This is a genomic window from Nonomuraea sp. NPDC005650, from assembly GCF_040605375.1.
In the GTDB taxonomy this organism is placed as follows: Bacteria; Actinomycetota; Actinomycetes; order Streptosporangiales; family Streptosporangiaceae; genus Nonomuraea.
Window position 1 is genome coordinate 56,965 of sequence record NZ_JBEXCR010000023.1, and the last position, 56,025, is coordinate 112,989.

Genomic DNA, 56,025 nt, shown 5'->3' on the forward strand with positions numbered 1-56,025 from the left:
AGGCTCGGCAGGCAGGCCGACGTCGCCGGCGAACTCGGCGGCTCGGTTGTCGGCGGCCTCCAGCTCGCTCTGCCGCTGGAGCGCCACCTCTGTCGCGGCGGTGTGCTGGGCGTCGAGTTCGCGCCGGCGTTCGTGCTCGGCGGCGAGCTTGACGTGGGCCTCGCGCAGCGGAGCGTCCGGAGGCAGCGCCCGATGCTCGGCCGCGAGCCTCTCGCGCCGGGCGGCGAGCGCGTCAAGGTCGGTCCCGAGGCGATGGATCCGCTGGGCGACATGGTCCAGCTCCGCTCGGAGAGTCGCCAGCCGGGCACGCCGCGCCGCTTCTCGCGCGCCCTCGCCGATGTAGTGGGCGTCGTTCTTGCGCCATGAGCCTGCCAGCACGCCGTTGGCCCACCGTCCGTCCACGGCCACCCACGTCCCACCGCCCTGGCCGAGCGCGATGCTCTTGAGCACGGTCTCGACGGCGGCGTCGGACAGGGCCGCGGCCTGCGGGTCGGCGCGGTCGAGGGCAGGACGCAGGACGGCGGAGCACGACGGCCCGGCCGGCGGCTCGCCGGTCATGATGAAGGTGTCGTCCTCGGCAAGCAGCCGCCCGTCGGGCGTGACCCACGCGTCCAGGATGCCCGCGGCCTCCAGAGCGGCCTCCAGCCCGGCTCTATGCGCGGCCGGCACTGCCTCAGCGAAGTCCACCACCTTCCACAGCGGGCCGCCAGGACGGCCGAGCCGGGCGTCTGAGGCGCGCATGTGCGGGGTGGGCGGAGCGTCGTGACCGCCCGCCTCCAGCCGAGCCGTCTCCTCCGTCAGGGATGCGGCGGCCCGCCTCGCTTCGCGCAGCTCCGCCTCCAGTTCGGCGCCCAAGCGGCCGAGGGCGTCGGTGGCGTTCCTGGACGCGTCGTCGACCGCCGTCGCGGCTGGGTTGGGACCATCGACCGAGACGGCCCAGCCCTCCAGCGTCGTGAGCACCTCGTCAGGGTCGTCCAGCCGCAGCTCGGTCAGGCCGGCCAGGTACAGGGCATACCCGTGGAGCAGCCCGGCCGTGGCCGCACCGGTGGCCTGCTCGGCGGCTTCGATGCGCTCGGCGGCGGACTGCAGCTCGCCGGTCAGCCGGTCCACTTCCATACGGGCCGCGGCGAGCCGGGACCGAGCTTGCCGAACGGTGTCGATGAGCCGCTCCAGCTCGTTGATCGCCTGCTCCTGGCGGTCCGCCAGCGTCTCGGCCTCCCGCCGGGCCCTGGCCTGCTCCAACGGCTCGCCGAGTGCGTGCCAGTCGATGATGGCGAGGTGCCCGACCTCGAACTCCGCCGCGCGGGCGGCCGCGAGCGCGGACTCCCTGGCCTGGTCCAGCTCCCGGTCCGCTTCCTCGGCCTTGCCGAGAGCGGTGCTCGCCCGCTGCTCTCGGCGCTGGGTCTCGCCGGTGAGGCGGTCGCGCTCCTGCTCGCACCGGCGCGCGTGGGAGTCCAGCCGGCCGGCTTCCTCTCCCATGTGTTTGAGCCGCTCGGCGTCACGCATCTCGGGGCTCTGCCGCAGCGCCTCCTTGCGGGCCTCCAGGAGGTTCCGCTGGGCTGCCAGCTCCTCCAGCACCTGCTGGGCCGCGGCCAACTCCGCCTCCGCGGCCGCGTGACGGGCCTCGGCTTCGCCGAGGTCGCGGCCCAGGTGCTCGTACCGGCTCTGCGCCAGGCGGGGGACGGCAGCCTTGCGCTTGGCCGCGATCGCGGCGTACCGGCGGTAGTGGACGAGGAAATCGGCCGCCGCCCTACGCGCCTCCTCCAGCCCGCGCAGCGCGTCTCGCTCCTCGTCAAGGCCGCGGAACGCCTCGGCGACCGTGGCGATCAGAGTGGGGCTGAGCGGCGGCAGCGCTTCGGTGAGGGCCCGCGACAGGAGCTTCTCGTCGGGCTTCTTGGACAACTGGGGCTGCCGCAGCTGAATGAGGAGGTTCACCAGCGCCTCGTAGCGGTGCTCGCCGAGCCCGAACAGCGCTTCGTCCACCGCCCTGCGGTAATCGGCAGCCCGGTCGTAGACCATGCCGTGGCCCTCGATCGCCTCACGCAGCTTCTCCCTGGTGAGCACCACTCCAGTGGAGGTGAGCAGATGGAGATCGCGGCCGATGCGCTGGGGAGTGACGAAGAACCAGTGCCGAACGATGCCGCGGTCCTTAACCGCCTTCAGTCCGCAGCCGATCGTACGGAACTCCTCGCTCCCGTCGGCGGCGCGGCGGCCGAACTCCATCCACGCGTACCCCAGCCGCTCGGGGTGCGGGTGCTTGCCGCCCAGCAGCAAATTCCACTCCATGCGCTTCTGCCGGTCGCCATCGGGTTCGACCCGGTGCGGGGCGAGCTCGCCGTCGAGCAGGAACGGCAGCGTCAGGGCCAGCACCTTGGACTTGCCCGTGCCGTTGTTGCCGCGCAGCAGCAGGCGGCCGTCGTGGAAATGGAACTCCTCCACATCGTAGTAGAACATGTCGACAAGTCCGGCACGCAGCGGCTTCCAGCGCTCGGAGGTCGGAGAAGGCGGCATCACTGTCCTTTGACGACGGGTTCGTCCAGCGCGTAACGGGCAATGGCGGGCAGCCCCACGGCCGCGTCCGCCGTGACGTGGACCAGCCGCAGCGCCGTGAGCTTGCCCAGGGCCGTGGCCAGCAGCCCGTCCTCGGCACCCGGCTCGGTCACGCCCTTGCGCCAGAACGACGCATGGTCACGGGCGGCCTGCCGGACGAATGCCCTCAGATCATCCAAACTTGATGCCCCGCGGGTGGCGAGGTGCTCGGCCACCAGCAGCGTCACGTGGCCGTCAGTGCGCTGTTCGGGCATGCGCACGTCGGTCAGTTCGTCGTCGGGATCCACCATCGCGATGCCCTCCGCGCGTACTTCTGCCACCAACCCGGTGGCTTCCACGATCCGGCGGGTGATCGCGTGCCGTTGGGAGGTCAGGTAGGCACGCTCTGCCTCATCCAAGTCGGCGAAGTAGATCACCGGGTCCTCCAGCAGCCTGCGGGTCAGCTTGCGGCGAAGTGCCTGGTTGCGCAGGTCGTCGGTGTCGGGGACAGGCTCGGTGGTGAGCTCGGCCAGCCGTTCCTCGAACGACTCCACGATGATCGTCGATGGGCCTCGCGTGCCGGTGAGCAACGCGGCCAGTACCGGCCTGCGCACGTCGTACAGCACGTCACCGGTCGAGGCCAGATATGCCTCCTCATCACCCACGACTCGGCGCAGCACGCCCCAGCCGAGCAGCGTGCGCACCACGGTCACCAGATCGGCCCGCTCGGCACGGCTGTCGAGGGTGAAGAGGAAGTCCAGTTCGGGCTCCGCCGCCGCCGACAGCACCTCCTCGGCCAGGCGGCCGAGCGTGGTCTGCGTGTCGGCCCGCTCCAACACGGCCAGCGCCAGGCACAACAGGACGTAGCGGCGCCTGCCGTACGGTTCCCCCGCTTTGCCTCTGGCGGGGTGGGTGGCGTCGGACGTGTCCGCGACGCCCTTGAACAGCCGCGCGGTGCCCGAATCCACCGTCAGCCGCCAGCCGGTCTCCCGGGTGAGCCACTCGCGCAGCTCGGTCAGATGGCGGCGGACCAGCCCCAGCGCCTCCGCGTCGTCCTCGGCCGTCAGCAGTGGTCTGGCCAACAGCGCGCGCAGCGCGGCGCGCCGCTGCGCCAGTTCCTCCTCGGGCGTCATCGGACCACCGTAAGATCGGAGATCTCCACCACGTGCTCAGGTCCAGTGAAAACGCCGTCCTCGGTGTGGATCTCGACCTCGCCGCCATCGGGGACAAGGGTGAGCCGCACCTCCATCGAGCCGTCGCCCGTCACCGTCTTCACTTCCCTCTCCCCGGGCCGCCGGGCCGCCAGCGCGTCACCCAGCAGCCCCAGGAACAGCCGGAACGCCCGCAGGTCCAGCACGTTCAGCTCCGAAAGCAGCACCGGCCCGTTCGTGCGGAGCCGGGCCCGGGCCGCAGCGGTCTCGGCCGCCTCCCGCTCGGCCTGCTCCATCAGCAGCCTGCGCGCCTGGCTGCGGTCGGCCACTTTGTTGGGCTTGCCGCGCCGCTCGTAGGAGCCGGTACGCCGGAGCTGGGGAGAGATCCTGATCGGGGGTGTGTCCTGCCAGGAAGTCCCGGCTCCGACCTCCCGCCACTCGTCCAGGGTGGCGGCGGTGACCGTCAGGTGGCGGGCCGGGGTCAAGCCGAAGGCCGCCCGCCACAAGCGGTGCATCGCCGCTTCGTCGGGCGCCTCGGCGAACCAGCGAGCCAGAGCACGGAAGTCCGCGGATCGGTCGGAGCGCCCGGACCTCCGCTCGTTGAGCAGCCCGACCGCGTCGATGAGCTGCTTGATCGCCGTGATCGCCGCCTGGCGCAGCAACCGCGCCTGTGACGGTCGGCCCACATCCGTGGAGACGAACCAGTCCCGAAGTCCTCGCCAGCGGTTCAGCCACGAGGAGTACGCCGCCTCCTCGGCCCTCCCGTACGCGTCCGCGGCTTCCTGCCAGCCGGGCACCGCGTCGGCGGCCTCCCGGCGCGCGGCCAGTCTCAGCAGCTCCTCATGTCGGCACGTCTCCAGCCGGGCCAGCAGGGTCGTTATCCGCGCGCCGGAGTTGGCCAGGTCGGAGATGAACCGGTTGATGTACTCGATCAGCCGCTCCTTGTAGGCGACGAACCCCGCCACGTCGCCGTCGGAGAAATCGATCGCCCGGCGCAGCGAGGCCATGAACGCCTGGGCGTTGTCCGCCAGCGACGAGAACCGCTCGGCGAGGGAAAGCAGGAGCAGATGAACCCTGGCCGGGTCCGGATCCTGCTCCTGAGCCAGAAGGGCCAGCGCCTGCAGTTGTTCGGCGATGTCGCCCAGAGCCACCGACTGCAGCACCCCACGCCGCCCGATCGCCTCCTCGTAGAAGTCGATCGCCTGCTCGGCCGCCTGCCCCGCAGGGGTGAGCTGGAACAGGAACCGCTTGCGGTGGAAATCCTCCACAGAGGTGACTCTGCCGGTGTCCGCGTCGGCCCGCAGGTTGCCCCACTCCCGCAGCTTCTCCAGGGCTTGCGCGAGCGCATCGTCGTTGTCCCGCCGCAACTCCGCCGCCACGTCCTCCGGCCGCAGGTGCACGATGAAACGTTCCTTCGCCCGGGCGAAGACGCGCAGGATCTCCCGATAGAGGGCAGCGTTGGGAGCGCTTAGGTGAGCGAAAGGCTGATGCTCTTGGGACGGGAAGACCATGGTGCCAGTTTTCCTGACTGGAGAGAGTACCGTGGCCGCATTGGTGCCAGATGTTCACAGATAGTTGGAGAACCTCGCCGCACTGTTCGGCGATTCGGTGCATCAGGGTGTGCGCTGCGCGCCGGCGGCGGGTTTGTCAGCGGCTGGCGGATCCGTCGATCTGCTCGCGGAGGATGTCGGGCGGTAGTCGGCGAGCACGCCGTCGATGGTGTCTTCCACGGACGGTCGCATGGTGGCTCGCCAGTCGCCGATGTCCTCGCCGAGGAAGTAGAACCGTTCGACGAACGCCAGATGCTTGAGCAGCCCGAGAAGGTTGGCACCCGAGGATACTCCGTCCGTTCGGACCTGCGGTTCTGGTACCCCGCGCGGTCAGGTCGACGCCTGCTGGCCGGGCGAGATGAAGATCGACCTGAAGGTGCATCTAACCTGACTGGTGGGGACGCGGTCTGATCGGCCGGCAACAGGGGGCCGATCGACCGGGCCGCATCATGTGCGCCACCAGCCCCGGCGGCAGGCTCCGCCGGCCGACAACGAAGATCACCGAGACCAGGCCGAACAGCACCGCCGAGGAGATCGCGTACTGCACGGAGTCGTGAGCGCCGAGCACGCCGTGGTACACGCCCATCACCACGCTGCTGAACACCACCTGGAGCCAGGTCGGTACGCCGGCCCGGCGCAGTGCTCCAGTAGGAACCCGCGCACCACGTCACGCCCAAGATGTGCACGTGTCGAGTGCGAACCACCATCACGAACAACACGTAGAGGCGCTTCAGGAAGATCGTGTCAACGTTGAAGAGTGCGCCACGAGGCGGGCTGCCGGTGGGCGGTTCGGGCGGACGGAGGAGGTGGCCGACCTGGCTATGGCGGTGCTGCGCTACGGCTACCTCACCAACCGGGGTGCTCAGCCTGGACGGCGGCGCCTACCCGCGTTGAGCCGCCGGCTCAACGGAGAGGTAGCGCCCATGTGGCAGATGAGGGGCGTTCCCCGTTCGTCGCGGCAGAGGGCCATCCGAGGCTCCGCCAGGACGATCACATGATCGCCGGCGGTCACGGTACCGAGGTAGTCAGGGATGCCGGCCTCCCTGAGGATGGCAATCGATCGGGTGTGTACGGCGATGGCGTCTGCGAAGTGTCCAGCCCGCTGGTAGGTCAACCCCAGGTGTACGAGCATCGCTCCATAGGTCAGGCGGTTGCCCGACCCGTCGACGCGGGCGAGGGCGAGCAGATGGTCGGCGATGGCCTCCTCGTGGCGACCCGCGATCCTGTAGGCGACTCCGATGTGATCGAGCAACGCCACCTCGTGGCTGGTGCCTTCAGCCCGTTGGAAGGTGGTTCGGGACCTGTGCAGGAAACTGATGGCGTCGTCCGGGCGTCCCATGTAGAACTGCGCCCAGCGCTGATCTGGCAGATCCGCACTGCGCCGGATCCGCCCGCGGTCAGGGGCCCGTATGCACGGGTCACCTCGGCCGTCCGGCCGGTGAAGGGAGGCCAGGTCGGTGGGCAGTTCCGCGGGCCGGGCGCGACGGGCACGCCCTCCGGCTCCTCCATCGGGTGGCCCTTGTGATCGATGACGGCGGTGAGACTGCCTTCCGTGTCGGCGAGCCGTCTTCCTCCGCAGCGGATGCTCGCTGGTAAGCAGGAGGAGCTCGGCGAGCGCCTCGTGATGTCGGCCTAGCCGGACGTCGATCGCGATGCGCTCCTCGAGGGTGCTCAGCCACCCTTCCTCCAGCGCCTGTCAAAACAGGTCACTCGCCTGGGCGGGATCGCTCGCGTGCGCGCGGGCCACCAGCTCGCGAAAGCGCGACAGGTCTACCCGTGCAGGGGGAGGGACAGCCGGTCTCGGCGGCGAGATAGGCAGCTCGGTCTCCGGCTGCCGGGCAAGCAACCGCCGCAGCCTGGACACGTACCCCTGAATGGCGTTGCGCGCCGAGATCGGCGGCTCCTGCTCCCAGACTGCCCTCATCAGCCGATCGAGCGGAACCGTCTGGCCTAGGTTCAGCCGCAACATCGCCAGCACTGAGCGCTGCTGCGGAGTAGTGGGGCCGAGGAAGTCGTCACCCACCCAGAACCCGACGGGCCTCAGCAGGCGGAACTCCATGCCATTCGGCTGGTGCACCTCCGAGGATCGGTCCACCTCGTCGGTGCCGGCCGGGCGCACCATCTCCCTCCCCTCTCGTAGGCATGCAGGTCTTTCAGCGCCGTTTCAACGCGATTTCAGCGTCGTCGTCCATCGTTGGGTTCGGGCCGCAAATCTGTGGGACCCCACTGGGAAGGACCGATGGGCAGCAACCTGAACAGCTCCGTCGTCAGCGCGACGCTCACACCTGGATACGGGAAGGGGAGCCTGTCCATCACACCCTCGATCAGCACGTACTGCGAGGAGAGGGGGCCGTCCGTACCAGGATGCGCATCGCGAGGACAGGTCCGGCACCCGCTTACATCGTTCGCTTCCCTTAGCGTGGACGAAGACGGAAGGCTGAGCGTCTCCCGCATCTAAGCACTGAGCCGCAACCTGCCCTCATCACTAGGCGGCCCTGTGGCCTCCGCTCGTCATGAGAGGTCCATGACGGCACGTCATAGCTAACCCCGAGCAAGCCCAACCCGCCGGCCAGGGTCACCTTGGACGCGTCCCGGAATATTCCTCGGACTGACCGCCCAGGTCATACAGGATCGACGGGCTCACATTAACCGTGTCACCACCCACAAAGGAGCTATAGGTACCTATGCGACACAAACTGCTCCAGAGATTTGCCTGTTTCGCCACCGCGCTGGCGCTCAGCGGCGGCCTTGTGGCGGCCACGTCGGCTCCGGCCTTTGCCGCCGGATGTTCCGGTACCCACCTGGACAACTGGTCCATTAGGGGTGGATATATCGCTGTCTACTACAACTCCTCCACCGGAAGGAACTGCGCGATGACCTTCACCAACAGCCCTGGCAAAGTGCAGTACATGATGGTCTCCATCTCCACCTCCGGTGCCTCCGACAGGGACGCCGGCAACTTCACGACCTACGCCGGGCCGGTAAGCGTATACGCCAAGGGCAAGTGCATCAGTCTCCAGGGCCAGGTCGGCAGCAACAATCCCACCGAGGGCATCACCGACGTCTACTGCGGCTGACCGTACGAAGAATGGCGAGGCGTGACAGACGAGTCGGCATTTTCTGAGGATGAACTGGACCAACTGCTGCAGGCGCCGAGACAGGTGGCGTGGGCAGCGATGCAGGCCGAAGGCGATGGCGTCGTCGGGATGGCCAAAGAGGTCTACGCGAAGCGACACCTCGATGAGTCGCGCGTCGGTCTCAACGGTTGGCGAGGTCGACTGCGGAGGGAAGCCGGCATCCTGCCTGCCCTTCAGGGAAGGCCATGGACACGCCTACTTTACCGTTCCTGTGATTTGCTACCACCAACACTTCTGCGCCGTCTTGCAGGCGGACGATCCTGTGCGGAAGAGGGGTGCTGTGCGACGGGATCGCGGACACGCCGACACGGTGCCTGTGCCGAGAGTTCCCCGCATTGAGCATGGCGTGCTCAAATGAGGCTGACTCGGCCCGGCATGCCGCCTCTAGCTGTATTGATCAATCCTGTCGACCAGCCTGATGTCGCCGTCCAGGCTATTGAGCGCGTCGCCTCGCAGGCCGCATGCCAAGCGAATGGTGGGTGACCGGCCGATCGCACCGGTCGTCACGCTTTGATCACGGCGCTGGCCGCAGTGGCAGCGTCGCCGGGGTGAGACGCGGCATCCCCGCCATCATCGCCATTCCGCACGCAACAAGATCTTGGCGGGGATGCCCGTACTGCCTCAAAAGTCATCGCAGGCGGTGCCAGGCCGCTCGCCGAAGCCGAACTTGGGCCGATCGCGCCTGCGCTGGCACGGTCGTTGCCGTCCAAACTGCGTGCTCACCAGTTGGTCACGCCGGCACCCTCCTGGTGTGGCACCGCCGCCTGGTCCGACGCCGAGTTGGGGCGTCCGATCCGCATCCGTAGCCTTTCGTGGGGATCTGGCCGCTGAGTCTCACCCCGAAAACGTGGACACCAGCGGTCATGCAAGCGAGCAGCATTTGTCGGGCTGCTGCTCGTATTCGATCGGGCTGAGGTGGTGGAGGGCGGACAGCGCTGCCATGCCGGCATCGCCGCTTCGGCGGAGGCGTAAATCCGTGGTGTGGGCGGCGCGTGCCGTACTACAGTCGGACACGCCTTCACCTCGCGGCTGCTGAACCACGAGGACCACGGCGGCGGCTCCGGTCCGTCGCCTTCTTCGGCGCGCTTTCGACCGCACCCGCTCTTGCATCGCTTTTCAGCAGCCCGAAGGACTTCACCATCATGCGTACCCGTCAGGACCGCCGTCTCGTGCGCCGCGACGAGCAGTGGCTCACCCTCCCGAACCCTTGGGACGTCCCCGTCGACATCTGCGCCGACGAACGTGTGCCGCTCGAACCGGCCGCCGTCGACGAAGTGATGTCCGTCCTGGAGACCGCCGACACCCTCGCCCTCCTCGCCGAGGCCGTACCCGGCCACGACGGCCCGCCGCCCCGCCTGGTCCGCCTCGTCCTCACCCCCGACTTCCACAAAGGCGCGGGCATCCCGATCGGCACGGTCATCGAGACCGAGGGCGCGCTGCTCCCGCAGGCGGTCGGCAACGACGTCAACTGCGGCATGCGGCTGGAGGTCACCTCACTCACCGTGGAGCAGGTACGGCCGCGCCTGGACGCCCTGGAACGGCGGCTGCGGCACTTGTTCTTCGAGGGCGGCCGCCGCATCGCCCTCACCCCCGCCCAGCGGGAGGCACTCCTGCGCGACGGGCTCCCGGGGCTCTTGCTCACCGGCGACGCCCCCTGGCAGGGCCACCAGCCGACCGACGCCGAGGACTGCCTGGACCACATGCACGCTCCGGTGCACCCGACCGGCACCGCCGAGGCGTTCGCCGACTGGATCACCAGCGCGGGCGGCGCCCAGACCGCCAGCCATGACAGCCTCATCGGCAGCATCGGCGGCGGCAACCACTTCGCCGAACTGCAGTACGTGGCACGGATCCACGATCCCGCCGCCGCGTACGCGTGGGGCCTGACAGCGGGCGCGGTCGTCCTGATGGTGCACAGCGGTTCACTGGCGCTGGGACACCAGGCCAACGCCACAGCGCTGGACCGGCTGCGCCAGACCTGGCCGCCGGGGTTGTCGCGGCCCCGCAACCAGATCCTGCCGTTCCTGCTGGACGAGCGCACGGCCGCCGCCCGGCGCCGCTACCTGGACGCGTTCGGCAACGCGGCCAACTTCGCCTCAGGCAATCGGTTCTTCCTCGCCCTCACCATGCGGGCCGGGCTCGCCGCCGAATGCGGCCAGATGACGGCGCGGCTGGTCTACGACGCGCCGCACAACCTGTTCTGGCAGGAGGAGGACCGCGTCATCCACCGCAAAGGCGCGACGCCGGCGGGTGGTCACGAGCAGATGGCCGGTGGCCCGTACGCGATGTGGGGCGAGCCCGTGATCGTGCCCGGGTCCATGGGAGCGTCCAGCTACCTGCTGCGGGGCCACGGCAACGCCCGCACGCTGGCCAGCGCCTGCCACGGCGCCGGACGGCGCGTCCCGCGCGGCGCCACCGCACGGGCCGGCGACCGGGAACTCGACGAGTTCCTACGGGAGTTCCGCGTGGTCACGCCGCTGGACCACCGCGATCCGACCGTGGCGCGCCGCGCGGACGTGATGGCGGCCTGGCGGCGCGATCTCAAGCAGGAAGCTCCATGGGCGTACAAGGACATCGGACCCGTGGTGTCGAGCCTGCACGCGGGAGGTGTGGCGGACCCGGTGGCCGAGCTGCGCCCGCTCCTCACGGTCAAGGGCTGACCGCCTTCCCCGTCGCACGGTATCGGCGGCCTGTGGGGCGCGAATGTTCGGCGACTGCGTCCGATCTGTGGGTTCGCGGAACCTACTGGATCTTCAGCTCCGTGGTTCAAGCTACTTTGAGCAATTGCTCAGATGACAACGCTCAAGATCTGCAGGCATGTCGAGACGCTGTAGGCCGGCGCATGAATCGAATATCCGAGCCCCGCACCATGCGAAGCCCTCGCAGGGCTATGACATGGACGGATGCAATTGTCGGCAGACGCAGAGTTCGTCATCGGCAGACTGCCGCGCGACCTCCTGGCGGTGTTGGAGGTGACGCCGGCGAACAACGACTTCCAGGTCAGGGGCGAGCTCAGCTGGGGGCTTACGGAGGACGAGCTGGGGCACGCGAACCGCATTCTCCAGGGTGTCACTGACGAGTTTTGTGGCCGCCTGACCTCCCTGAGATGAGCGCGCGACTATTCGATGCTCTCCTTGACCTCCACCTCGTGGTCGGCCTTCGCAGGTGTGTAGCCGGCGTTTCCCGCCCACTTGACGGTGTGTAGGTGTAGTGCCCTGTCTCGGCCGGTCTGTCGGAGAAGTTGTACGTCCCGTTCTTACGGGCGGGCACCACCGGCAGTGTGGTCGTGACGGTGCCGTTGGCGTTGGTGACGGTGCGCTTCACCGTGAGCGGGTAACCCCATCCCGAGGGCGGGGGCGTGGGCAGCAACACGCCGCTGAGCGTCAGCATGACGCCGACGGGCCACTCCGAGGGACCCGTCACCGTGAGCGACGAGGTGTTCTTGACCGTCACTTTCGCCGAAGCCGTGCTCCAGCGAACGTCGGCGTCACCGATGGTTCACCACCCCGCCGGACGGGGGCGTCAGCGTCAGCGCGGAGGCCGGGAAGGTGATGTCCTCCACCCGCCACAAGTGGAGCCGTCTGGAGGAGGTGGTCTTCACGGCGAAGACGTCCGTGCCCGAGAATGCGAGGCGGTCTGTGCCTCCGGCCAGCGCCAGGTTGTCGAGCGCGTGGATCGTCGGCCCCGTCACAGCGTCGTACATCACGAGGTCCGCGCCGTCAGCCTCCCAGGCCACCACGTACGCCCCGTCCGGGCTGATCGCGACGGACGTGGGGGAGCCTTCGGCGGCCGACTCCCCTGCATAGGAGCGGATTCTCTCCAGGCTGTTGGCGTCCCACAGTTCGGTCCCGCGTTCGGCAGAGGCCGCCGAGAAGAATTTGGACCCGTCCGGGGTGACGGCGAGACCGCCCAGCCTGTCGAGGTCGTATGCGAATCCGTCGATCTTGCCGCGCAAGGTGGGAGTGCCGCTCACGTCATAGACGAACAGGTGGCTGGTATTCCCCACTTGACCCACGACCAGCGAGCAGCCGAGCACCGGAAATCTCTGATGTGACCACGATCGGCTGTGGTGCCGCCGCCGTCAGATCAAGCTCGACCACGCCGCCGTCCCAGTTGCTGTCACAGCCGTGGCCCACCCACAGCCATTCGCCGGACCGCGCCAGGCGCGTCGGGCACGGGTACGACGGGAGGTCGATGCGCCGGGTGATCTCCAGGGTGGCGGTATCGATCTCGACGATCTGCCGCGGACCGACCAGCGCCGCGTGCCGTCCTGCGACATCGCCAGTCCAGAGGCCTCTGTCAGCCCGCCGACCTCGCCCAGGAGATCACCGTCGGTATCGGCAATGACGCGTTGGTCCCCGCTCGAGACGAAGACCTTTCCGTTGCCGAGGGCCAGATCACCCGGTCTGTAGAAGCTGTAGTCCACGCCGAGGTCCGTCGTGGTGTCGGCGGCAGACGCGGCCGGGCTCAGCGCGACGAGGAGCCCGGCCACGCGGGAGGTGGGGCTGTCCTGCTTGCTGCCGGCGGGCCGTCCGCCCCGGCGGTCCAGATCACGAGATGACGTAGCCGGAGGTGAGGCAGTTCGGCACCACATGCGCCACGACATAGCAGATGACGTGAACCCGCAGGCCCACCTTCAGTTGACGCTCGATCTCATCTCGACCCGTTCCTCGACGGCCTACCTGCACGACGGCGCCACGCTAGCTCGACACACTTGACGATGAGGGAACCGTTCGTGGATCCGGCCGTGCAGAGATCGTCAAGTCTCCGACCCTACGCTGACCGGCGATCAACCTCTGCTGAAAGGTTCCGCATCCATGACGACCACCCGCCGTACCCTGCTTGCCGGATCGGCCGCGGTCACCGCCGGTTCCCTGCTCGGCGCGCCCGCGGCGCGGGCGCACGCCCGGCCGGAGGGCAGGTCCAAGCCGACCGTCGTGCTGGTGCACGGCGCGTTCGCCGACGCCTCCGGCTGGAACGGTGTCGCCGGCCGGCTCCTCCGCGACGGCTATCCGGTCCTGGCTCCGGCGAATCCGCTGCGTGGCGTGGCCGCCGACTCCGCCTACCTGGCCGGCATTCTCGCCACGCTCAGCGGCCCGTTGGTGCTTGTCGCGCACTCGTACGGCGGGATGGTCATCACGAACGCCGCGACCGGCAACGCCAACGTGAAGGCGCTGGTCTACGTCGCCGCTTTTGCCCCCGGCGAGGGGGATACGTTGCTGGGCCTGCAGACGAAGTACCCCGGGAGCAAGCTGGGGGAGACGGCGCTGGACTTCCGTCCCTACGGTGAGGGCCTCGTCGACGGGTACGTCAAGCACGCGGTCTTCCGCGAGGTGTTCGCCGGCGACCTGCCCAGAGCGACCACCGAGCTGATGTGGGCCGGTCAGCGGCCGAGCGACGTGCGCGCGCTGCAGGAGCCGTCCGGCGCTCCGGCGTGGAAGGAGATCCCGTCCTGGTATCTGGTGGCCCGGGACGACAAGGTGCTTCCGGCCGCGGCGCAGCGGTTCATGGCGCAGCGGGCCGGCGCACGTACCGCCGAGGTCAACGCCTCGCACGTCGCGATGATCTCAAAGCCTGCCGTGACGGCCGACCTCATCAAACGCGCCGCGCGTTGACCACGCTTCTTCCACCGATTCCCCACGAGGACGGAACCTTGCATCAGCGTGCCTACGAAGGCCAGTGCGCCGCCGAAGAGAACCGGCACACCTCCGTGAAGTCGCCCAGCCGCAATCCGAAACTGACGCTGTTCGCGCTGGCACTGGGCACCTTCGCGATCGGCACCGGCGAGTTCGGCAGCAACGGCATCATCCAGCTCTTCGCGTCCGATCTGAACGTGTCGATCCCGGTCGCGACTCACGCGATCACCGCCTACGCCATGGGGGTGGTGATCGGCTCGCCGGCGATCACCCTGCTCGCCGCCCGGGTCAACCGGCGCACGCTGCTGCTTGGCATGATCGTCCTGTTCCTGATCGGCAACGGGCTGTCCGCGCTGGCGCCGAACATCGCGCTGCTCGTCGTCTTCCGGTTCGTCGCCGGTAGCGTGCAGGGCGCGTTCTTCGGCGCCGGAGCCGTCGTCGCGGCGTACGTGTACGGCCCAGGCAAGGGCGGCAAGGCATTCGCCACCGTCATGGGAGGACTCACCATCGCCACCGTCGTCGGGTCGCCGCTCGGCACCTTCATCGGTCAGAACGCCGGCTGGCGCACCATGTACTGGGTCGTGGTCGCCATCGGCCTGCTCGCCGGCACCGCCCTGGTGATCTGGCTGCCCCGTACCCATGACCTGCACGGCGGCTCCATCACCAGCGAACTGCAGGCCGTACGCCGGCTCAACGTCTGGCTGATGGTCACCGTCGCGGCACTCGGCATCTCCAGCATCTTCGCCGTCTACACCTTCATCGGCCCGTTCATCACCGACGCGGCGCTGCAGGACGCCTCGCTCATCCCGATCGCGCTCGCTGTCTTCGGCCTCGGCATGGCGGCCGGCAACCACCTCGGCGGACGCATCGCCGACCGGTACGCCAACCGCGGCCTGACCTGGGGCTACAGCGCGGTCCTGGCACTGCTGGCGCTGATCGGCGTGGCCGGCGGCAACCTGGCGATCCTGCTGCCCTGCCTGTTCGGCGTCGGCGCGACCATGATGTTCGCGATCCCCACCATCCAGGTCCGGCTGACCGGCTTCGCGCCGGACGCCCCCACCCTGATGGGCGCGCTCAACCTGGCCGCGCTCAACCTGGCCAACTCGCTGGGCGCGATCGGCGGCGCCATCACCCTCAACGCCGGCTGGGGGACCTTGTCCACCGTCTGGGCCGGGTTCACCCTCACCAGCGCCGGCCTGCTCCTGTACATCGTGACCGTCGCCCGGGTGAAGCCCGTTCCCCCTTCCCCGCTGAGCAACTCGGCCGGAGCGGAACTCCAGCCGGAGATGCGTTCCGACCCCGTGTGACGGCCCGGCGGGTCTGGCCGCAGCCGTGTACGGGGGCGTCCGAGGGTCTCGTCACCGTGTTGCCGGACCGCGACGGGTTCGGCGGCCAGGTTGCCAAGAGCGCCCGGATCGAGAACTACCTGGGCTTCCTGAACGGGGTCAGCGGCGGGCACCTGACCCGGCTGGCGATGGTCCAGGCGCTCAAGTTCGGTGTACGGATCCACTCGCCCTGTGCGGCGGCGGGCCTCGATCTTTCCGACGATCGACGGCCGACCGTCCTGCTGGAGAATGGCTCACACATCAAGTGCCGCGCGGTGATCGCCGCTACCGGTGCCTCGACATCCCGCAATGAGTGACATTCGAGAAGTCGGACTGCATCCGGTACGCGGCGACCGAGGTGGACGTCCAAGGGTACGAGGATCAGCCTGTGACGGCCGTAGGGGGCGCCAACTCGGCTGGGCAGGCAGCCCTCTCCCTCGCCGCTCACGGCGCGGCGGTGGATCTGATCGTCCGCGGTGCTGATCTCGGAGCCCGGATGTTGTCCTACCTGACCGACCGGATCCGCACGCATGCCCGGATCAGGCTCCACACCGGCAACATGGTTCGCGAACTGCCGGGCGATGGCACTCTCGCGTCGATCGTCGTCGAACGGCCGGATGGACGACAAGACCGGCTGGCTTGCCGCGCACTGTTCTGTTCCATCGGCGCCGACCCGGCGTCGAGCTGGTTGGCCGGCGTGGGCAAGGACGACGACGGCTTCGTCCTCACGGACAGTCGGCTGCCCACCAGATCGTCCAGTACGCCCCTGCCTTTCGAGACGAGCGCGCCCCGAGTCTTCGCGGTCGGCGACCTCCGCTCAGGCTCGACAAAACGAGTGGCCAGCGCTGTCGGCGATGGCGCGGGTGCGGTCTCACCCGTCCACGCGGCGCTCGCGAGCGATTGATGCCTCTATCGGCGCCACCGTGGACCTGGCCTCTGTCGATGTTCGAAGAGCCGACTCGGGTTGCTGAACGGCGGTCGGCACGGCTGATCTGACGGAGCGTTCGAGTGTTGGAGCATGTGTCGAGCACAGCGACCGTCATCTGTACGTGGGTGCCGGTATGTTCTGGGTACAGGAACCATCGTGCGGCGCCACCTGCGGTGATCAGACTGGGGTGTACGCGGTGCTCGGTGTGTGCTCGCGCGCCCCATCACACGCCATCAGGACCCGGCACCGCCTGACACACAAACGCGCTGAGGGCTTCTAATTCGACGGCCGCGACCTGGTCGCGGCGGCCGACGCCGACTTCGGGCCGGCCCGGCTGCGCACCGCGGCGTTCGTCCGGGTCCTGGTGCACACCGGGGTCCGTATCGAGGAGGCGGTCGCGGCCGAGCTTGGCGCGCTCGGATATGCGCGCGGGGTGCGGACGTTGCGGATCGTCGGTAAGGGTGACAAGCCGAATATCAGGCGTCTGCCGGTGGAGACCGGGTATGTGCTGGACCGGTACCTGGAGGACCGGGCGCGCCGCGCCGGCGTCGAGGTTTCGACCTGCCGGGGCGGATCTTCGTGACGGACACGGGCGGCCGCTTCTACCGGTCGTCTGCGTCGAAGCTGGTCGAGCGGATCGGCCGCCAGGCCGGGATCGAGGCGAAGGTGACCCCGCATGCGCTGCGGCATACGTGGGCGTCGATCGCGAAGGACCTGGGCGCGTCTCCGAACGACATCAAGGAGGCCATCGGCCACGAGGACCTGAACACGACGATGCTGTACCTGCACACGGCGAACCAACTGGAAAGAGATCCTTCCCAGTTGGTGGCAGCGGCACTGGCATGGTGGCCTGCTCCAGCACGTCGGTGGCCAGGTCGCGCGGGTCCCGCTGCTCGATCAGCATCGATTCGCCTCCAGGCGACCCTCGCCCTGGCCAGCGTCGTCGGCCTAGATTTGCACGTATGGATGAGGACGAATATGTCAGTATCGGGAGCGCCGATTATCTTTCCCGGTTACTTCGGGAATACGGCCTGACCAGGCGCCAGGTGGATCACCTCGTGATCCGTAACCCACTCTATTCCATCCATCATTCGGTGCTTCGTTCGCAAGGCGAGTTCGGCTGTGCGGGCGATGCTGAAGCGCTGCGATTCTGCCGCGAGATCGCCGAGTACATGGTGCAAGAGTTCGGCATCAGGAGGCGCGAGGCCGTGGGACGCGTCAACGAGGCCTGGGCGAACCCGGAACACCGTAACTGGATCGTCGGCGACGATATCGCCTACCACGAGACGGCAGGCTATTGGGCCAAGAACATCTACTACGGGCCGGACTGGCGCTGGCAGACGCCCAAAGGCCAGCAGCCGACTCCGGTGCCCTTCAATGAAGATCCGTGATCGGCTGTTGCCGATTGTTCGCCGCACGAAGCTGTACCGCTCGAATATTGAGTCCCGGGGCCTGAGCTGCGGATGCTCCTATTGATGCAGGGCAACGCCAAGACGCTGGAAGGCGCGCCCAGCACTCGGACCGTGATGCGCAGTTCCGATACCTGAATAAGCAGTCCGCGAATATCGCGATGCCGGCCAGCCGGTGATCAGCGTGGACACCAAGAAGGAAGGAACTGATCGGGCCATTCAAGCACGCCGGGCGGCAATGGCGGCCGGCTGGCGAGCCGGTGCTGGCCAATGTCTACGACTTCGCCGAGTCGGCCGCGGGCAAGGCGATCCCGTACGGGATCTACGACCTTGCGGCCAACACCGGCTGGGCACCGACCATGACACCGCCGCGTTCGCGGTTTCCTCCATCCGCCGCTGGTGGCACGCCCAAGGCAGCGCCACCTACCCGCACGCCACCCGGCTGCTGATCACGCAGATGTCGGCGGCGCCAACGGCTGTCGCACTCGGGCCTGCAGAGCGAGTTGGCCCGGCATCGGCCAGGCCGTCATCAGCCGGAAGAAGGCGGCTCGATGAGCAGAGGCCTGTTCCGATGATGATCGCCGCGAAAGCGCCTGTTGTAGTCCGCTGCCAGCCTGTCCTGGACGTAGGCGTGCCGGAACTGGTAAACGGAGCCGACCTGTCGGATGCCCGCCTGATCGTATCGGCCGGCGGACGATCGTCAAGGCTGAAGAGCGTCCCGTGGTCTGCCACGGCTCAAGCCGCGGGGCACTTGACGGAGCGTTCGGATGTTGGAGCACGTGCCGAGCACGGGGACCGTCGTCCATACGCAGTCCCGGCGTCGCTCTGCGGTACTGAATCCATTGTGTGGCGCCACCCGCAATGACTACATCAGGGTGTTCGCCATGCTCGGTGCGTGCTCGTACGCCCGTCACGTGTCGTCAGGGCCCGGCACTGCCTGACGGATGCGTTCTGGAATTGTCGCCTAGCGCTTGCGTACTCCCAATGTGCTCGCGTGCACCAACCCCGCACACACCATGATCCATTCACCGCCTCCGACTGCTGCGGGAGGAGCGGCGGCCCCGCCTCGCCGGGCAAGGCGACGAGTGCGCGGCCGGATGCTCAATCCGACTGTCGGCTTCTGCTCAGAGTGAGCCACGGGACGAGATCTCGCCCGGGGCGCCTCATCGCGGGGGAGCAGCTGATGGCAGGATCACACGCGTTCCGAAGTGTGGTGATCACAGCCGGCCCTACGCCGATGCGAGGTCTGGCCGGACGTCGGGCAGGTGGGCGACCGCCCCCGACGACTGCGGACCATCCGCATGGTGTCGGGTGAGTCACGCACCCTTCACTTATGCTGATCTCAGCTTCCGAGCGCCAGGTGGGGCCATGCCGCGTGATCTGCCCGAGTTCGAAATCGAAGCCGTAGTGGTCTGGCGCGGCCGTCAGGGGGACCGGCTCCACACGCTCGTGGTGGTCGACGACGGGTTACGTCCCACGGCCGGCGACACCCTCGCCGCTCTGCTCAACCAGGCCGCCGCACAACCCGGCCCCGCCACCGACACCTGGATCGCGGTCCGCGCGCCGGTGTTGCCCGGCGAGGACGCCTCCTACGGTCTGCACCGCTTCCCGCAGGGCGACGGTCTGCCGGACGATGAGCTCGTGCCGGCCGCGCTCGGCTTCCTCGACGCCATGGAACCCACCCGCCAGGTGGAGGTGTCAGGACCGTTCAAAGGCAGGAAAGGCCGTCCCGCCTACCTTCTGCGCGCCGAGATCGACGCCAGGACCTGGCAGTTCGTGCTGGTCACGCGGGCCGGGCCGCCGCGTGGCCGGCGGCTGCGGGTGCTGTGCCGGCGGCTCGCCGATGCGGCTGTGGCCGCGCACGAGCCGGCCCTGCTCATCGACACCTGGATCGTCGACGAACGGCTGGAGCTCTTCCCCTACCACCGGCCACCCGGAACCACGGACCGGGCGCTGGCCCTGGACGCGGTCAAGGCCCTGACGGCGAGATTACGCATCAGCGGCCCGTACCGGCTGGCCGGGATGGGCTTCCGGGCGCACCTGATCACCGGCCAGTTCGCCCGGGCGACCCACCAGGTCTGCTACCTCGAACCGGACACCGGCGACACCCCGCCCCTCACCGAGTCCGCCGCCCGCCCGCTGTTCCTCAGGGTCCTCGGCGAGGTGCCGGTCACCCAGCCGGAGTGGCCGGCCGCGCGGATCTGGGCCGTGTATCCGCACACCGGCGACGTCTGGACCACGCTCGCCGTCCCGCCCGTCTCCCGCCATCGCCGTAGGAACGCCGAGGCCGTGCTCTTCCTGTACGGCACCTCGATCCTGCGTTCGCCCACCGTCGAATGGCCCGCCTGGGCGCAGGCCGGTCAGCTGCGTAAGTTCGCCCGCAAGCACGGCCTGCGCGTTCTGCAGGTCCAGCCGAAGGACGGCCTGCCGCGCAGCCTGATCATGACCCAACAGGACGACGTCGGCGAGGTCGGCGACGCCGCCGCCGAGGCCGACCTCTATCTGCGCGAGACGATCTCGTTCATCGAGGAGGAACGGCTGCTGCCGGCCTTCCGCTCCTACGTCTACCACCGCTACCTCGTGCCGCCGTCCACCTCCGAGGAGGTGAGCGCGTCGATCGCCGTCGGACTGCGCCTGGCGGACCGCCTGCTGGACGAGGACCGCTTCGACCACGCCGAATGGGCAGCCGCCTGGGTCGCCACCCTCGCCGAGCAGGCCGGCAGGCACGACGAGGCCCGGGTGGCCCGCAGGATCGCGGCCATCTCCTGCGAGTACCTGGGCTGGGTCGACGAGGCGGTCACGCACGTCACCGCCGCGCTCGGCAACCCGGCGGGGTTCGCGGACCCTCTGGTCGAAGACCTCCTCAACATGAGCGCGGGCATCTCCCTCACGATCGCCTTCTCCGACCACGAGCCCGAGCGCCGCTACCTGTCGCCCCTGGACGAGGAGTCGCGCACGCTGCTGGAGCGGGCCGCAGCCCACCTGGAGCGCGCCCGCGAGGGGTACGCGGCCCACCTGGAGCGGGCCGGCGAGGGGCACGTGGCCGGTCAGGGCGCCGAGGCCGAGCGGTCCCTGCGCACGATCGAGCTCTACCGCTGGCGGGTCATCGACCTGCTCGGCGACCACGCGGCCGCCGCCCAGCACCTCTTCGAACTGGCCAAGGCCCCGGATCTGGCCCACGACGAAGCCCTCGCGCACACCGCGGGCTGGTTCATGCTGGCGGCCCTGCGCAAGCGCGCCTACACCGAGCCCATCGCGCTGCGCCGCTTCGCCGAGGAGATGGAGCAGCACACGGCCCGGACCCAGGCGTACGGCCTGATCAGCGCCAGCAAGGAGACGCCCGTCTACGTGATGGGCGGTGACCTGGCTCTGGACGTAGGGGAGCCCCAGGTCGCCTATGCGCTGTTCCAGGCGGCCAGGCAGGGCCAGCGGGCCGGGTACGTCAACCAGATCAGGCCGCCGCGCCCCAGGGAGACGCACGGCGGGTGGATGGCCATCGACGTGATCGGCCGGCTGGCGCGCATCGCCACCCGGCATCCCGAAGTGGTGCAGGCGCGGCCGCTGGAGGTGCTGCTGGAGATCGAGAACGCCAAGAGCCGCTGGTTCCGCCGCGACCTCGTGCTCGGCCTGCCGAACCGCCTTCCCGCCGCCCGTGCGGACGCCGGCGAACCGGCCGCCGAGCTGCCCTGGGAGGCGCTCGCCGACCCCCGCGTGGACCTCGCGGAACGCGCCTGGCAAGGAGAGCAGGACGAGCCGCCGGCCATCGTTGACGAGGAGGCCGTCCGCGCCCTGTGGCGGCGGCTGCCGGAGCGTACGGCGCTGATGTCGTTCTACAGCGGCGCGCACGAGACCTTCCTCGCCGTCCTGCGCGACCCCGACGGGCCGCCCGCGATGCTGCGCCTTCCGCTGCCGGCCGGCCGGCTGGAGCGGGTCGTCACCCGCATGCAGGCCTACTTCTCCGCCGCGGGGCTCTTCGGGGCGGTCGATCCGCGCGATCCGGGCCGCCATCACGCTCGTTTCCTGAGCGGCCTGGACGAGGTCGGCGAGGCGCTGGCGGCCGCCCTGCCGTACCTGGAGGACCGCGAACTGGTGGTGGCCCTGCCGCACCAGCAGTGGCACAACCTGCCGGTGCACGCTCTCCTGCTGCCCCGCCTGTGGCGGCGCGGCCACCGGCCGGGCTGGACGTACGCGCCCAGCCTCGGCATGCTCGACTTCCTCATGTCCAGGTCCGCCGCCCGGGAGGACCCGCGGTTCGTCCGGGCCGGGGTGACCACGGCGCCGCGGCCGGGCGACGACCTCGAGGCCATGGGCAGCGCGCACCACGCGCTCGTACGGGTGCTGACCGGCTCGTTTTCGAGCATCCGTGAGACGTTCGGCGAGCGGGCCACGGTCGAGGCGTTCCAGCAGACGACCCGGTCGGTGGTGCTGCACCACCTGCTCGCCCACGGGGCCTTCCATGACACGGCGGACGTGATGCGTTCGGGCTTCGCGCTCAGCCCCGCGCCAGGCGGGCCGGACGGCGCGCTGCTGTCCGGCCGTGACCTCATGCGGCACGGCACCCGGGCCGCCCACGTCACCCTGCAGGCGTGCTCGCTGGGCCGCGGCGTGAGCGCGGCCAGCGACGAGATGTGGGGTCCGACCAGGGCTTTTCTCGCCGCGGGCGCCGACACGGTGGCGGCGCCGCTGTGGGACGTGGACCTGGCCTCCTCCACCCGCGTCCTGGAGGAGTTCTACCGGCTCTGGCTGCGGGACGGCGTCCCGAAGTGGCGGGCACTGGCCGACGCGCAGCACGCGATGTACGACGATCCGGACCGTCCCGAGTGGCGGCATCTCTACCATTGGTCTGCCTTCAAACTGATCGGTTGCTGAGGAGCGCCCATGCCCCCCATCGAGGACCTGCGTGAAGACGAAGCGGTACGCGTGCTGCAGCACCTCATGACGGCCTTCGACCAGGACGAGGAGCCGGCCACCACCCAGCAGGAGATCGAGGCCAAGACGGAGCAGGACCGCGTCTTCGTGCGCGAGCTGGCCGACGCCCTCGACGTACGGATCACCGTCGGCGCGCCCGCTCCCTCGGCGCGGGAACTGCTGGCCGAGCTGGCCGCCCTGCCCGACGTCGCGCCCGAGGTCGAATCCGCCGTCGACCGGGTGCGTCAGCGCAGCACGCTGCCCATCGGCCCGGACACGATCGCCGCGGTGATCGCGGTCGGCGCCGCAGTGGCGATCATGCGTCCCCGGATCGAGCTGCGCAGGAAGCGCAAGGACGACGAGCTAAGGTTCGTCGCCGACGTCAGAGGCGTGCCGAACGTCGGCCGGATCGTCCAGATGCTGATCGACCTGCTGAGCAAGTAGGAAGTCCATCAGCCGCTGCCGGTCACGCAGCATCCTCTCCAACTGCTCGCCGTGCTGCCGCGGCCGTTCGGCCGCCAGCTGCCGCTGGATGTCCAGAGCCGCCTCGATGTCGGCCTGGGCGGCCGCCGCGTCGCCCAGGTACGCGCCCACCACTGCCTTGTTGAACAGGGTCGCCGCGATCAGCGGGCGCTGTGCCCGTGCCTGCGCCGGCGCCAGCTCGCCCGCGGCCGTGACGGCGCGCCGGGCCAGCTCGGCGGCCTGGACGAGGCGGTCGTTCTCGCGCAGGGTGGCGGAGAGGTTGTTGAGGACGAGCAGGAGCTTGGGCAGGAAGGCGGCCGGATCCTCGTCCGCCTGCCTGCGCCGGATCTCCAGCGCCTGGTACAACCCGGTCAGCGCCTCCTCGCGGCGTCCCAGCCGCGACAGCGCGTACGCCTCGTTGGCCAGGGCGCCGGCGAGGTCGGCGTCGTGCTCGCGCGGGTGGGCGCCCGAAAGCTCGCGCAGGATCGCCACCGCCTCCGAGACCGACGCCAGCGCCTCCTCCTCGCGCCCGCTCCGGCCCAGGGTCGTGCTGAGGTTGCTGAGCGAGGCGGCGTAGGCGGCGCGATGGCCCGGGGAGGTCCCGGCCAGCGCCCGGTTCAGCTCGACCTCCTCGACGATGGCGGCGTGCGCCTCCTCCAGCCGGCCCAGGCCCATGAGGCAGTTGTAGAGGCTGTTGAGCGCGAGCGCGAGACTTTCACGCGCGCCCGGGATCGACCGGTACAGCCGCACCGCGTCGCGCAGGGCGTCCGCGGCCTCGTCGTCGTGGCCGAGCTCGGACAGCCGCTTCCCCTGCAGCCACCGCAGGTCGGCGGCGGACGTCTGCGCCGCCTCGTCCGCGCTGGTCAGGCCGGAGGTCACCGGCAGCAGGATCGCCAGGGCCGACTCGTCGAGCGCGGCCGGGCCGGGAAGCAGCTCCTCCAGCGTGGCACCCGCGCGCAGCGGCTCGTCCAGGGCGAGCGCCAGCGCCGCGTCGAGCGTGCCGGTGACGCCGGTGCCGAGCGCCGCCGTCAGCGCGTTCTGCAGCCCGGCCAGGTCGTGGCCCAGCACCGCGGCCAGCGCGCGGACGCCCTCGGGGCGGTCCGCGGCGCTCCTGGCCAGGGCGACCATGGCGCGCCAGGCTCGCCGGTCCGACAGCTTGTTCAGCAGGCGGGCGGCCAGCTCGGGCCGTCGCGTGAGCTGGCCGGCGGCCAGGCCGAGCATGAGGTCCTCCGGCCAGGCCGGTCGGCGGGTCGTGGGCACCGCCTCGGGCGGGTAGGCCGTCCGCAGCCAGCGCACCAGCTCGCGCCGCTCGTCCCCGTCGGCGTAGGCGAGCTCGGGCACGCGCAGCAGCAGCTCGCCCAGTTCGAGGTCGCCGTCGCCGAACACCGACCCGTCCAGCGCGGCGGCCACGGTCAGTACGTCGCGCAGCAGGTCGAGGCCGGGCGCCAGGCCCAGGTCGGCGGCCACCGCCAGCCACCGTTCCTCCTCCAGTCGCAGCAGCCCGTCGACGTCGAGGGTCACGTCGCGGCCGTCGGCGAGGAGCGTGGCCAGGGCGGCGGCCTGCACGTCCAGCGGGGTCGCGGCTCCGAGCGGCCCCCCAGACGATGGCGGCCGCTCTGACGGCGGCGGCGCGAGGCCCAGCTTGGCGGCGAAGGCGGCGCAGACCGCGGGGAAGTCCAGCTCCACGGACGGCAGGGTGAGGCTTTCCGCCTGTCCGACCAGCGCGAACGCCTCCTGTTCAGGAGAGGTGGGGACCTCTTCCACCCACGTCGCCCACATCATGGGGAACGACCTGGCCAGCAGCAGCACCCGCGTACCCGGCCTGCCGATCGCGCCGGCCAGCAGGCCGGCCAGGGCACTGACCTCGTGGGCGTCGGCGTCCTCCACGATCACCAGCGCCGGCCCCTCCGGCTCCGGCGGCCGCCCGCCCGGCCGCGCCCAGACGGACGGCGCTCCAGCGGCGGGAGGGCCGAGCGCGGACAGCCGCGCGGCCAGCTCGACCGCCAGCCGCGTCTTGCCGGTCCCGGCCGGGCCGGAGACCAGGCGCACCGAGGTGGGGCCGGGCGCGGTCGCCCAGGTCACCAGGTCATCGAGGACGTCCGTGCCGCCCGCGTAGGGGGCCGCGCGGAGCTCGGGAACGAGCAGGGTCAGTGGTGCGAGCGCCATGGGTGCCCTCCGCCGGGCCGGGTGCCGATTCGAGCATGCCAGCCCGCGTCCCGCCGGTCCACGTACCTCGATCCGCTAGATGCCGCGGGTCTGGGCCGTGCAGCCCGGGTCGGAGGAGGCTCCCGTGTCGAACAGGGCGCCGAACTTCACGAACACCTGGTGCGCCTTCGGCCTGGTCACCGAGATGTTCCGCGAGCCCGTACGGCCGCCCTGGTACCTGACGGCCTTGAACACGACGTCCGGCCTGGCGTCCTGCGTGAAGTAGAAGCGGACGGTGTTCCTGCCGCCGACGTCGCCGGAGATCCGCCAGGACACCTGGTTGAACACGTGCTGTGTCCCGGTCGTCAGGTAGCGGACGCGGATCTCGATGCCGAAGCCGCCGTCCGCGCAGCGTGCGGTGAGGTAGCTGTCGGCGGATGCCATGGCGGGCGCGGCCGTGATCGACGCGGTGATCGAGGTGGCCAGGCCCATGGCGGCGACGACGGCCACGTTGCGCAGGATCTTCATGGTGTCCCTCCCGTAGGTCCTGGTCACCATTCATAGGAGGCGGCGGTATGCCGCAGGTATGTCGGACTCGCGTGCCATGCTGTGCCGGTGATGGTCGACTTCGATGCCGAGCTGTGGATCTGGGATGCCCGGCGGGATGAGAGCTGGACCTTCGTCAGCCTGCCTGTCGAGGAGTCCGAGGAGATTCAGGACCTGACCGGCGGGCCGCGGCGGGGGTTCGGTTCGCTGCGGGTGCGGGTCACGATCGGCGGGAGCAGCTGGAAGACCTCCATCTTTCCGGACAAGGGGCGCGGTTGCTACGCGCTGCCGATCAAGCGGGCCGTGCGCGAGGCCGAAGGGCTCGGCGCGGGGGACGTGGCGAGCGTGACCGTCGAGCTCCTCGACGTCTGATCACCCCGCCACGCCCGCCGGTCAGCTCGCGGAGGGGTTGCGGTGGGTGGAGAGGAAGTCCCACAGGAGCCGGGAGGCGTCGGGGCCGGACGGGTCGCCGAACAGGCCGGAGCCCTTGGGCCACTGGTGGCCCAGGCCGTCCACGAGATACTTCTCGATCATGGTGGCGCCGGTGCCGCGGTCGGTGTAGACGGTGCGGGTGTAGGGGTGGTCGCCGGGGTTCTCGACGCGTTCGGTCAGGTCGGGCACGTCGTCCACGTCGCCGTCGTCCAGCCCGTCGATGGCCAGGTCGTCGATCTGGGCCCAGTGGGTGACCAGGCGGTCGGCGGCCAGCGGCGGGACGACGGTGTCGGCGGTGCCCTGGAAGACCAGGGCGGGCACTGGCCGGGCGCGGGGGCCCATGGCGGCGTACGCCTTGGTGGCGGTCTCCTCGGGGCTGATCGTGTCCGGGTCGTCGGCCAGGGCGGGGTCGCAGGCGTACTCGCAGCCGGCGCCGATGCCGACCGCGGCGTACAGGTCGGGGTAGGTGACCGCCATGATCGTGGCCATGGCCGCGCCGGACGACGCGCCCGCCACGTACACGCGCTGCGGGTCGACCGCGAACTGCGCGCGCACCTGGCGCGTGATGCCGGCGATCAGCGACGGTTCGCCCGCGTCGCGGGATCGGTGCTCGGGCAGCTCCCAGTTCCAGCAGTTCATCAGGTCGGACAGGATCGACTGCGTGGGGTAGACGACGATGAAGCCGCGCTCCTCGGCCAGCTCCGACAGGTGGGTCGTCGCCTCCATCGAGTTCAGCTCGTAGCCGCTCATGAGGCAGCCGTGCAGGGCCACCAGCATCGGCATCGGCGTGCCCGGCCGGTAGGAGGAGGGGAGATGGACCTTGTAGGTGCGTAACCCCGCGGCGTTGGCGTAGACGCCGTAGTGGGCCGTTCCGGTGCCGGCCGCCGCGGGGGAGGCGGTGACCAGCACCAGGGCGAGAGAGGCGATCAGCGACATCATCTTCATGACGGGTCTCCTAGCAGGGCCTCGGTCGTGCCCGGAGGGTGATGGGTGACGGTGCCGTCGAGGTGGGACAGCTCCACCGGGACGGGGGAGTCGACCGCGACCCGGCCGTCGGCGACCTCCACCGAGATCAGACCGTACGGCGAGGGCACGGCGCCGCGCGCCCAGGCCAGCCCGCCCAGCCGGGGGGCCACCCGCACCCGGGCGTAGCCCGGCTCCGCGGGGGAGATGCCGAGCGTGTGGACGACCAGGTCGCGGGTGGGCGTGGCGGACCAGCCGTGGCAGTACGACCCGCCCTCCCAGCACTCGCGGAACGCGCTCGGCGCGCCGTCGAGCAGCGCGGACCAGTCGCGGCACAGGCCGGCGATCTCGTCGGCGGCGCCGAGCAGGGCGAGCGCGTCGTGGACCACGTAGCGGAAGAACGGCTGGGCGCCGACGACGAGCCGGTGCACGTCCCAGTCGGGTTCGTCGCGGGCGGACACCGAGCCGCCCGCCGTGGGGCCCTTGGCGTCGCCGCCGTGGTCGGCCAGCGGGCTGCGGGTGAACATGGCCTTGCGGTCCAGCAGCAACGCGCGGGCGCGGGCGTACCGGTGCTCCGGCACCAGGCCGGCGCAGACGGCCGCCGCGGTGGTGTGCTCGCTCACCGCCGGCCGCACCTCGCCGTCCACCAGATGATCCCGGTACGCGCCGCGCGCCTCGTCCCAGAACGCCTCGAACGCCTCCCGTACGCTCGCGACCAGCTCGCGCGCCCACCGAGCCCGCCCGTGGTCGCCCAGCCATTCGGCGATGTCGGCGAAGTCGGACAGCCCGCGCGCCCACAGCGCGTTCAGCGCCGCGCTGGTGCCCCGCACCTGCACCGGCGACCAGTCGATGAGCACCCAGCCGGTCACGTCGTGCACCAGCCCGTCGCCGCCGCGGAACGGCAGGAACCACCGCAGCACGCCCTCCGCGACCGGCATCAGCCCGGCCACGAGCTCCCGGTCGCCGGTGTAGCGGTACAGGTTGTGCACCGAGCGGATCCAGTGCAGCGCCCAGTCGGGGATCGCCGGGACGAACGGCGCGGCGAAGTCGCCCGCCGCAACCATGGGCAGCATCCCGTCGGGCCGCGGCTGGGCCGCCAGCCGGGGATGCCACCGGGCCAGGCTCCAGTCCGGGTTGGCGACCAGGTCGACCGACTGGTGCACCACGGAGTCGCCGGTCCAGGCCCGCTGCTCCCGGGTGGGGCAGTCGAGGTACGCGTCGTGCGCGGTCAGGTCCACCGTGCGCAATCCCACGCGGTGGATCTCCTCCAGCTCGGGGTCGGAGCAGGCGAAGTACGGCCCGGCGGGCCGGGGTCGCAGTCGTTCGGCGAGCTCCACCCGGGACAGCCGGACCCTGCCCCGGCCGCGCAGCGACAGCACCGCGAACCGGCCGCCCGCCGGGTCGGCGAGCTCGAACACGTCGTCGCGGCCCCGGGTGGTGTAGCGGAAGACGTTCGCGCTGTCGAAGGCCGCGGCGGTGACCACCTCGAGGAGCGCCCCGTCGACCACCACGCCGGGACCGGCCTCCACGGTGAGCCGGAGGTGGCCGCTGACGATCCGGCCGAAGTCGGCGACCACGAGCCGGGCCGCGCCGTCCAGGTCCAGGTCTCCGTGGATCCGGGTGGCAGGACCGGCCGCGGCGAGGTCGGCCACGAGGCCGGCCGGGTGGTCGGCGGGCGCGCCCTCGGGACGCTCACACGGGATCGGGGCGACCGTGATCGTCTCGGCCGCGCGGACGTCGCCGGCCAGGCGCGGGATCGGCCGGGGTGACATCGCCCCGTACGGCTCCGAGGGCGGCCGGGCGTCGGAACCGCCGCCCACCACCGCCGTCGCGGGCAGCTCCCGCGCCTGGGCCCAGCCGCTGTCGTCGAAGTCCGGAAGGTGCCATTCGGGGGCGAGAGCGCGCGCGTCGAAGAGCTCCGGCACCTGGGAGATCAGCAGGCCGCGCGGTCCGGCGGGCGTCCATGCGGTGGCGTCCTGGCAGCGCCAGCCGTCGTCGGTGACGATCCACCCCTCGTCCGGCGCTTCGAGGTGGAGCTCGGCCGCCAGCGAGCCGCCGCCGAGGGTGAACGTCCAGGGGGCGGGCTCCCACCAAGGGGTGCGGTGGCCGTAGAAGCGGGCCAGCACCGCGACCACGTTGTGGCCCTCGCGCAGCGCGGGGGCGGCGTCCCCGGTGTCGTAGTGCAGCATGCGCGGGCCGTGCCGCACCGGGCCGCGAGCCAGCTCCACGCCGTTGACGTACAGGACGTGCCGCGAGTCGGAGACGACCCGGAACGGCGCGCGGCCGGGCACCCGGGCCAGGTCGAAGGTCCGGCGGAACAGCACCCTGCGGTCGAACCTCTCGGGATCGAGCGCTCCCAGCGGGAACTCCCGCGTCGCCGGCCCGTGCGCGGTGCGCTCCGACCAGATCCACCGGCCGCGCCAGCGGGACGGCCAGGCGGGGCTATCGGGCGAGCAGTCCATGGGTTTCCTCTCTGCGACGGGCGAGGTCGGCGGCCACGCGGGCGCTGAGCGCCCGGCTGACCGGGTAGAGCGCGAACAGCGCGGCGGAGAGCAGGGCCAGCGCCGCGGGCAGCGCCGACTGGGCCAGCACGATGCCGCGCAGGCCGGCGGCCGACTGCGCCTGCCCGGCGGCGTAGCCGGTGGCGGAGAGCGTGTAGCCGGTGAGCGCCGCGCCGAGGCCGCCGCCCGCCTTGGCCGCGAACGAGCCCAGCGAGGCCAGCGCGCCCTCCATCCGGTGCCCGCCGCGCCATTCGAGGAAGTCCACGAGCTCGGCCACGATGACGTACACCAGCGTGAGCGCGCCTCCGCCGCCGAACCCGGTCAGCGCCAGCGCGGCCAGGATCAGCGGCACCGCGTCCGCGGGCAGCGCCAGCAGGGTGCCGATCGAGATCGCCTCCAGCGTCAGCGCGCCGATGAAGGTCGCCTTGTAACCCGCGAACCTGGCCACCCACGGGAACACGATCGTGCCCGCGGCCGTGGGGATGACGGTGACCAGGGCCGCCACCGCGATCAGCGCGCGGTCGCCGACGACGTACGTGAAGTAGTACGCCAGGCCCGCGCTGCGGGCTCCACTGGCCGCGGTCAGCGCGACCACCGCGCAGAAGAGCACCACGACCGCCCGGGTGGTGACCAGCGCGCGGACCAGGTCGCGCGGGCCGTACCGCTCCTCGCCGGCCGGGCGGACCCGCTCGCGCACCCGCGCCGCCGCCGTGGCGGTCAGCGCCACCGACACGACGGCCAGCCCGGTGACGAACGCCGGCCACCCGACCGCGTCGGCCAGCGGCAGCGCCGCCGCGGTGACGAGCGCGCCGCCGAACAGGTAGGCGAACGCCTTGATCCCCGACAGCTGCCTGCGGTCGGCGGGGTCGGTCGCCATGGCCGGGATCAGCGAGTTCAGCGGGATGTCCATCAGGTCGAAGGCGAAGCCCCACAGCAGGTACGCCACCCACACCGCGGCCAGCGGCCAGGGCGCCCACGCGGGGGCCAGGAACAGCGCGACGAAGCTGAACGCCGCGACCACACCCCCGACCAGCAGGTATGTCCGGAAGCGCCCCCACCGCGTGACGGGCAGGTGGTCGATCACATAGCCCATCACCGGGTCGCTGACGCCGTCGACGATCCGGGCGACCAGGAACAGGGTGCCGACCGCGGCGGCCGCCAGCCCGATCACGTCGGTGAGGTAGATGAGCAGGAACGCGTTGATCGTCGTGCTGAACACGATGTTGCCCACGTTGCCGCCGAAGAAGGCGGCCTTCTCCGTGAGAGCGACCCTGGGGGGAATCGTCGCCATCCGGCAGCTCCTAACCGTTGTGATGAGCTACATACTGATGAGGGTCAGCGGGGGAGACCACTGGACGGCTTCGTAGAAGAATCGGATGGCGTTTGTGACGGATCACAAAGAGCTGGTGATCGGGGGAGTACCGGTGCACCGGCGCCTCTCGCGGGAGCGGAACCGGCTGGCGCGGGTGCTGGTCGAGCGGCTGGTCACCGATGTGGCGACGTACCGGCGGCTGCCGCCGGGGGAGCTGGCCCCTGACATCCACACCGTGGTCGAGGCGAACATCCAGGCGTTCGCCGCAGCGGTGCGCGACCGGCGCGTGCCCGACGCGCTCGGCCGTCAGGTCGGCGAGCAGGCCGCCCATGGCGCCGAGGAGGGGATGCCGCCCGAGGCGGTGCTGACCGCGTTCCACCTGTCCTTCGCCGAATGCTGGCGTTCGCTGGTGCGCGACGCCGAGCCCGCCGACCTGCCGGACGTGATCGCGTTCACCGAGCTGACCATGGACTACCTGCGGCGGGTCACCGAGACCGTGGCCGCCGCCTACTTCGAGGAGCGCCGCCGCGTGTCCCGCGAGGACCAGGACGCGCGCTACCGCCTGATGTCCGCCCTGCTCAGCGGCGAGCCGGTGGAGGGGCTCGCGGCGAGCGCGGGCCTGCGGGTGCCGCCGGCGTACGTCGTGATGAGCCTGCGTACGCACCCGGACGAGGACGCCGGCGAGAGCGCCGTCGCCGCGCGGCGCAAGGTGCAGCGGATGCAGCGGGAGCTGGAGCACGTCGGCGAGGAGCCGGTGCTGTCACTGCTGGACGGGACCGGCGGCACGGTCCTGATCCCGGGCCCGCTCGCGTCCGGCGAGGCCGAGGCCCTGGCCGCACGGCTGAGCGCGGCCGGGCGCGCCGAGATCACCGCGGCGGTCGCCGAGGCCGAACCCGCCGGGGTGCCCGCGGCAGTGCGGCAGACCCGGGACATCCTCGACGTGGTACGCGGCTTCGGCCACGGGCCCGGCGTGTACCGGCTGTCCGACGTGCTCCTCGAATACCAGCTCACCCGCCCGACCGCGGCCACCCGCGAGCTGGCCGCCCTGCTCGACCCGCTCGACGACTTCCCGGACCTGCTGCTCACGCTGGAGGCGTACCTGCGGCACGGCCGCGCCCGCCGCGCCACCGCCGCCGGCCTGCACGTCCACCCCAACACCCTCGACTACCGCCTGCGCCGGGTGGCCGAGCTGACCGGCCTCAGCCCCGCCGACGACCTCGCCCTCCAGAGGCTCGCCGCCGCGATGGCCGCCAGGAAGGCCGGCTGACCCGTCAGCCGCTGCGGAGGCAGCCCTCCGGCAAGGTGGCCCCGGCATCGCAGAGATGCCTGATGGCCGCGGCGAACGAATAGCAGTCGAAAAGCGCCGAATGCTCGCTCCCGGCCGCGGGTTTGGGCAGGCCGAGCACCTGCCACAGGCGGCCGACATTCGCCGGTCTCGTCGCCGGCGCAATGGTGTTCAGCCAGGGCCGGATATTCAGGAAGCTCGCGTCGAGAAAGCCGTTCTTGATTTCTTCTCCGCGGGCCCGCGCCCAGCCCACGTTCTCTCCGACCACGACCATGTCATTGCCGTAGGAGAGCACCGACTGGTCCCGGCAGAATCCCAGGAAGTCGCCGAGCGCGGCAGCGGGCGAGAGCCCGTCCTGATCCACGGCCTCCTGGGTGATGCCGGTGAGCTCGGTAAAATACGTGGACAATTGAGGATTGGCCACCGGCCGAACCAGGGCTTCATATTCTTCGACGACGGAATAGTCTTCCGTCAAACGCAGGGCGCCGATCTGCACGATCTCGCGAAGCTGCCCAGGGGCCGCCCAGTCCTGCTCAAGCGCTTTCGGCCAGGACGTGAACTCAAGGTCAAATATCACGAACGTTGACAAAATTATCTCCCCATTGTCGGGAACGGCCGTCCGGCAGTCTATCGGCCCGCCGCCCGGCGAACTCGAACCCCGACGAGCAGCAGCGCCACCGCACTTCCGAAACCGGCCGTCATCAGGAAACACCACGCCACCCACGGAAGCCCTGCCTCCGCTCCACCGCAGTCGAGGAGATACGAGAAGGCCATGAACGCCCAGTGAAGCGTGACCACCGCCACGACGAGTGCCGCCAGCAGCCCCATCACCGTCCCGGGCCACCGCTTCGACCAGGCGGCGACCGCCCAGGACACCAGGATGCTCACCATGGGAAGAGCGTTGAGGGCCAGATAGCCCCCATAGGAGGACGCGAACTGCTGCCGGAAATCGAGCCAGATGTCACGCAGAGTGGCCCACGACTTCGCCAGCCCCGAGGGAAGCGGACCATAGCCCGTGCAGCCCACCGCGCCGGCACTCTCGAAGAACGCCGGCAGCCATAAGCACAGGAAGCTGAGCAGGCTGGCCGCGAACGCGGCCGGCCACCATCGGAGATGACGCCACCGAGGCATTGCCCGCCTTCCTGGAAAGGATGATCAACGGCAGCCATTGTTCCAGCCGGCCGCGGTGGTGGCGTTCGCGTCCAGGTGGCTGAGAGAGGTCAGCCGCGGGTCTTGCGGTAGGCGTCCTTGAGGCAGATCTTCCCGTCGCGGAAGCGCCACAGGTCGATGCCGTGCTCGCAGTACGGCGAGCCGTCGTCCGCGACCAGGTGGTAGGTCCAGGTGCACACGGCCCATTCGCCGTTCATGAGCGGCTCGCCCTGCTCGATGACCGCACCGGCGTCGTGCTCGAACATGACCCGGAACCCGTCGGCCAGCTCGGCACGGCCGCGGAAGGTGCGGCCCGGCTCGGGGCCGACGGACGCGGCGTAGACCGCGTCCTCGGTCATCTGCTCCAGCAGCCCGCCGACGTCGCGCCTGGCCCAGGCGTCGGCGAAGCGTTCCAGGCATTCACGGGGGCTCGTCTCAGACATCGTCGTCGTACTCCTGTGCGAGGTAGGCGTCCAGGTCGGGGCCGGCGGGGTTGGCCAGGACGTGTGTGATCCAGGCGCGGCGTTCGAAGTCGGTGACGCTCAGCTCCCACACGCAACCGGCCGCCTGGCCCGGGTGCGGCGCGAGCTGCTCCGGCCGGTCGGCCGGTGCGGACAGGACCTGCTGGTGCACCTCGTTCTTCTCGGCCCACCAGCAGGCCAGCGCGTAGCTGAGCCGGGGTGCGTCATGGGCGATGACGAACCCGACGCCGTACCTGCCGGGCGTGACGGCGGGCGCGGGGAGCGCCTCCCGGGCGGCGCGCAACGCGGCCTCGGCGACCTCCGCGCGGACGGGCCGCCCGCGCGGCGCGATCGTGTACAGCTTGACCACCCAGTCACCCAGCTCGGCCCGGCGCCGGAAACGCACGCTGCGCGGTTGGTACGGGAGGTCGGGCGATGGCGGGCGCACGCAAGGCTCCTTATTTAATAAGGTATGATCGGACATACTCCTTAGATGTAGAGGCTAGCGGAGGATCTCGTGTCTGTGCAGCCCCTGGACGCCATCAACCGCGTCCTGCTGGCGGAGCTCTCCCGCGACGGACGCAAGACGGTCCGCGCGCTCGCGTCGCTCGTGGGGCTGTCCGAGCCCTCGGTACGCGACCGGCTGGACAAGCTCTCCCGGGACGGAGTGGTCACCGGCTACCGCGCGATCGTCGAACCGGCGGAGGTCGGCGCGGGCACGGCCGCGTTCGTCGCCCTGCGCTTCAGCTCCGAGCCCGGGGCCAAGGCGGAGGTCAACGCGGCCCTGGAGCGGGAGCCGTGCGTGCTGGAGGTGCACGAGGTGGCGGGCGAGGACTGCTACCTGATCAAGGTCAGGGTGGGCAGCACCGTCGAGCTGGCCGACGCGCTCGACCGGATCCGCGCGATCCCGGTCATCTCGCACACCAACTCCACGGTCGTCCTGCGCACCGTCTTCGAACGGCCGGTCACCGTCGAGGCCGCAGGGTTTGCGAGATGACGTAGCGGCCGGCCGTGCCGAAGGAGCTCGCCGACGGCCTCTCGACCCGTTCCCGCGGACCTGGCAGCATGATCGTGACACGCCCCCGTCCCCGGAGGTCCCCTTGACCGTCTTCCTGCGGGTCGTCCTCTCCTCCCTGGTGGCGGCCCTGGTCGCGGTGCCTGCCGTGCCGGCCGCGGCGGCATCGGCGGTGGCTCCGGCCGGAATGTTCAGGTTCGTGGTCGCCATCGGCGGTCTGAAGACCTCCTCGCGCGAGAACTGGGTGCGCCTGGCGACCTACTCCCTCACCGCCGACGGCACCGCCTACGACTCCCACTTCCACTGGTCGCAGCGCGTGCGGGTGGCCCGCAACGGCACCGGCGTCACCGGCGCGGGCTGCGGCGTACGCGCCTGCGAGGTGCAGACCGCCAACGGCTTCCAGGCGAGCACCTTCCCCAAGAAGCTCAGCGGGACGTACACCGTGACCGGCTCGGTGCTGCGGATCACCTGGACCGACAACGGATGGGAGGAGTGGACGGTCAGCGAGCCGATCCCGGGGCAGCTCGCCAAGCTCACCTTCCGGGGCAGCTCGTTCGGCGCGACGCACGGGTACGGCTACGGCAGCAACGCCGCGTGGAGCGAGCGCGCGTCGACCGCGCAGATCGCCGCGTTCGACCACACCCGGCTCAAGCACGACTACCACCTGTGGAAGACCGACGCGGGAACGCCGTACCTGGACGAGGGCGCGGGCAGCCCGTTCTGGCTGACCGGGTGGCGGCAGTGCTCGGGCGGCCGGTGCCTGGGCGGCGCCACGACGGCCACCGACTACTACCTGTCCACGGCGAACGCCACCTCGAACGACCGCAGGAACACCATCTGGCACTGGCGGCGCGAGCTGGCCGACGCGCGTGGCGAGCACTGCTACACCGGAAACTCGCACGTCAAGCCCATGCTGCAGATCATCGACAACTCGGGTGGCTTCCACGGCTGGGTCGCGGTGGAGGCCTCGCTCAACCAGTCCTCACCCGCCCAGGGCACCTCGGCCGACGACATCGGGGTCTTCGAACTCAGCGAGTTCTGACGGCCAAAGGGGAGGCGCTGCCGGGCGCGTTCTGGAAGTCTGCCACGAATGACCACGAACGACCTCGACGAAGCGCTGGCCGAGCTGAGGCAGCCCAGCGGGCGGGAGGCGTACCTGCGCGCGTTCGGCACCCTGCTGCACAGCGAGGACGCCGACGCCGTGTGCGCCGCCCTGGACGACTATCGGCACGAGGAGGCGCTCACCCGGTTCGGCGGGAGCAACCCGCTCGAACCGTTCGCCAACGAGGTGCTCTTCGCCGCGCGGGATCTGCTCAGCCGTCCCGCTGATCCGGACGTTCACGCCAGCGCCCTCAACGTCCTGGGGAACCTCGCCGAGCACGAGGACGCGGACCTGATCGCCGACGCCCTCGACGGCGCCACGGACGTGGACGTGCTGGCGAACGGCCTGTCCGCGGCCGCCGCCGTCCTGATGGACGACCCGGAGCCGAGCCCGCGGCTGCTCGCGATGATCACCGCCATGGTCCTCGACGAATCCCTCGACGTGGAGACGCGGCGCGAAGCCCTCTCGGCCCTGGACCAGGTCGAGGCTCCCGAGATCGACGACCTGCTCGTCCGCGCGAGCGAGTCGACCGAGCCGGCCCTGCAGGTCGGCGCCGCGCTCCGGCTCTCGATGCCGGGCCGGATCAGGGCACACCGCGAGCGGGTCGAACGGCTCGTGGCGTCCTGGCCGGAGAACCTGGGGCGCGACACGAGCGCCGTACGCGAGAACCTCGAAGGCTTCCACAGCCTGCACTGGACCGGCGTCGAGCCGGCCGACCCGGAGTTGCGCGCCGCCCATTGGGAGCTGCGCTTCCCGATCGACGACGAGACCTGCCTCCAGGCGTTCCTGACGTTGCTCCGCAGCGACGACACGGTGGCCGTGGGGATCGCGCTCGACCACTACCAGTACTGGCAGGGGCTGCGCCGGGTGCTCCGGGACGAGACCTCCGCCGAGCGTCACCTGCCCGAGGTGCTCGCCCGCGCCCGCGAGGAGCTGCGGCGGCCGCCCTCGCCCGCCGAGCTGAGCCCCGGGCACGGGCAGGCCGCCAACCACGTCAGCGCCCTCAACGTGATCGGAAGGGCCCACGCGACACCGTCGGACGCGGACCTGGTGGTGGACGTCCTCGCGCGGGCGGCCACGGACCGGGTTCGCGACGATGCGGTCTGGATGGCGTACGGCGTGCTCGACGAGGCGGAGGTGAAGGACCGGCGGGTCGTCGACGCCCTGAGCGACCTGCTGTTCGCCCCCGCGCCCCGCTTCACCTTGGTGAAGGAGAAGGCGATCCGCGTCCTGTCCGAGGCGCTCGGGCCGGAGGCCGACGACGTGCTGCTGCGCCTGGTGCGCGGCGACGACGTGCCGGCCCAGGCACACGCGGTCTACTACCTGGTCAGGTCGGGAGGTCTCGACAGGTACCGCGACCTGCTGGTGGAGGTGGCCGAGAGCTGGGGCGGGCGCTCGCCCGCGCATCCGTGGGGCCACGACGTGGCCGAGATGGTGCTCGGCAAGCTGCACAGCCGCTTCTGGGAGGGGCTCCGGCTCGCCGGCCCCGGCCTGCACCGCGCCCACCGCGAACTGCGGGCCCCCACCTCGGCGGAGGCGTGCCACCGCGCCCTGCGCACCCTGCTCGCCGACGGCGACCAGGTGGCCGTGGGGATCGCCCTGGACCACTGGTGGCACCCGGACGGGATCGCGCGGCACTTCGGCGAGGAGGCCAGGAGCGCCGAGGCGCCGCTCGTCCTCGACCGCGTCAGGGAAACGCTCCGGCAGCCCCCTTCACCGGCCGATCTCAGTCCCGACACCGGCCTCGGGGCCAACCACCTGAGCGCGTTGAGCGCCCTGCGGGCCGCCGGGGTGCGGGACGAGCCGCTGCTCGCCGACGTCCTGGAAGGGGCCGCGAACGACTGGATCCGCGACACCGCCCTGGAGATCGCGTCGTCGTGGTTGGAGGGCGCCGAGGAGGCGGACCCGCGGCTCGTGGCCGCGCTGGGGAACGTCGCGTGCGACCGCGCCCTTCCGCTCGGCGACCGCCTCGCCGCCGTCAGGGTGCTGGACGGGGCTCCAGGTTCGGCTCCCGTGCTGGTGCGCGTGACGGGGTGTCCGGAGGCGGAGATCCAGGCGGCCGCCGCCTACGGGCTGCTGTACGACGAGGTGATCGACGAGCACCGCGACCTGATCGAGCGGCTGAACGCGGGCTGGCCCGTGGAGGACGCCCCGTGGGAGGTCCGGCGCGTCCGCGACGCTCTGGAGTAGTCGTAAGGGCTATAATCCCTTTTTATCGGTTACCGGGAAGCGGGTGAGGCGTGCGGATCTCCATCACCGACTACGCGGTGGGTGCGACGCTGGCCGGAGACCTGGCCAACACCTCGCCCACCGTGCGGACCACGGCGGGGGAGGCCCTGCCGACCCCTGAAGCGCTGACGCGGTTCCTCGCGGAGCGCGGGCTGCGGCTCGACGCCGTGCCGACCGGCGACGACGTACGCGAGGTCCACCTGCTGCGCAGGGAGGCGCGTGGCGTCGTGGAGACCGAGACGGAGGAGCAGGCCGTCGCGGGCGCCATCGTGCTGGCCGGGCGGGCCGGCCTCAGCCCGGTGCTGGACCGCGATGCCGGCGGGCGGTGGCAGTGGTACGTCCCGACCGCGCCCGGAGCGTCACCGGCGGAGGAACTGGCCGCGATCATCGGCATCGGGCTGCTCGGCGCCGTCCGCACCCTGGGCCACGGCCGGTTCCGCGCCTGCGCCGCCCCGGGATGCCGCGGCGTGTTCGTCGACACCAGTCGCGGGGGGCGCCGCGTCTACTGCATGCCTGACCTGTGCGGCAACCGGCTCAACGTCGCCAATCACCGCGCACGGAGCCGGCATGCGGACAAAGGAGACCTTCATGCAAGACCCTGACGACCGCGCGGTGCTCGTCGGAGCCATCCGGCTCCCGGACGGCTCCTGGATCCGGGGGCGCGGGCTGCGCCATCCGCTGCCGGCGGGGCCGACGCCCGACTTCGGCCTGTACCTGGGCTCCGGCCGGCTCCGCCGCCGCCACGAGAGCGAGCTGCGCTGGCCCCACGAGTGGATCCGGTGGCCCGACTTCCTGCTGCCCAGCGACCACGACCTGGCCGTGCGGCAGATCCGCGCGCTGCACGAGCGGGCGCGGGCGGGCGCCACGGTGGAGGTGGCGTGCGGGGGAGGCGTCGGGCGCACCGGCACGGTCATCGCCTGCCTCGCCGTCCTGGCCGGCGCCGATCCGGCCGACGCCGTCGCCTGGACGCGCGAGCACCACCACCATCGGGCCGTCGAGACCCCGTGGCAGCGCCGCTGGGTGCTGCGCTTCCGCTCGGACGACCAGGGCGCCGACCCCGCGACCTCGCGCTGAGCCGAGCGGGCCCGGCCATCGCCGTGGCCCCGGCCGTCAGGTCGGTGATCTGCTCGCCCTCGCGGACGCCTTACGGCCGTTGGTCGGGAAATGGTCCGTCGACGGCATGCCCCGGCGGACGGTCACGACCCCACCTTCACGGTCGTCCCCGTGCGCAGGCTCTCGCTCGCGGCCTCCGCCAGAACGAGCGCCGCCTGGCCGTCGTCGAAGCCCGGGGAGGGCGCGGCGCCGCTCTCCACCGCCGTCACGAAGTGGTCCATCTCCGCGCGGTAGGCCGGGGTGTACCTGTCCAGGAAGAAGTTGAAGTACGGGGCGGCCACCTCGGTCCTGTCGGCTCCGGAGAACCGGACGCTGGTCGGGAGCTGGTTGGCCGCCGACAACATCCCCAGCTCGCCGAACGCTTCGAGGCGCTGGTCGTAGCCGAACGCGCAGCGGCGGGAGTTCGTGATCGACGCGAGGGCCCCCTGCGCGCCCCGCAGGACGACGACCGCGCCGTCGATGTCACCGGCCGTGGCGATCTCGTCCGAGACGAGGTTGGCCCCGGTCGCGGTCACCTCCACGACCTCCCCGAGGAAGAACCGGGCCATGTCGAAGTCGTGGATCGTCATGTCCCGGAACAGCCCGCCGGAGGTCGCGACGTAGGCGGCCGACGGCGGCGCCGGGTCGCGGCTGATGATCACGAGCTGCTCCAGCGCGCCGACCTCGCCCGCCGCGACCCGGGCGCGGATGTCCTGGAACGACGGGTCGAAGCGCCGGTTGAATCCCACCATGACCCGGTCCGCCAGCTCGCCGATCTCCGAACGGCAGGACTCCACCCGGGCCAGGTCGAGGTCGATCGGCTTCTCGCACAGCACCGCCTTGCCCGCCCGTACGGCCCGCGTCAGCAGGTCGACATGCGTCGGGGTCGGCGAGGCGACGACGACGGCGTCGATCGACGGGTCCCCGAGCACCGCGCCGGGGTCCGTCCCCCACTCCGTCCCGAACCGGGCCCCGACCTCGTGCGCCGCGGACTCGACCGGATCGCAGACCCGGACGAGCTCCGCCCGCGGATGCACGTCGATCGAGTCCGCGTGCACCCGGCCGATCCGCCCGCAACCGATCAGCCCCAGCCTCACCATGACTCGCTCCTTTGCCGCAAGAGGGCACTTAGATCGGTCTAAGTCCCTCGGTGCGGCCTAGTGTGGTTCGGGGCGCCCTGTCCGTCAAGGGGTGATTTAGATCGGTCTAAGTTTTGACTTTCAACCCGGTCCAGGCGTCGCTACGCTGGCGCCATGACGGTCGCCGGACACAACCCGGGGCGAGACCGCGTCACGCTGGCCGACGTCGCCGCGCGCGCGGGTGTCTCCAAAGCCCTCGCGTCGCTGGTGATCCGTGAGGCTCCCGGGCCCAGCGCGGCCTCGCGCGAGGCCGTCCTGCGCGCCGCGGCCGAGATGGGCTACCGGCCGGACCCGACGGCCCAGCTCTTGCGCAAGCACCGGTCACGGCTGATCGGGGTGCTGTTCGACCCGGGCGACCCCTTTCACGCCGATCTTCTGGAGGCGCTCTATCCGGCGGCCGAGCAGTCCGGCTACGAGGTCGTCCTCGGGGCCAGGGTGGCCACCCGATCCGAGGCCCGTGCCGTCGACGGGCTGATCGCCTCCCGGTGCGAGGCCCTGGTCCTCATCGGCACGGAGGCCCCCGCCGCGCAGCTGCGTACGATGGGCGAGCGACTGCCGGTCACCGTCGTCTGCCGGCGCGGCGACCGGGCGGGGGTGGACGCCGTCCGGGCCGCCGACGAGGCCGGCGCCGGCGCCGCCGTGGAGCTGCTGCTGGGGCTCGGCCACCGCAGGATCCGGCTGGTCGACGGCGGTCGGCACCCGGGCGCCACCGAACGGCGGCGTGGCTACCGCAACGCCATGCGCCGCCATCGGCTCACGGTCGACGTGGTCCCCGGCGATCACACCGAGGACTCCGGCGTCCTCGCCGCGCAGGCGCTCCTGGCGGATCGCGGCGGCGTGACCGCCGTTCTGGCCAGCAACGATCGTTGCGCCGTGGGGGTGCTGGACACCCTGCGGCGAGCCGGCGTCGACATCCCGGGGGAGATGTCGGTCGTCGGTTACGACGACTCCAGGCTCGCGCGGATGACCCACGTCAACCTCACGACCGTGGCCCAGGACCCGGTCGAGCTGGCCCGCCTCGCCGTCGACTCCGTCGTCGGCCGGCTCGACGGAAAGTCGGCCGACCCGCCACGCGAGCTGCTCATCGACCCCCACCTGGTGGTACGCGGGACGACAGGCCCGGCCCGGACGGCGACGGCCTGACCGTTCGGGTGTGCGACCTTCCCGGCTTGGGCGTCAGGCGTGTTCGCGGTAGAGGTCGGTGAGCAGGGCGACGGCGGCGTGGGTGGCGGGGTGGGGGTCGTGCCGCCGCCAGATGAGATGGACAGGGACGGGGTCGGCGTCACGCAGAGGGCGGTAGACGATGCCGTCGCGGCGATACTGCGCGGCGGTCGACTGCGGGGTGACGCCGACGCGGCGGCCGGTGGCGATGGCGGCGAGCCAGTCGTCGATGTCGTGGGTGTACTCCGTCGCGGGGCGGGCGCCTTCGGGCCACAGATCCAGGGTGGTGGTGCCGGTGCGGCGGTCGACCACCAGGGTGCGCTCGCGGATCTCGTCCAGGCGGATGCTGCGGCGTCTGGCCCATGGGTCGTCGGAGGCGAGGGCGACATAGCGGCGCTCGTGGCCGACGAGCGCGTGGGCGTGGCGGCGGGTGTCGATGGGGACGCGGACGACGGCCAGGTCGCACAGGCCCTCGGCGAGGCCGCCGGTGGGGGTGTTGTGGCGGATCAGGTGGAGCTCGACGTCGGGGTGGCGATCGTGCCACCGGCGCTGGAACTCGGCGGTGTGGCGGCCCATGGCGGACCAGGCGTGGCCGATGCGCAGGCGGGTGTGGCCGGTGGTGGCCTGGCGGACCAGCTCGTCGGCCTCGGCGAGCAGGTGGCGGGCGCGGGCGAGGACCTGCACCCCGGCGGTGGTGGGGGCGAGGGTACGGCTGGTGCGGTGCAGCAGCCGCACCCCGAGGATCCGCTCCAGCGCGATGAGGGCGCGGGAGACCGCGGCCTGGGAGAGGCCCAGCTCGATCGCGGCGTCGGTGAAGCTGCCGGTGTCGACGATCGCGACCAGGCAGCGCAGGTGCCGCAGCTCCAGCTCCGTAGGGCCATCCATGCGTCCAGAGTATAGATGCGGCGTTGGATGCATTTTGCGTATGCGTCGGCGTGGCCGATGGTGGTGCCATGGCACTGAAAGCCGCAGAGACGGCGGTGACCCCCGCCGCGTCGCGGGCGATCTCGCCGCGGTGGTCCGGGATCGCGCTGATGGTGGGCAGCGGACTGTCCAATCAGGTCGGGGCGTCGGTCGCCGCGCTCGCCCTCCCAGTCCTCGGGCCGGTCGGCGTGGTGGCGGTGCGCCAGTGGGTGGCCGCCGCGGTGCTGCTGAGCGCCGGGCGGCCGAGGCTGCGCTCGTTCGGCGCCGCGCAGTGGCGGCCGGTGCTGGGGCTGGCCGCGGTGTTCGCGACCATGAACCTGACGCTGTACGCGGCGATCGACCGAATCGGGCTCGGGCTCGCGGTCACCCTGGAGTTCCTCGGCCCGCTCACCGTGGCGCTGGTGAGCTCCCGCCGCCGTACCGATCTGGCGTGCGCTCTCGCCGCCGCGGCGGCCGTGGTGATCCTCACCCGCCCCCAGCCCAGCACCGACTATCTCGGCATCGGCCTGGCCCTGATCGCGGCCGTCTGCTGGGGCTGCTACGTCCTGCTCAACCGCACCGTGGGCGAGCGCCTGCCCGGTCTGGAGGGGTCGGCCGCCGCCGCGGCCGTCTCGGGCCTGCTCTACCTGCCCGTGGGCGCTGTCGTCCTGTGGCTCCACCGGCCCACCGCCGGTGCCCTGCTGTGCGCGTTCGCCGCCGGTGTGCTGTCGTCCGCGGTGCCGTTCCTCGCCGACCTGCTCGCGCTGCGCCGGGTCCCCGCCCACTTCTTCGGGATCTTCATGAGCGTCAACCCGGTGTTCGCCGCCCTGATCGGCCTGCTCGTCCTCGACCAGCACCTCGATGCGGCGTCCTGGCTGGCCGTCGCCATGATCGTCACCGCCAACGCCGTTGCCGTGGGCACGACCGCCAGGCGTGCGAACCGCCCGGACCCGGCCTGATCACGCGGCGAGGTGCTCGGGGCGGGCGCCGAGGCCGATGAAGCGGCCCATGAGGTGGCGCAGCGGCGGCAGCGCCCGGAACGCCCTGAAGATCGGCGGCACGTGCTGTGTCGTGTCGTCGTGCAGCTCCGTGGGATAGAGATCCCGCAGGATCCCGAGCTGGAACGCCTGGGTCACCAGCGCGGCGCGCTCCCTGCGGGCCTGCACCCGGGCCAGGTCGGCTTCCTCGGGGAGGCCGCCCCGGGCCAGAACGGGGCCCAGCAGGTTGGCGGCGGCCACCGCGTCCTGCACCGCCAGGTTGATGCCCACCCCGCCCGCGGGCGACATGGCGTGGGCGGCGTCACTGATGCACAGCAGCCCCGGCCGATGCCACAGGGGCAGCCGGTCCACCCGCACGGTCAGCTGGTGCACCGCCTCCCAGCCGTCGATCTCTTGTACGCGGTCGCGCAGGTCGGGCGCCAGTCCAGCGTGGAGGGATGGACGGTGTCGCCGCGGAAGTCCCGCAGGAAGTCCGCGTGCTTCTCCAGCACGACCACCTCCACGCCCTGGCGGGCCAGCAGCAGCCCGGCCATCATCCCCGCCGGGCCTCCGCCGACGACACAACACTGTGCGCGCATCTCATCCCTCTTCCGGAAACAGCAGCCCGACCAGGGCCGCGATGTCGATGGGGGTGCCCATCCGCCGGTTGACGGCCACCGTGGAGAACAGGGTCCTGGCCGCCGTGGCGGTGTCGTGCGCGCGAAGCTCGCCGGCGGCGACCCGCTCGGCCAGGAACCCGCCGATCAGCTCCTGTCCTTCGCTCACCAGCGACGCCAGCGGCGCGCGGCCCCGGGCGGCGCTGAAGAACACCGCCATCAGCTCGGCGTGCTCGGCCAGCAGCCGATCGAACGCCTCCAGCAGCCCGGTCAGCACCTCGGTGGCAGGACGCGCGTCGGGACGCTCCGCCCGCAGCTCCCGCAGCCTGGGCAGGAAGCCCCGCTCCGACAGCAACGTCTCCACCATCGCCTCTTTGCTGTCGAAGTAGCGGTACAGCAGGCCGGGCGTCACTCCGGCCGCCTGCGCCACATCCTTGACCGTGGCGCCGTCCACGCCCTTGTCCGCGAACACCCTCAAAGCCGCGTCCAGCAGCTGCTCCCGGCGCCATGCCGCCTGCTCGCTTCGCGTCCTGGTCATCGCTCACCTCGTTGAGTAAACGTTTATTCAACGTACCACGGGGTTGACCCTGACGCTGGGTCAACCTCTCACCATGGTCGGCATGACGACGAGAACCACCTTGCCGACCGGCGAGGATGAGACGCGAGGCTTCACGGTCCACCACGACGGGGTCACGATCCCGGTGTCCCGCGGCGGCCGGGGGCGCCCGCTGGTCCTGTGCCCCGGGCTTAACTCGACGCGGGCCGACCTGCGCGAGCTGACCGAGCTGCTGCGGCGCGACCACGACGTGGTGACCTTCGATCTCAGGGGCCACGGCCTCTCCTCGGCCGCCGGCCGGTACTCCTTCGAGGCGTTCCTCGGCGACCTCGCCGCCGTGTTCGCGGAGCTGGGACGCCGGGGCCTGCCCTCGGCGCCCGTGCTCGTGGGCTACTCGCTGGGCGCGGACCTGGCCGTGCACCATGCCTCCCGGTGCCCTGACGACGTCGCCGAGCTGGTGCTCATCGACGGGGCGAACCCGTTGCCCGAACCGTTCATCACCGATGCCGACCTGGCGGAGTTCCGTACGATGGCGGCGGACCTGGCGGCGCGGCAGCAGGCCCAGCGGGGGACCGCGCGGCAGGTGCTGCTCACCGCGCGGGAGATCCACGACCTGAACCTCGAGATCGACGTGGTCCGGTCCGCGATCCTCGACCGGTACCGGAAGATCGACCACCCCATCAGCATGATCATGTCGAGCTCGATCGCCGGAGACGGCGGCGAAGGGCGGGCACCGCGGCACAACCGGCTCTGGCGCGCCGGCATCGAGCGGCTCGTCCGGGAGCGGCCGCACGTGGCCGCGTCCTGGCTCGACGCCGACCACCGGCTGGTCTTCACCCACGCCCCGCAGGTCGCCCGGATCATCCGGGAAGCGACCTCTTGAAGGGCTTTGGGAGACTGGTCCGATGCTGACCATCGGCGAGCTGGCGTCGTACGCCGGGGTGACGGTGCGCGCGGTGCGGCACTATCACGCCAAGGGGCTGCTGCCCGAGCCGGAGCGGGACCGCTCCGGCTATCGGCGATACGGCGCCGGCGCCGTGGTCGAGCTGATCAGGATCCGGACCCTCGCCGCGGCCGGGGTCCCGCTGGCGCGGGTGCGGGAGCTGCTGCGGGCCGACGAGGAGGAGTTCGCCGCGGCGGTCGCGGACATCGACAGGCGGCTGCGGGCGGAGATCCGCGAACGGCAGCGGCACCGGGAGCGGATCGCCCGGCTCGCCTCGGGTGACACCCTGGCGCTGCCCCCGGAGGTGGTCGAGTTCCTCGACCGGCTCCGGGCGCTCGGGGTCGACGAACGGATCGTCCAGGTCGAACGGGACGGCTGGATCCCCCTGGCCGCGCACTCGCCCGAGCGGGTGCAGGAGTGGGTGGCCCGCAAGCGGGAGCAGATCGCCGACCCGCAGCTCGTCGACTTCTACCGCACCCTGGGCCAGGCTCTCGACCGCCCCGGCGACGACCCGCGGCTGGTCGAGCTGGCCGACAAGCTGGCCGCCTACATCACGCGGATGGCCGACGAGCAGGGCGAGGACTACCTCGACGACGCCGACGTCGAGCCACCGTTCGCCAAGCTGATGGACACACTGGCGTTCGACACCGCGCCCCCGGCCCGTCGCCTGATCGAACTGCTGAGGCGGCGAGGCTGGACCGGCTGGACCAAGCTCGAACGCGTGGACCCGGCCGAAAAATGATTTGCGCGGGGGGCGGCGATCGGATAGATCTTGCAGCCGGATCCCTGCCGAGACGAGCGAGGGGCCACGACAGCGAGAGGAGGGATAAGCCCATGATCCCCATGATCACTGCGCTTGTGTCCTCCCGGGGCGCGGACCACGTCTGACCCCGGAGCGGACAAGCGCCTTCACCCGGAGAGCGCCTTGACCGTGAATGAGAACGACCTGACCATCCGCCCGATCACCGGGCGCGAAGAACTCGACCTTTTCTCCCGGCTGCCCTACGTCCTCAACGAGGAACTGGCGGACGACCTCGACGCCGGCCGCCGCCGGCCGGAATGGATGTGGGTCGCCCTGCGCGGCGGCCACCTGCTGGCCAGGGCCGCCTGGTGGGGCCGGGCCGGCGACGACACACCGTTCCTCTTGGACATTCTCGACCTCGACGACAGCGAGGTGGACCTCGGCGTGCGGCTGCTGCGGTCGGCCATGGCCGAAGTGCTCCCGGCGGGCGACCGTCCCCCCGGATACATCCGGATGGTCCCGCCCGACTGGCGCGAGGCCGGGGCGACCAGGCGCGTCGTCGAGGACCGCATGCTCGCCCTGGAACGGAGCGGCGCCCGCCTGCTCGTCGAACGGCTGCGGCTGGAATGGCGCCCCGGGACGCCGATCCCCGAGCCCAGCAAGCGCCTGGCGTTCCGGCCGGTCCGCGACACCGAGGAAATCCTCGCCCTGATGACCCAGGTCCTGGACGGCACGCTGGACGCGCACAGCAACGACGACCTGACCCGGATGTCGCCCCGCGAAGCGGCGATCAGGCACTATGAGGACGAACTCGCGCACTACCGCAGCCCGCGCGACTGGTGGCGGGTCGCGACGCTGCCGGACGGCGAGCCGGTGGGGTTCCTCACCCCGGCCCGCAACGACTACAACCCCGTCATCGGCTACCTCGCCGTGCTGCCCGCACACCGGGGCAACGGCTACATCGACGACATCCTCGCCGAAGGCACCCGGATCCTCGGCGCGCGGGACGACGTCCCGCGCATCCGGGCGGCCACGGATCTCGGCAACACCCCCATGGCGAACGCCTTCCGGCGTGCCGGATACGTCAACTTCGAACGCACGATCAACATGACCTGGGACTGATCCGGAGCCCCGGCGGCCTCGAGGGTCGCCGGGGCCCGGGGCATCACGTCAGGCGATCTTCTCGAGGAGGTAGGTCCCCGTGCCGTCGGCCATGCCCATGCTGTACTGCCGTACGCTCTCGGCGTCCGCGATCCTCGTCTGGCCCGCCATGTAGCCGCTGCTCTTGACCTGGATGCCGACCAGGTTCGAGCCGGGCACGTCCCGGTAGAGGTAGAAGCGCTGGCGGTCGTCCACGGTCAGGCAGCCGCCCTCCATGAGCCGGCCGCCCTCGCTGAGGGTCTCCGCGGAGTGCAGGGTCAGGCACTTGCCGCTGTAGCGGGTGATGAGGACGTACTCCGGCAGGCCGTTGCTCACCGGCCCCTGGCACAGGCTCCATTGGGCGCGCGACGAGCTCGACCAGCCGCGCAGGCGGATCTCGTCGGTGCCGTCCTCGTTCCACCAGTTGAGCAGCCGGTCCGGAGTGCCGATCCGGTAGTAACCGGGCTCGCAGGTGAACCCCGGCGGCGCGGCGAACGGCGCGACCACCCTGCCCGCCTGCTCTGAAGGCGTGGCCCGCTGCTGCTCGCGCGCCTTGGCCGGCGCGCCGTCGCAGCCTAGCTGGATCTGGGCGAGCCGCATGAGGCTGTTCGCGGGCACGACGTCCTCGCAGCGGATCGCGCCCTCCTCCATCACCGAGTACGTCGTGTAGGTGCCGCCGGGGCGCTCGACCCACTCCGTGGCGTACACGCCGCCGCCCTTGTCGACGCGGGCGCAGTTGAGGCTGCCGTACTCGCCGGTGACCTTCCTGGTGCCCTTGAACAGGCCGTAGTAGCCGGGCGCGAGGAAGTTCCAGGTGATGGTGGTGGTCTCCCTGTCGGTGGAGGAGGTGATCTTCTTGACAGTCCGGTTCACGAAGGACTCGACCCTGCCGAGGGTGGCGATGTTGAAGGAGGCCAGGATCTGGGTCGTGGTGCCGACCTCGACCGTGATCGTGGTGGCCGTCTCGAGTGTGATGGTCTGGGTGCCCGTCGTGCCCGCGGTGACGAAGAACGTCTTGAAGTGCGTGATCGTCGGTGTCGTCGTCGCACTCTTGACGAAGGGGTAGCGCTTGCCGAGGTCTGCCGTCGTGCAGGCGTCGCCGGCCTTCGGATCGGCCGCCGCGCTCGCGGGGCCGGCGGCCGCGACCGTGCCGGCGGCCATGGCGACGGCGATCAGCGCAGGTAAGAGCACGCCCCTGGTCCAGCGGCCGGGCCCGGATAATGACCGTTTCACTGTGACTCCCTTCGGCCGGCCCAATCCGTGAGGGCCGGCGCCATCTTTGCTGCAAGCGTTTTCAGCGCGACTTAACAGTGAGCAGCGACGGCGGGTCTGTCAAGAGGTTGTGTCAAGGTGGCGTACGGCGGGGTTCGGAGCGTCAGACGGAGCGTCAGACGGAGCGTCAGACGGAGCGTCAGACGGCGCCGCAGCCGCAGCTTCCGCGGATCACCAGTTGCGTCTCCAGCACGAGGTCGGCCGCCCCCGGGCCGCTGCCGTCGATCCGGCTCAGCAGCAGCCGCCCGGTCTCGCGGCCGAGCTCGCGCATCGGCTGGCGTACGGTGGTCAGCCCGGAGACCGGCAGCCCCGCCATCGGGATGTCGTCGAATCCGGTGACGGCCACGTCCTGCGGCACGCGATGGCCCTTGTCGAGGAGGGCGAGCACGGCCCCGATGGCGGTCTCGTCATTGGCGCAGACGAGCGCCCTGGGCGGCGGCCCGGCGTCCAGCAGCCGGTCGACCGCGATGAACCCGTCCGACTGCGTCAGCCCCACCCGGACGGGGCTCTCCGGCGTCCCGGCCCCGACGTGTCGGTGCGCCTGCGTGAACCCCCGCCACCGGTAGCCGGCGTCCGGCGAGCTGTCGGGGTCGCCCACGAACGTCAGCTTCCCGTACCCGTGGTCGACCAGGAGATGCCTGGTCAGACGGTCGAAGGAGGAGACGTTCTCCGTCCGTACCGTGGGGATGCCCGCGCGCGGCCTGCTGGCCAGCAGGACCACCGGGTCGCCGCGGTCGCGCAGCCGGTCCACCAGCTCGTCGGGCAGCACGCCCCCCATGACGGCGAGCCCGTCCACCCGCGCCGCGGTCTCCCTGACCAGCTCGCCCGACTCGCGCAGCAGGTGGGTGCCGAGGATGACGACGGCGAGCTGGGCGCGTACGGCCTCCTCCTCGAAGCCGCCGATCACCTCGGAGTAGTACGGCCCCGACAGGCCGGGGAACACGATCCCCAGCGCGCCGTGGGAGCGCTGGGCCAGCCCGCGGCCCAGCCTGCTCGGACGGAAGTCGTGACGCTCGATGGCGGCCAGCACGCGTCGGCGGGTTTCCTCGGAGACCTGCCCCACGCCGCGGGCCACCCGGGACACCGTTGCCACCGACACGCCCGTCTCCTGGGCGATCTCCTGGAGGGTCGCGCCCCGCCTGCCCTGCCTCGCCATCGCCGCACCCGAGCTCTGCAAACGCTTACTGAAGGTTTTCTGAAACTCTATGCCGTGCCCGTCGCGGCGCGCAATGTGCGCCGTGGACGGCGTCGTGTGGGCGGCGTCGTGTGGGCGGGGTACGGCGCGGGACGGTCGGGATCCCGGTCGACCGGTTGATCGTTTCCGCGGCTGTCGCTAGGGTTGGGCGCCTTTGCCTGGACCTGTCCGCCCGTTCTCTGTCCGCCCGTACCCGAGGATGTCCCGTGCGCCGCTACCGTTTCGGCAGGATCGCCGCGCTGTTCGCCGCCACCTACGTGGCCGTGGTCGTCGCGTCCGGCGTGCTCGCGCTGGTCACCGGCGATCCCGCGCTGCTGCGCGAGATCGTCACCGGGGGATGGGACCCGGACTTCATGCCCTACACCTGGTGGGTTGAGCTCCTCGTCGTCGCGGGCGGAGTCGTGCAGGGCTGGGCCTACTGGCAGGTGCTGCGCGGGCGGCCGGCCGGCGCGGCGGCGGTCAACGACAGGCCGGTCCGGCTGTTACGAGTGGCCCTGTACCTCAGCGTCGCGTGCGCGCTGCTGTGGCGGCTGCCGATCCCGTACCAGTGGTGGTCCGAACTGCCCGGTGAGCTGCTCGACGCCGCGGTCGTCGGGCTGTTCTTCGTGGTCCTCGCCGGGGCTCTGCCTCGGTGGCTGCGGCTGCTCGGGCTCGTGGCAGGGCTGGCGAACGTCGCCACGAACGTGGTCGCCACCATCGCCTACGGCCTCGGGCAGTTCTCCCTGGCGCAGAACGTCTCCCCGTACCAGCTCGGCAACGCCGTCTACCTGCTGTGGCTGGTGCCGCTCCTGGCCGGTCAGGCCAGGGACGCCCGCTGGGCCCGGGGCACCGTGCGGATGGGCGCGGCCTCGGCGGCGCTGTCGCTGCTGTCGTCCGGTGGTCATTCGATCGTCTCGTTCGGCGGCATGGGCGTCGACTACGACCTGCTGCAGCTCATGGCGCTGGGCGTCCTGGGCGTCTTCGGGACGGTGTGGCAGGCCCGTTCCGCTCACGACCTCGGCGGTCCGGCCCCCTTACCGGCTCCGGCGCCTCCGGCCCGGGTCGCGCCCGCGCGGGCCTGGCCCCTCGCCGCCGTGGCCGTGGCGCTCCCGCTGGTCCCCGCGGTCGTCAACCTCGCGGACGGCATGCCCGCGTGGATCGGCCCCCGGGGCGCGGTCGACGATTTCTTCCACGGGTACATCAGCTACCCGGCCACGGTGCTCTGGGTCGCCGCGGACCTGCTCGTCGGGGCCGGCGCCCCGGCCGTGCTGGTCCTGGTCGCCGTCGTACGCCGGACCAGGCGGTTGCTGCGGGTCACGATGCTGACCCTGACCCTCGCCGCGGCGGCGGGCGTCGTCACCGTCCTCACCACGACGTCCGAGGCGGACTGGCAGCTCTTCCCCGAGATGACCGAGCAGCGGCTGGCGCTGTACCCGGACGGGCTGTTCGACCGGAACGGGCGGGGCGAGATCCTCTTCGGGCTCTCCCCGCTGTGGTACAGCGCCGCGCTCGCCGCCTCCGCCCTCCTCCTGCTTCTGCTGTACGGCGCCCCGCCCGCCGCCCGCCTGCGCCACCACATGCTGGTGACGGCGCTGGCCACCTCCGTGACCCTGTGCTTCCTGCCGGCGGCCGACCAGTCACGCGGCCCGGTCACCACGGCCGAGGACTGCTCGCCGCCCGAGCCCTGGGAGACGGAGGGCGAGCCCGTGCGCACTCCTCCATCGACCGGCCCGCGCGCCTTCATCTGCGCCGTACGGCAACAGCGCACGCTCACGTTCGCCGCCACCACGCCCGACCAGGTGCTGCTCGCCCACGGCCGCCGGCTGTGCGCCGCCTACACCCGTCGCGACCCGCGCGAGCTGGCCCGCCTGCGGGATACCGAAGGGGTGCAGGTCGGCAACCTGAGCGGGGTGCTCGCCGGGATCTGCCCGGCCGCGAACGCGCAGGTCACGGCGGAGGCGGCGGCCGACGAACGAGAATTCGACGAGTTCACGGCCGAGGAGCGGCGCAAGTGCGACGCCACCCCGCGCCACCGGCCCCTCATCAAACCCGCCAAGGCCATCCGCCTGAAGGAGCCGGAGTGGCCCGAGGCGGGCCTGGAGCTGTATGACGAGCTCGTGGACGAGGGCAAGAGCACGACCGCCGGCCCGGTCAGCGCCGGGCCCGGCCACGTCGGTGTGAGCACGCATTCCGATTTCCACGTCTGCGTCACGCTGGAGACCTACGCGCGCCGCCCACCGGTCGAGACCAAGGGCTGGGACCACGTCGTCGAGGTCGGCTACAGCAACCGGAGCGGCGAGATGAGCTTCATCGACGGCCTGAGCGGCACCGAACTGCCCGACCTGTCACTCGACCGCCGCAAAGGGCACTACCGCATCCGCGTGCACTTCGCCTGGTTTCCCTGGAAGGGCGACGGGGACGGCACCCAGCGGCTGCTGATCATGGCGTACCCGGGACCGGGCGACAAGGTCACCACCTACCGCAGACCTCCGAAGCGACGCTGACGCCTCAGGGCCTGATGGTGTCGGGGAACCCGGTCCAGCGCAGGTCGGCCGGGAGGTGGCTCATGTCGTTGAACATCACGATCGTGGGCGGCAGGCCGCCGCGGTACTCGATGAGCGTCAGCGCGGTGTTGGCGCTGTTCAGCCCGAGCCACCGGGACGGCGGCGCGTCCAGCGCGTGCCGTACGAGCCACGCGATCGGGTACGCGTGCGTCACCACGACCTCATGGGTGTCGGCCTCGGGGACCCTCGCGAACCGGGCGACCAGCGCCTCGGCGAGCCGGTGGCCCGAGGCCGCCTCGGCGGCGTCGTAGCCGTCGAAGAAGCCGGCCCAGGACGGGGGCGTTTCGGCCGCGCCGGGAACGTAGGGCACGTGGTCGATGAGCTCGGCGGCCTCGGCCACGGGCACGTCAGGCAGGTGCCGGGCGAGTTCGCGCGCGCTCGCGGCGGCGCGCGGCAGCGGAGAGTGCCACACGGCGTCGACCGGTACGCCGGCGAGCCGTTCGCCCAGCAGGCTCGACTGCCGGTGCCCGATGTCGGTGAGATTCCCGAACGCGTCGGCCGCGCCGTGGCGGGCGAGATAGAGGTGTCGAGTTGCCATGAGCGGTGAGGGGCGCGGCGCCCGCGTCCCGTCTCCTTTCGAGCTGAAGGCGTGGGGTCTTCCGGCACAGGCACCGGACAACGGCTCCCGGCCGGTTAGGCGTTCGCCGCCGTGACGGTGCCGGCGGTGCCGTTGATCGTGACGACGGCGCCGTCGCGGAGCCTGCCGGTCGCGCCCGGGATGCCGAGGACGGCGGGGATGCCGTGCTCGCGAGCCACGATCGCGGCGTGGCAGAGCACGCCTCCGATCTCGGTGACGACGCCGGCGGCGATGCGCAGCAGCGGCGTCCAGGCGGGGTCGGTGAAGGGGCAGACGAGGATGTCGCCCGGGCGCACGCGTCCGAAGTCGCCGGGGCCGCGGACGATCCTCGCGGTGCCGGTCACGGTCCCATGGCTGCCAGGTGTCCCGGTGAGCGCGCCGGCCGCGGTGCCCGTGGTGCCCGCGGTGCCGGAAGGCGGTGGGGGCGTGGCGCCGGAAGGCGGTGGGGGCGCGGCGGTGACCGGCCGGGCCTGCAGGATCCAGAGGCGGCCGTCGGCGATCGCCCACTCGATGTCCTGCGGTCCGCCGCGTACGGCGGCGATCTCCTCGCCCAGCCTGGCGAGCCGCGTGGCGGTCGAGTCGTCGATCGCCGGCTGCTCCCGGGCGGAGGCGGGCACATCGCGCACGACGAGCCGCGTGCCACGACGGTCGAGGCGGGTCCGTTTGTCGGCGATGGTGCGGGTGACCGACCCGTCCTCGGCGACGCGGTAGGCGTCAGGGGTGACCTTGCCCTCGACGACGCTGGGACCGAGCCCCCAGGACGCCTCGATGCCGGTCGGCTCCTTCGGGTCCGCGGGTGTGAACATCACCCCGGAGACCTCGGCGTCCAGATGGCGCTGGACGATGACGGCCATCGCGAGATCGTGGTGGCCGGAGGCGCCCCGGTAGCCGATGGCGCGGGGGGAGAACAGCGAGGCCCAGCAGGCACGTACGGCATCGGCGACCTCGCCGGCTCCGCGCACCCCGAGGAAGCTCTCGTGCTGACCCGCCGCCGACGCCTGAGCGGTGTCCTCGTTCGCGGCCGATGATCTCACCGCCACGGGCGGGTCGCCGAGCTCGCCGAGCGCACGTCCCAGTGCGCCGACCACGGCGGCGTCGACCGGGCGGGCCCCGATCGCCCGTCGCGCCGCGTCGAGATCGTCCGGCCCGCCGAGGTCCAGGTCGCGGGCGGCGGCGAGGTACGCGGCGAACGGGACGACGAAGCCGTCGGGCACCGGCAGACCCGCGCGGAGCAACACGCCGAGCGCGCCGGCCTTGCCCCCGCAAGTGCCGGCGACAGCCTCCGTCAAGGCTACGATCACTCGCTCCTGCCTTTCAACAATTTATTGACAACGTTTTGTTGATTCTGCATCATGAGTTCCATGTCACGCAAGCAGGACATCTCACACGCCGCGCACGCTGACCACGCCCAGGCTCACCGTGAGCGGGAGGCGCGCGAGCGCCTTCTGAGCCGAGGCGCTGACGCGCTCGACCCGCGTCCGTGGCGGCCCCCGCCCGTCCCACCGTCGGCGGTCGACCTCGTGGAGTTCGCCGTCTATCGCCACGCCGACCTGGGCCCGGAGGACATCCTGAGCGCGCTCGCCCTCCTGCCCGCCGCGCGCGCCGAGGTCGAAGGACTCGAATCGGGCCTGCTGTTCATGGCCCGGAGCGCGGGGCTGACCTGGGCGCAGATGGCGCAGGTGATGGGGTTCAACTCCCCGCAGGCGTGCCAGCAGCACTACAACCGCCTGACGGCACGGCAGGAGGCCGACTCATGACACGGGACTCCGAGCTCGACCTGCTGGTCCTGCACGCCGTACGCATCACCGGGTTCGCGGACACCCCGGTGATCGCCGATCGGTACGGCCTCGACGCGGCCGAGACGAAGGAGGCGCTGCACGACGCCGAGGCGCGCGGCTGGGTGCAGTACGCCGCCTTCGCCGGCACCGGAGGCTGGTCGCTGACCGAGTCGGGCCGGGCCGAGAACGAGCGCCGGCTCGCGGCCGAACTCGCCCGCGTCGGCGGTGGCGACGAGGTCCGCGACGTCTACCGCGAGTTCCTCCCGCTGAACGCCATCCTGCAACGGGCCTGCACCGACTGGCAGCTCCGGCCCACCGCCGGCGATCGGCTCGCCGCCAACGACCACTCCGATCCCGCCTGGGACGCCAGAATCCTCTACGAGCTCGCCGGTATCGACCGCTCACTCACCCCGCTCGCGGACCGGCTCGGGAGCGTCCTCACCCGGTTCCGCGGATACGACACCCGATTCGCCGCGGCCCTGGCGCGGGTCCAGGCAGGGGAGGGCTCCTGGGTCGACCGCACCGACGTCGACTCCTGCCATCGGGTCTGGTTCGAGCTCCACGAAGACCTCATCGCCACGCTCGGCATCGACCGGCACGCGGAGCCCTGACCATTGGCGCTAACGTGTTCGGATGTCCCGCCTGCCCATCCTCTGCGCCGCCGTCCTGACCGTCGCGGCCGGATTGGGGGTGCGCGCGTTCTTCGACGGCCCCGTGCCGAAGTACGCGGGCGACGCCCTCTACACCGTGCTGATCTACACGCTCGTGGCGCTGATCCTCCCCAAGGTGCGTCCCTGGGTGGCGGCGTCGGTCGCGGCCGGGGCGAGCTGGGTGATCGAGTTCGCCCAGCTCGGGGAGATCCCGGCCGTGCTGCGGCCGCTGCTGGGCAGCACGTTCAACCCGCCCGACCTCTTCTGGTACGCGGTCGGCGCCGCGGCGGCCTGGGCCGCGCACACGCTCTGGTTGCGGCGGGCGAGGGCGGTCGTCGCAGCTTGTCGCGGGCGGGATGACGGGGTGGCGTCATGAGGGTTCGTCGCGGAAGTCCCCGGCGTGGTCGCGGGCCCACTCACCGTACGTGCGGGCGGGCCGGCCGATGACCTTCTCGACCGTGTCCGTGGCCGGCATGGGCCGGTCGACGGCGGCGGCGGACTCCCTGATCACCACGTCGGCGACCTGAGGCGTCGTCCAGGAGCTCAGCTCCGCCCGGTGCTCCTC

The 56,025-nt window shown here is 71.3% G+C and carries 54 protein-coding genes and 2 pseudogenes (2 of these 56 cut by a window edge); 29 read left to right on the top strand and 27 right to left on the bottom strand.

Going from position 1 to position 56,025, the window contains the following annotated elements:
* The 7 genes and pseudogenes from ABZS69_RS35585 to ABZS69_RS35615 all read right to left on the bottom strand — a co-directional run.
* Positions 1-2,511 carry the 5' portion of a TIGR02680 family protein gene (locus ABZS69_RS35585; protein ID WP_355379787.1) on the bottom strand. The gene continues 1,578 nt to the left of window position 1, outside the view, so 2,511 of the gene's 4,089 nt are visible here — the first part of the coding sequence; it begins with the start codon at positions 2,509-2,511; its stop codon lies off the left edge, out of view.
* Complete coding sequence (locus ABZS69_RS35590; RefSeq protein ID WP_355379788.1) at positions 2,511-3,662, bottom strand: TIGR02678 family protein; 1,152 nt, start codon at positions 3,660-3,662, stop codon at positions 2,511-2,513. The genes ABZS69_RS35585 and ABZS69_RS35590 overlap by 1 nt, the downstream gene beginning before the upstream one ends.
* The gene (locus tag ABZS69_RS35595; protein ID WP_355379789.1) at positions 3,659-5,191 is read right to left on the bottom strand and encodes a TIGR02677 family protein; all 1,533 of its coding nucleotides are present in this window, start codon (positions 5,189-5,191) and stop codon (positions 3,659-3,661) included. The genes ABZS69_RS35590 and ABZS69_RS35595 overlap by 4 nt, the downstream gene beginning before the upstream one ends.
* Before the next feature lie 102 nt (positions 5,192-5,293).
* Positions 5,294-5,545, bottom strand: a pseudogene (locus ABZS69_RS35600) (DUF664 domain-containing protein); the annotation flags it as partial.
* Positions 5,546-5,612: 67 nt separating this feature from the next.
* On the bottom strand, positions 5,613-5,870 hold the full coding sequence (locus ABZS69_RS35605) for a hypothetical protein (protein WP_355380003.1): 258 nt from the start codon (positions 5,868-5,870) through the stop codon (positions 5,613-5,615).
* A gap of 222 nt (positions 5,871-6,092) precedes the next feature.
* Positions 6,093-6,920, bottom strand: coding sequence for a tetratricopeptide repeat protein (locus tag ABZS69_RS35610; RefSeq protein WP_355380005.1), 828 nt, complete (start codon positions 6,918-6,920; stop codon positions 6,093-6,095).
* A gap of 6 nt (positions 6,921-6,926) precedes the next feature.
* Complete coding sequence (locus ABZS69_RS35615) at positions 6,927-7,352, bottom strand: helix-turn-helix domain-containing protein (protein ID WP_355379790.1); 426 nt, start codon at positions 7,350-7,352, stop codon at positions 6,927-6,929.
* Between the two features lie 562 nt (positions 7,353-7,914).
* Between ABZS69_RS35615 and ABZS69_RS35620 the strand changes: the two genes are divergently transcribed.
* From ABZS69_RS35620 to ABZS69_RS35630, 3 genes are all read left to right on the top strand, one after another.
* Entirely contained in the window at positions 7,915-8,307 is a 393-nt protein-coding gene (locus ABZS69_RS35620; protein ID WP_355379791.1) for a hypothetical protein, read from the top strand.
* Between the two features lie 1,202 nt (positions 8,308-9,509).
* A complete protein-coding gene (locus ABZS69_RS35625; RefSeq protein WP_355379792.1) occupies positions 9,510-11,027 on the top strand; it encodes an RtcB family protein in 1,518 nt (505 codons plus the stop codon).
* Between the two features lie 249 nt (positions 11,028-11,276).
* Complete coding sequence (locus ABZS69_RS35630; RefSeq protein ID WP_355379793.1) at positions 11,277-11,477, top strand: hypothetical protein; 201 nt, start codon at positions 11,277-11,279, stop codon at positions 11,475-11,477.
* 377 nt (positions 11,478-11,854) lie between these two features.
* Here the strand turns inward: ABZS69_RS35630 and ABZS69_RS35635 are convergent, their stop codons facing one another.
* Positions 11,855-12,373, bottom strand: coding sequence for a WD40 repeat domain-containing protein (locus tag ABZS69_RS35635; protein ID WP_355379794.1), 519 nt, complete (start codon positions 12,371-12,373; stop codon positions 11,855-11,857).
* Positions 12,374-13,184: 811 nt separating this feature from the next.
* Here ABZS69_RS35635 and ABZS69_RS35640 point away from each other — a divergent pair.
* The 10 genes and pseudogenes from ABZS69_RS35640 to ABZS69_RS35685 all read left to right on the top strand — a co-directional run bounded on the left by ABZS69_RS35640 (position 13,185) and on the right by ABZS69_RS35685 (position 23,017).
* A complete protein-coding gene (locus ABZS69_RS35640) occupies positions 13,185-13,982 on the top strand; it encodes an alpha/beta hydrolase (RefSeq protein ID WP_355379795.1) in 798 nt (265 codons plus the stop codon).
* 38 nt (positions 13,983-14,020) lie between these two features.
* On the top strand, positions 14,021-15,310 hold the full coding sequence (locus ABZS69_RS35645; RefSeq protein ID WP_355379796.1) for an MFS transporter: 1,290 nt from the start codon (positions 14,021-14,023) through the stop codon (positions 15,308-15,310).
* 59 nt (positions 15,311-15,369) lie between these two features.
* Positions 15,370-15,645 carry a hypothetical protein gene (locus ABZS69_RS35650; protein WP_355379797.1) on the top strand — a complete coding sequence of 92 codons (276 nt, stop codon included), beginning with the start codon at positions 15,370-15,372 and terminating at the stop codon, positions 15,643-15,645.
* Entirely contained in the window at positions 15,642-16,232 is a 591-nt protein-coding gene (locus tag ABZS69_RS35655; protein WP_355379798.1) for an NAD(P)/FAD-dependent oxidoreductase, read from the top strand. Before ABZS69_RS35650 ends, ABZS69_RS35655 begins: the two co-directional genes overlap by 4 nt.
* A 388-nt stretch (positions 16,233-16,620) precedes the next feature.
* Positions 16,621-16,839 carry a hypothetical protein gene (locus ABZS69_RS35660; RefSeq protein ID WP_355379799.1) on the top strand — a complete coding sequence of 73 codons (219 nt, stop codon included), beginning with the start codon at positions 16,621-16,623 and terminating at the stop codon, positions 16,837-16,839.
* Positions 16,836-17,291, top strand: a complete 456-nt coding sequence (locus ABZS69_RS35665; protein ID WP_355379800.1) for a tyrosine-type recombinase/integrase — start codon at positions 16,836-16,838, stop codon at positions 17,289-17,291. The genes ABZS69_RS35660 and ABZS69_RS35665 overlap by 4 nt, the downstream gene beginning before the upstream one ends.
* Positions 17,219-17,647, top strand: coding sequence for a hypothetical protein (locus ABZS69_RS35670; protein ID WP_355380013.1), 429 nt, complete (start codon positions 17,219-17,221; stop codon positions 17,645-17,647). The genes ABZS69_RS35665 and ABZS69_RS35670 overlap by 73 nt, the downstream gene beginning before the upstream one ends.
* An 84-nt stretch (positions 17,648-17,731) precedes the next feature.
* Positions 17,732-18,163: pseudogene (locus tag ABZS69_RS35675) on the top strand (ISAzo13 family transposase); the annotation flags it as partial.
* Positions 18,164-19,033: 870 nt separating this feature from the next.
* Entirely contained in the window at positions 19,034-22,534 is a 3,501-nt protein-coding gene (locus ABZS69_RS35680) for a CHAT domain-containing protein (RefSeq protein ID WP_355379801.1), read from the top strand.
* A 9-nt stretch (positions 22,535-22,543) separates the two neighbouring features.
* Positions 22,544-23,017: a hypothetical protein gene (locus ABZS69_RS35685; RefSeq protein WP_355379802.1), complete on the top strand. Its 474-nt coding sequence runs from the start codon at positions 22,544-22,546 to the stop codon at positions 23,015-23,017.
* Here ABZS69_RS35685 and ABZS69_RS35690 read toward each other — a convergent pair.
* Together ABZS69_RS35690 and ABZS69_RS35695 are read right to left on the bottom strand one after the other, a co-directional pair.
* Positions 22,937-25,201, bottom strand: coding sequence for a tetratricopeptide repeat protein (locus ABZS69_RS35690; protein ID WP_355379803.1), 2,265 nt, complete (start codon positions 25,199-25,201; stop codon positions 22,937-22,939). The two genes, ABZS69_RS35685 and ABZS69_RS35690, sit on opposite strands and share 81 nt — an antisense overlap.
* A 75-nt stretch (positions 25,202-25,276) precedes the next feature.
* Positions 25,277-25,708, bottom strand: coding sequence for a hypothetical protein (locus ABZS69_RS35695; protein WP_355379804.1), 432 nt, complete (start codon positions 25,706-25,708; stop codon positions 25,277-25,279).
* A gap of 90 nt (positions 25,709-25,798) precedes the next feature.
* On the opposite strand from ABZS69_RS35695, the gene ABZS69_RS35700 reads away from it, so the two are divergent.
* Positions 25,799-26,098 (top strand): DUF1905 domain-containing protein, encoded by a 300-nt coding sequence (locus ABZS69_RS35700; protein ID WP_355379805.1) that lies wholly within the window; start codon positions 25,799-25,801, stop codon positions 26,096-26,098.
* A 21-nt stretch (positions 26,099-26,119) separates the two neighbouring features.
* Here the strand turns inward: ABZS69_RS35700 and ABZS69_RS35705 are convergent, their stop codons facing one another.
* The 3 genes from ABZS69_RS35705 to ABZS69_RS35715 are packed head-to-tail and all read right to left on the bottom strand — an operon-like array spanning position 26,120 to position 30,913.
* Complete coding sequence (locus ABZS69_RS35705) at positions 26,120-27,103, bottom strand: PHB depolymerase family esterase (RefSeq protein ID WP_355379806.1); 984 nt, start codon at positions 27,101-27,103, stop codon at positions 26,120-26,122.
* Entirely contained in the window at positions 27,100-29,583 is a 2,484-nt protein-coding gene (locus ABZS69_RS35710; RefSeq protein ID WP_355379807.1) for an alpha-L-rhamnosidase C-terminal domain-containing protein, read from the bottom strand. Before ABZS69_RS35710 ends, ABZS69_RS35705 begins: the two co-directional genes overlap by 4 nt.
* Positions 29,564-30,913: a glycoside-pentoside-hexuronide (GPH):cation symporter gene (locus tag ABZS69_RS35715; protein WP_355379808.1), complete on the bottom strand. Its 1,350-nt coding sequence runs from the start codon at positions 30,911-30,913 to the stop codon at positions 29,564-29,566. Before ABZS69_RS35715 ends, ABZS69_RS35710 begins: the two co-directional genes overlap by 20 nt.
* A gap of 94 nt (positions 30,914-31,007) precedes the next feature.
* Between ABZS69_RS35715 and ABZS69_RS35720 the strand changes: the two genes are divergently transcribed.
* Positions 31,008-32,201, top strand: a complete 1,194-nt coding sequence (locus ABZS69_RS35720; RefSeq protein ID WP_355379809.1) for a helix-turn-helix domain-containing protein — start codon at positions 31,008-31,010, stop codon at positions 32,199-32,201.
* A 4-nt stretch (positions 32,202-32,205) separates the two neighbouring features.
* Here ABZS69_RS35720 and ABZS69_RS35725 read toward each other — a convergent pair whose 3' ends face one another.
* The 4 genes from ABZS69_RS35725 to ABZS69_RS35740 form a co-directional block, all read right to left on the bottom strand.
* Positions 32,206-32,808: an exonuclease domain-containing protein gene (locus ABZS69_RS35725; protein ID WP_355379810.1), complete on the bottom strand. Its 603-nt coding sequence runs from the start codon at positions 32,806-32,808 to the stop codon at positions 32,206-32,208.
* 38 nt (positions 32,809-32,846) lie between these two features.
* Entirely contained in the window at positions 32,847-33,350 is a 504-nt protein-coding gene (locus ABZS69_RS35730) for a hypothetical protein (protein ID WP_355379811.1), read from the bottom strand.
* 89 nt (positions 33,351-33,439) lie between these two features.
* Positions 33,440-33,811: a nuclear transport factor 2 family protein gene (locus ABZS69_RS35735; protein ID WP_355379812.1), complete on the bottom strand. Its 372-nt coding sequence runs from the start codon at positions 33,809-33,811 to the stop codon at positions 33,440-33,442.
* Positions 33,804-34,277 carry a hypothetical protein gene (locus ABZS69_RS35740; RefSeq protein WP_355379813.1) on the bottom strand — a complete coding sequence of 158 codons (474 nt, stop codon included), beginning with the start codon at positions 34,275-34,277 and terminating at the stop codon, positions 33,804-33,806. Before ABZS69_RS35740 ends, ABZS69_RS35735 begins: the two co-directional genes overlap by 8 nt.
* A gap of 69 nt (positions 34,278-34,346) precedes the next feature.
* Between ABZS69_RS35740 and ABZS69_RS35745 the strand changes: the two genes are divergently transcribed.
* The 5 genes from ABZS69_RS35745 (at position 34,347) to ABZS69_RS35765 (ending at position 39,249) form a co-directional block, all read left to right on the top strand.
* Complete coding sequence (locus tag ABZS69_RS35745) at positions 34,347-34,826, top strand: Lrp/AsnC family transcriptional regulator (protein WP_355379814.1); 480 nt, start codon at positions 34,347-34,349, stop codon at positions 34,824-34,826.
* Between the two features lie 103 nt (positions 34,827-34,929).
* Positions 34,930-35,886, top strand: a complete 957-nt coding sequence (locus tag ABZS69_RS35750; protein ID WP_355379815.1) for a hypothetical protein — start codon at positions 34,930-34,932, stop codon at positions 35,884-35,886.
* Positions 35,887-35,934: 48 nt separating this feature from the next.
* Entirely contained in the window at positions 35,935-38,136 is a 2,202-nt protein-coding gene (locus ABZS69_RS35755; protein ID WP_355379816.1) for a hypothetical protein, read from the top strand.
* A 50-nt stretch (positions 38,137-38,186) separates the two neighbouring features.
* Entirely contained in the window at positions 38,187-38,777 is a 591-nt protein-coding gene (locus ABZS69_RS35760) for a CGNR zinc finger domain-containing protein (RefSeq protein ID WP_355379817.1), read from the top strand.
* Positions 38,764-39,249 carry a protein-tyrosine phosphatase family protein gene (locus ABZS69_RS35765; protein ID WP_355379818.1) on the top strand — a complete coding sequence of 162 codons (486 nt, stop codon included), beginning with the start codon at positions 38,764-38,766 and terminating at the stop codon, positions 39,247-39,249. The genes ABZS69_RS35760 and ABZS69_RS35765 overlap by 14 nt, the downstream gene beginning before the upstream one ends.
* Before the next feature lie 122 nt (positions 39,250-39,371).
* Here the strand turns inward: ABZS69_RS35765 and iolG are convergent, their stop codons facing one another.
* Positions 39,372-40,367: an inositol 2-dehydrogenase gene (iolG, locus tag ABZS69_RS35770; RefSeq protein ID WP_355379819.1), complete on the bottom strand. Its 996-nt coding sequence runs from the start codon at positions 40,365-40,367 to the stop codon at positions 39,372-39,374.
* Positions 40,368-40,520: 153 nt separating this feature from the next.
* On the opposite strand from iolG, the gene ABZS69_RS35775 reads away from it, so the two are divergent.
* Positions 40,521-41,549 (top strand): LacI family DNA-binding transcriptional regulator, encoded by a 1,029-nt coding sequence (locus tag ABZS69_RS35775; RefSeq protein ID WP_355379820.1) that lies wholly within the window; start codon positions 40,521-40,523, stop codon positions 41,547-41,549.
* A 33-nt stretch (positions 41,550-41,582) separates the two neighbouring features.
* Here ABZS69_RS35775 and ABZS69_RS35780 read toward each other — a convergent pair whose 3' ends face one another.
* A complete protein-coding gene (locus ABZS69_RS35780; RefSeq protein WP_355379821.1) occupies positions 41,583-42,452 on the bottom strand; it encodes a LysR family transcriptional regulator in 870 nt (289 codons plus the stop codon).
* 68 nt (positions 42,453-42,520) lie between these two features.
* Here ABZS69_RS35780 and ABZS69_RS35785 point away from each other — a divergent pair, with 68 nt between their 5' ends.
* Positions 42,521-43,429: an EamA family transporter gene (locus ABZS69_RS35785; RefSeq protein ID WP_355379822.1), complete on the top strand. Its 909-nt coding sequence runs from the start codon at positions 42,521-42,523 to the stop codon at positions 43,427-43,429.
* On the opposite strand, the gene ABZS69_RS35790 is transcribed toward ABZS69_RS35785, so the two are convergent.
* From ABZS69_RS35790 to ABZS69_RS35800, 3 genes are read right to left on the bottom strand one after another with little or no spacing between them, the layout of a single operon-like run.
* Positions 43,430-43,840 carry an FAD-dependent monooxygenase gene (locus ABZS69_RS35790; RefSeq protein WP_355379823.1) on the bottom strand — a complete coding sequence of 137 codons (411 nt, stop codon included), beginning with the start codon at positions 43,838-43,840 and terminating at the stop codon, positions 43,430-43,432. It lies immediately after the preceding gene.
* On the bottom strand, positions 43,828-44,046 hold the full coding sequence (locus tag ABZS69_RS35795) for an FAD-dependent monooxygenase (RefSeq protein ID WP_355379825.1): 219 nt from the start codon (positions 44,044-44,046) through the stop codon (positions 43,828-43,830). The genes ABZS69_RS35790 and ABZS69_RS35795 overlap by 13 nt, the downstream gene beginning before the upstream one ends.
* A gap of 1 nt (position 44,047) precedes the next feature.
* Positions 44,048-44,602, bottom strand: a complete 555-nt coding sequence (locus ABZS69_RS35800) for a TetR/AcrR family transcriptional regulator (RefSeq protein WP_355379826.1) — start codon at positions 44,600-44,602, stop codon at positions 44,048-44,050.
* 82 nt (positions 44,603-44,684) lie between these two features.
* Here ABZS69_RS35800 and ABZS69_RS35805 point away from each other — a divergent pair, with 82 nt between their 5' ends.
* The 3 genes from ABZS69_RS35805 (at position 44,685) to ABZS69_RS35815 (ending at position 47,427) form a co-directional block, all read left to right on the top strand.
* Positions 44,685-45,503, top strand: a complete 819-nt coding sequence (locus ABZS69_RS35805; protein ID WP_355379827.1) for an alpha/beta hydrolase — start codon at positions 44,685-44,687, stop codon at positions 45,501-45,503.
* A 22-nt stretch (positions 45,504-45,525) separates the two neighbouring features.
* Positions 45,526-46,305 carry a MerR family transcriptional regulator gene (locus ABZS69_RS35810; protein WP_355379828.1) on the top strand — a complete coding sequence of 260 codons (780 nt, stop codon included), beginning with the start codon at positions 45,526-45,528 and terminating at the stop codon, positions 46,303-46,305.
* Between the two features lie 189 nt (positions 46,306-46,494).
* On the top strand, positions 46,495-47,427 hold the full coding sequence (locus tag ABZS69_RS35815) for a GNAT family N-acetyltransferase (protein ID WP_355380007.1): 933 nt from the start codon (positions 46,495-46,497) through the stop codon (positions 47,425-47,427).
* 48 nt (positions 47,428-47,475) lie between these two features.
* Here ABZS69_RS35815 and ABZS69_RS35820 read toward each other — a convergent pair whose 3' ends face one another.
* Both ABZS69_RS35820 and ABZS69_RS35825 read right to left on the bottom strand, forming a co-directional pair.
* Positions 47,476-48,678 (bottom strand): hypothetical protein, encoded by a 1,203-nt coding sequence (locus ABZS69_RS35820; protein WP_355379829.1) that lies wholly within the window; start codon positions 48,676-48,678, stop codon positions 47,476-47,478.
* 178 nt (positions 48,679-48,856) lie between these two features.
* On the bottom strand, positions 48,857-49,873 hold the full coding sequence (locus ABZS69_RS35825; protein WP_355379830.1) for a LacI family DNA-binding transcriptional regulator: 1,017 nt from the start codon (positions 49,871-49,873) through the stop codon (positions 48,857-48,859).
* Positions 49,874-50,118: 245 nt separating this feature from the next.
* On the opposite strand from ABZS69_RS35825, the gene ABZS69_RS35830 reads away from it, so the two are divergent.
* Entirely contained in the window at positions 50,119-52,395 is a 2,277-nt protein-coding gene (locus tag ABZS69_RS35830; protein WP_355379831.1) for a hypothetical protein, read from the top strand.
* 4 nt (positions 52,396-52,399) lie between these two features.
* On the opposite strand, the gene ABZS69_RS35835 is transcribed toward ABZS69_RS35830, so the two are convergent.
* Together ABZS69_RS35835 and ABZS69_RS35840 are read right to left on the bottom strand one after the other, a co-directional pair.
* Positions 52,400-52,993: a histidine phosphatase family protein gene (locus ABZS69_RS35835; RefSeq protein WP_355379832.1), complete on the bottom strand. Its 594-nt coding sequence runs from the start codon at positions 52,991-52,993 to the stop codon at positions 52,400-52,402.
* Positions 52,994-53,088: 95 nt separating this feature from the next.
* Entirely contained in the window at positions 53,089-54,321 is a 1,233-nt protein-coding gene (locus ABZS69_RS35840) for a PEP/pyruvate-binding domain-containing protein (protein WP_355379833.1), read from the bottom strand.
* Positions 54,322-54,393: 72 nt separating this feature from the next.
* On the opposite strand from ABZS69_RS35840, the gene ABZS69_RS35845 reads away from it, so the two are divergent.
* The 3 genes from ABZS69_RS35845 to ABZS69_RS35855 are packed head-to-tail and all read left to right on the top strand — an operon-like array spanning position 54,394 to position 55,836.
* On the top strand, positions 54,394-54,789 hold the full coding sequence (locus ABZS69_RS35845) for a DNA-binding protein (RefSeq protein WP_355379834.1): 396 nt from the start codon (positions 54,394-54,396) through the stop codon (positions 54,787-54,789).
* Complete coding sequence (locus ABZS69_RS35850) at positions 54,786-55,421, top strand: transcriptional regulator (RefSeq protein ID WP_355379835.1); 636 nt, start codon at positions 54,786-54,788, stop codon at positions 55,419-55,421. The genes ABZS69_RS35845 and ABZS69_RS35850 overlap by 4 nt, the downstream gene beginning before the upstream one ends.
* 22 nt (positions 55,422-55,443) lie before the next feature.
* Positions 55,444-55,836, top strand: a complete 393-nt coding sequence (locus ABZS69_RS35855) for a DUF2809 domain-containing protein (RefSeq protein WP_355379836.1) — start codon at positions 55,444-55,446, stop codon at positions 55,834-55,836.
* Here the strand turns inward: ABZS69_RS35855 and ABZS69_RS35860 are convergent.
* Positions 55,831-56,025, bottom strand: partial view of an NAD(P)H-binding protein gene (locus tag ABZS69_RS35860; RefSeq protein WP_355379837.1) — the final stretch only. It continues 648 nt past the right edge of the window; 195 of the gene's 843 nt are visible here — the last part of the coding sequence; its start codon lies off the right edge, out of view — the gene reads right to left on this strand; its stop codon occupies positions 55,831-55,833. The genes ABZS69_RS35855 and ABZS69_RS35860 overlap by 6 nt on opposite strands.

What these genes read in the sequence shown, in the direction of transcription:
- ABZS69_RS35590 (WP_355379788.1), bottom strand. Translation starts at nt 3,662, where the DNA reads ATGACGCCCGAGGAGGAACTGGCGCAGCGGCGCGCCGCGCTGCGCGCG.
- ABZS69_RS35595 (WP_355379789.1), bottom strand. Translation starts at nt 5,191, where the DNA reads ATGGTCTTCCCGTCCCAAGAGCATCAGCCTTTCGCTCACCTAAGCGCT.
- ABZS69_RS35615 (WP_355379790.1), bottom strand. Translation starts at nt 7,352, where the DNA reads ATGGTGCGCCCGGCCGGCACCGACGAGGTGGACCGATCCTCGGAGGTG.
- ABZS69_RS35620 (WP_355379791.1), top strand. Translation starts at nt 7,915, where the DNA reads ATGCGACACAAACTGCTCCAGAGATTTGCCTGTTTCGCCACCGCGCTG.
- ABZS69_RS35625 (WP_355379792.1), top strand. Translation starts at nt 9,510, where the DNA reads ATGCGTACCCGTCAGGACCGCCGTCTCGTGCGCCGCGACGAGCAGTGG.
- ABZS69_RS35640 (WP_355379795.1), top strand. Translation starts at nt 13,185, where the DNA reads ATGACGACCACCCGCCGTACCCTGCTTGCCGGATCGGCCGCGGTCACC.
- ABZS69_RS35670 (WP_355380013.1), top strand. Translation starts at nt 17,219, where the DNA reads ATGGATGAGGACGAATATGTCAGTATCGGGAGCGCCGATTATCTTTCC.
- ABZS69_RS35680 (WP_355379801.1), top strand. Translation starts at nt 19,034, where the DNA reads ATGCCGCGTGATCTGCCCGAGTTCGAAATCGAAGCCGTAGTGGTCTGG.
- ABZS69_RS35685 (WP_355379802.1), top strand. Translation starts at nt 22,544, where the DNA reads ATGCCCCCCATCGAGGACCTGCGTGAAGACGAAGCGGTACGCGTGCTG.
- ABZS69_RS35690 (WP_355379803.1), bottom strand. Translation starts at nt 25,201, where the DNA reads ATGGCGCTCGCACCACTGACCCTGCTCGTTCCCGAGCTCCGCGCGGCC.
- ABZS69_RS35695 (WP_355379804.1), bottom strand. Translation starts at nt 25,708, where the DNA reads ATGAAGATCCTGCGCAACGTGGCCGTCGTCGCCGCCATGGGCCTGGCC.
- ABZS69_RS35700 (WP_355379805.1), top strand. Translation starts at nt 25,799, where the DNA reads ATGGTCGACTTCGATGCCGAGCTGTGGATCTGGGATGCCCGGCGGGAT.
- ABZS69_RS35705 (WP_355379806.1), bottom strand. Translation starts at nt 27,103, where the DNA reads ATGAAGATGATGTCGCTGATCGCCTCTCTCGCCCTGGTGCTGGTCACC.
- ABZS69_RS35710 (WP_355379807.1), bottom strand. Translation starts at nt 29,583, where the DNA reads ATGGACTGCTCGCCCGATAGCCCCGCCTGGCCGTCCCGCTGGCGCGGC.
- ABZS69_RS35715 (WP_355379808.1), bottom strand. Translation starts at nt 30,913, where the DNA reads ATGGCGACGATTCCCCCCAGGGTCGCTCTCACGGAGAAGGCCGCCTTC.
- ABZS69_RS35730 (WP_355379811.1), bottom strand. Translation starts at nt 33,350, where the DNA reads ATGCCTCGGTGGCGTCATCTCCGATGGTGGCCGGCCGCGTTCGCGGCC.
- ABZS69_RS35735 (WP_355379812.1), bottom strand. Translation starts at nt 33,811, where the DNA reads ATGTCTGAGACGAGCCCCCGTGAATGCCTGGAACGCTTCGCCGACGCC.
- ABZS69_RS35755 (WP_355379816.1), top strand. Translation starts at nt 35,935, where the DNA reads ATGACCACGAACGACCTCGACGAAGCGCTGGCCGAGCTGAGGCAGCCC.
- ABZS69_RS35765 (WP_355379818.1), top strand. Translation starts at nt 38,764, where the DNA reads ATGCAAGACCCTGACGACCGCGCGGTGCTCGTCGGAGCCATCCGGCTC.
- iolG (WP_355379819.1), bottom strand. Translation starts at nt 40,367, where the DNA reads ATGGTGAGGCTGGGGCTGATCGGTTGCGGGCGGATCGGCCGGGTGCAC.
- ABZS69_RS35775 (WP_355379820.1), top strand. Translation starts at nt 40,521, where the DNA reads ATGACGGTCGCCGGACACAACCCGGGGCGAGACCGCGTCACGCTGGCC.
- ABZS69_RS35780 (WP_355379821.1), bottom strand. Translation starts at nt 42,452, where the DNA reads ATGGATGGCCCTACGGAGCTGGAGCTGCGGCACCTGCGCTGCCTGGTC.
- ABZS69_RS35785 (WP_355379822.1), top strand. Translation starts at nt 42,521, where the DNA reads ATGGCACTGAAAGCCGCAGAGACGGCGGTGACCCCCGCCGCGTCGCGG.
- ABZS69_RS35795 (WP_355379825.1), bottom strand. Translation starts at nt 44,046, where the DNA reads ATGCGCGCACAGTGTTGTGTCGTCGGCGGAGGCCCGGCGGGGATGATG.
- ABZS69_RS35800 (WP_355379826.1), bottom strand. Translation starts at nt 44,602, where the DNA reads ATGACCAGGACGCGAAGCGAGCAGGCGGCATGGCGCCGGGAGCAGCTG.
- ABZS69_RS35805 (WP_355379827.1), top strand. Translation starts at nt 44,685, where the DNA reads ATGACGACGAGAACCACCTTGCCGACCGGCGAGGATGAGACGCGAGGC.
- ABZS69_RS35810 (WP_355379828.1), top strand. Translation starts at nt 45,526, where the DNA reads ATGCTGACCATCGGCGAGCTGGCGTCGTACGCCGGGGTGACGGTGCGC.
- ABZS69_RS35825 (WP_355379830.1), bottom strand. Translation starts at nt 49,873, where the DNA reads ATGGCGAGGCAGGGCAGGCGGGGCGCGACCCTCCAGGAGATCGCCCAG.
- ABZS69_RS35835 (WP_355379832.1), bottom strand. Translation starts at nt 52,993, where the DNA reads ATGGCAACTCGACACCTCTATCTCGCCCGCCACGGCGCGGCCGACGCG.
- ABZS69_RS35845 (WP_355379834.1), top strand. Translation starts at nt 54,394, where the DNA reads ATGTCACGCAAGCAGGACATCTCACACGCCGCGCACGCTGACCACGCC.
- ABZS69_RS35850 (WP_355379835.1), top strand. Translation starts at nt 54,786, where the DNA reads ATGACACGGGACTCCGAGCTCGACCTGCTGGTCCTGCACGCCGTACGC.
- ABZS69_RS35855 (WP_355379836.1), top strand. Translation starts at nt 55,444, where the DNA reads ATGTCCCGCCTGCCCATCCTCTGCGCCGCCGTCCTGACCGTCGCGGCC.